Below are 44,130 nucleotides of genomic sequence, written 5' to 3' on the forward strand. Positions count from 1 at the left end.
CCCCTCTCCTGCTTGCGGGAGAGGGGTTGGGGTGAGGGCGGCGTTTCGCTGGAAAGCCCCTGCCGAGCATGGCTCGGCACTACCAGATCAGGTCAGCGCGGTGGGCGCGGTGCCGGTGGATTGGCCTGTACCCATTGCCGGCGCTGTTCCACGCTCATCCTGTTCCACTGTTCACGCAGTTGCTGGCGCTGCTCCTTGTCCATGCCGCGCATCTTGTCGAACAGTGCCTGCGCGTCGCGGCGCTGGTCCGGGGACATGTTCTCGAAACGGTGCATGCCGCGACGGGCCTGCTCGCGCTGCTGTGGGGTCATCTGCTGCCAGCTGCGGGCATGCTCGTAGCTGCGCTGGCGGCGTTCGGGGGAGGAGCTGTTCCAGCGATCACGCACCGGTGCGATCAGCGTCTCGCGCTGGGCTGGGGTGAGCTGGTCCCATTCGGGCAGCTGTTGCTGGGCGGCGGCCGGAGCGCTGGCGCAGGCCAGCAACAGCAGGTAAGGCAGCAAGGTCTTCATCATCATTCCATCGCCAGATTGTCGGAACCAAGCCACAAGTACAGCTCAGGGCTTTCGTCGAACAGCAAGGTGTCATCGCCAGTGTCGGTGTTCTGGCCAGCGACCACAGGGGCAACCGGTGGCTGCGCGCTGTGGTTGAACTGCATCGCTACCGGCACCGCCAGCAGCGCCGAGCAGGCGGTCGCCAGCCACCAGCGATGGCGGCGCCATACCGACGGCGTTTTCGTCATGCTGGCGTGCTGGCGGGCCTGCCGCAGCCGCGCCAGGGTGGCCGGGGACAATGCGGCATCGGCCTGCTGCTGCAGCTGCCGGGCCTGATGGTCGAATGCGTCGGGATGTGTGGGCAGGCGGTTCACCGCGAGGCCTCCAGTTGTTTCTGCAATGCGTCGCGCGCGCGCGACAGGTGGGTTTTTACCGAGCCTTCCGAGCAACCCATCGCCTTGGCGGTGGTGGCCACGTCCAGTTCCTGCAGCACGCGCAGGCTGAAGGCTTCGCGCTGGCGGGCTGGCAGCTGCCGCATGGCGTGTACCAACTGCGTGTACGCGCGCTGCTGTTCATGTGTCTGTGCAGGGCCGGGGCCTTCGTCGGCCCAGTCGATGGTGCTGTCCTGGTCGTGGTCTTCCTGGGGCGCCCAGAACTTCAGGCGGAAGCTGCGGCGGCGCTGCAGGTCGATGATGCGCCGCCGCAGGATGCTCCAGAACAATGCCGTCCATTCCTCCGCGGGCCGCTCGCGGTAGCCCAGCATGCGCTCCATGGCGTCCTGGACCGCGTCCAGCGCATCGTCGCGCTGGCGCAGGCCTGCCTCGGCGAAACGGAATGCGCGCGGGCCGATGCCCGCCAGGAACGCGTCCAGCGAGGCAGGTACAGCCGCAGGCGGCATCAGGGGGGGGCTGGTCACCAGCACAGGGTAACGTTCCGGTCGTGGGTGTGTCTGGGAGGTATAACGCGCGAGGGGCGAATCGGTTGACAACGCAACGGTCGCGCCGGCTTCGGCCACATGGTTATGATGCCGGACAGGCGCTTCCAGCCTCGGAGAGAGCAAACAATGAGCGACGGGTTCGTAGCGTTGTACATCTTCATGCTGGCAGCGATTGCCGGCCACGTGATCATCTCGCGGGTGCCGGTGATCCTGCACACCCCCTTGATGTCCGGTTCCAATTTCATCCATGGCATCGTGCTGATCGGTGCAATGGTGGTACTCGGCCATGCGGACACAACGCTTGAGAAGGTGATCGGCTTCATCGCCGTGGCCCTCGGGGCGGGCAACGCGGCCGGCGGCTATGTGGTGACCGAGCGCATGCTGGACATGTTCAAGAGCTCGAAGAAGCCGGAAGGGAAGGACAAGTGAGCCTCCCCATCGGTATCGCCGGCCGCCCCGCGGTCAATGCACGGCAGGTTTTCCAGTGGCTCAGCTACCTGCAGTATCCGGCCTTGCTGGTGGCGTTCGCCTATGCGGCGCGGCCACTGTTCAATGGCATGGCGGGCGCGCTTGATGCCTATAACAGTGCACTGTTGTATGCAGGCGTGGGCGTAGGCATGTCCTCGTTGCAGGATCCGGCCAAGACCCAGAACAGGATGTCGAAGAAAGTCTGGGAGGACCCGCGCAAGGGAGGCCTGATGCTGTGGCTGATCAGTGCGCAGGCCCTGCTGCCGATCCTGCTCGGATTGTTGGGCGCGGCCCTGACCCCCACCACCGCATTGTCGCAGCTGGCACTGGGCATGGTGGCGTTCGGCTTGGGCATGATCGGGTTGCTGAAAACCGCCATTGAAATGCGCGAGCACCATCGCCTCGACAAGCAGTCTCCTCGCCCTGTAGACACGGCTCTGGAGGCCGGTGCATGAGCATATCGATCCTGGTCAATACGAGTTATCTGGTCGCTGCCACGCTGTTCCTGCTGGGCCTGCAGCGCATGGCCTCGCCCAGGACCGCGCGCAGCGGCATCCAATGGGCCGGTGCCGGCATGTTGATCGCCACCGCTGCCACATTCTTCCTGCCGGGTCTGCACAACATCGCATTGATCGCCGTGGCCCTGGTGCTGGGCACGGGCCTGGCCTGGGTGTCGGCCAAGAAAGTGGCCATCACCGACATGCCGCAGATGGTCGCCTTGTACAACGGCATGGGCGGTGGCTCGGCCGCGGCCATCGGCGCGGTGGAACTGCTGCGTTTTTCCGATCTTGCCAACCGCGATACCAATCATTGGAGCGCGCAGGCCATCGCCGACCTGGCGGCACGGTTGCCGTCCAATACGGTGCTGGCGTTGGCGGTAATCGGTTCGGCGATCGGCGCGGTGTCGTTGTCCGGTTCGGTCATTGCCTGGGCCAAGTTGGATGGACGCCTGGACAAGCGTGTCACCTTCCCCGGGCAACAAGCCTTCAACCTGCTGGTCGCGTTGGCGATGGTGGTGCTGGGGGTATGGGCGGCGGTGAGCCTGCAGCCTTTGGCCATCATCGGTTTCTTCGTGGTGGCGTTGGCATTGGGTGTGCTGATGACATTGCCGATCGGCGGCGCCGACATGCCGGTGGTCATCTCGCTGTACAACGCCTTCACCGGCCTGGCAGTGGCGTTTGAAGGTTACGTGCTCGGCAACGAGGCCTTGATCATCGCCGGCATGATGGTCGGTGCGGCCGGTATCCTGCTGACCCGCTTGATGGCCAAGGCGATGAACCGGCCGATCAGCGGCGTGCTGTTCTCCAACTTCGGCGGCGGCGGGCAGGGGGCGGAGATCAGCGGTACGCAGAAGCCGATCGAAGCCTCCGACGTGGCCGCGATGATGGCTTTCGCCGAACGTGTGGTGATCGTGCCCGGTTACGGCATGGCGGTAGCGCAGGCCCAGCACAAGATATGGGAACTGGCGCAGCGCCTGATCGAACGCGGGGTCAAGGTGAAGTTCGCGATCCATCCGGTGGCCGGGCGCATGCCCGGGCATATGAACGTGCTGCTGGCCGAGGCGGGCGTGCCGTACGACTTGATCGCCGACATGGACGATATCAATCCGGAGTTCGCGACCACCGATGTGTCGTTGGTGATCGGTGCGAACGACGTGGTCAACCCGGTGGCCAGAACCGATCCAAGCAGCCCGATCTATGGCATGCCGATCCTGGATGTGGTCAATTCAAGGAATACCATCGTCATCAAGCGCGGCAAGGGAACCGGCTTTGCCGGTATCGAGAATGCGCTGTTCTATGCCGACAACACCCGCATGTTGTACGGCGATGGTGCCGAGGCGGCGAGTGCACTTGTCAGTGAACTGAAGGCGCTGGACGGCGGGCACTGAGGTCTGCGGTGGTGGTCAGGAGGCCACCGCCCATCCGCGCACTGTGGATTCAGCCGTGGTGTTGCCCGCCGGCAGCAGCATCGGTGCGGCCAGGGCGCGGTCCTGCACTGGCTGGCCGCGCCTTGCGGCGGTGGTAGTGCAGCCGAAGGCATGCTTGAACGCGCGGCAGAATGCGCTTTCACTTTCGAAACCCAGGGATTCGGCGATTTCGCACACTGACAGATCGGTGTTGCACACCAACTCCAGCGCGCGCTTGTTGCGCAGGCGCGCGGCATGCTCGCTCGGGGTCTCGCCAAAGACCTCGCGGTAGATGCGGATCAAGTGGGTAGGCGAGTAGTTGGCGGCCGCTGCCAGGCTGACCAGGTCAAGACGGGTTTCGATGGTGCAGCGGATCAGGTGCTGCACCCGCAACAGGCGCAGCAGCGTCTGATGACGGCGCATCAGTGTGCGACCGCTGCAGCGCTCAAGTTGGATCTGCAAGGGCTGCTGACGTTCGATAAGGGCATCGCGCAGCAAGCCCAACCGGTAGGCGGCGTCGGTCGAATCCGGGTTCAGCTCCAGGTTGCCGGAGCGGTACAGGCGCAGCATGGCGCGCGCCAGATCGGGGTCACAGCGCAGCTCACGGGGGATGAGGCAGTTGACGATGGCGGCGGTGGATTTGGGCGGCTTCTGCCAGAGCGCAGCCGGTGCGGTGACGCATAGCCACCAGCTCTGCTCGCGGCTGCCATGGCGCAGGTTGCCATCCATCCACAGCTGCAACTGGCGTGCGGGCAGTTGCCAGGGCAGGTCGCCGTTGCTCAGCTCCAGGCGGCCGCTGAGTACCAGCGTAGCGCTTATCCAGCCGGCTGGAATCGACAGGCGGCAGCCTTTGCCATATGCGCTGATGGCATGGATACAGTCAGGCCGTAGCAGGGGGGGCTCGATCGAGCGCGCGCCCTGAAGTGAATGATGTCGGATTCCCACTGCGGCTACCCCCATGTCTGTGTGAACGGACGACGACGGCGAGGTGTCTGCTCTGACAACGCGTGGTGTAACCGCGATGTCTCCGGTCGTCGGCTGGGCTTTTGTGAAGCCCTACTCACTTCAGACGCAACGCAATGCTGATCACCTCACCTGTACAGAGAAAAAGTGCGCTGCTGTGCCGTGCCATTGCGGACTCCGGTACATGCGGGCGGATGCGGGGGCGCGGCAGACATCCACGGCATTTTGGCGGGTACGGGACGAAGACGATTGGCGGATCGGTGGTTTCCGGGAACGCGGCGTTCCCTCCGGCATGGCGCATTCCGCCGCAGCCCACCCTTGATCCATGCCCTATCTGTTTGGACCGAGGGTGAACCTTGTGGCGACAGCGCGCCTTGGCGCGGCATCGTGATCGGGTCGGGTGAGGTACTGGGCGCTGCACGGCACGGCAGGTGTCAGTGCGCAGGCACCGCGGGCACGGCAGCAAGGGGGCGGCGACACGGTCTGGCTTGGCCGCACGGGGTGACCCGCAGCGGGGAGTTGCCAGCAACGTCCCCCAGATTGTTTACGAGGTCGCGAGCTCGGCCTGATTGCCGTGTTCAGGCGTGGCAACACTCATGTCGATGCAGGTGCGATTGGCGCCGCCGCTTCGACGCGCCTGGCTGGCGGTGCAGGCGTAGGTTTGCTTGAAAGCGCGGCAGAAGGCGCTTTCGGTCTCGAAGCCCAGCGCGTCCGCAATTTCGCAGATGGAGAGCTCGGTGGTGCAGACCAGGTCCCAGGCCCGCTGCAGGCGCAGGCGGGTTGCATATTCAAACGGGGTTTCGTCAAAGACTTCGCGATAGATGCGGATCAGATGCGGGGGAGAATAATTGGCGATCGCCGCCAGCCGATTGAGGTCCAGGCGTGCATCCACATTGCAGCGGATCAGGTGTTGCACGCGTAACAAGCGCAACATGGTCTGGTGTCGCCGCAGTGCGGTGCGACCGCTGCAGCGGTTGAGTTGGCCATGCAGTGATTGCTGGCGCTCCAGCAGCATGTCGCGCAGCACGAGCATGCCATCCTGGACAGCGGACGTATCGCGGCTGTTGCTGAAGCAGCGCTTTCGCGCCAGGTGCAATACCGCGCGTGCCACTTCCTTGTCGCAGCTTATTTCGCGTGGAATGAGATGGTTGCTCGACGTTGGCGGGCGCGGCAATCGTTCCCACAGCGCAGCGGGTGCGGTGATGCACAGCCACCAGGCATGACTGCGGTTGGACAGGCGCAGTTCGCCTTCCAGCCACAACTGCAGGTGATGGGCAGCAAGTTGCCAAGGGGCATCACCACTGCCTATCTCCAACAATCCGGTCAACACCAGGGTGACGCTTACCCAGCCGGCGGGAATCAGCAGGCGGGCGCCCCTGCCGTAGCCGGTCGTGGCGTGCACGCTTCCAGCCGGCTGGCTGGACAGATCCAGGGCCTGGGACGCGTGCAGGGAGTGGTGTTGGATTCTCACCTCGTCTTCACAACCCTGTTGTTCGGAATGAAAGGGGTTCGAGAATTTCGCTTGTGCCGCTGTACCCGCGTTGGCGAGCAGAACATCGCATGGCCATTGGGATCTGGCAACGGGAATGAAAATTTCAGAATGCCGCGGGCCGTTCCTGCCGTGGCGAAAAAAAACCCGGCAGCTGCCGGGTAGGTTCGGGGCTGACCGTCGTGCCCATTGATGTTGGGCTGAGTAGGGTCTGACCTGTGCAGAGAGAAGAGTGACTTACCAAGTCCCCGAACAGAACCTATGCTGCGTGCTGGCACGCGGCGAAAGACATGCGCGCGTTTGCGCTTGGATTGTCGAAAATTAAGATTTCGCCGCTATGCGGAAAGGTTCAGTTGTAACCATCGGGGGCTTTGATGCAGCTTGAGCTGGAACGCGCGCTGGAGGATCTGCAGCAGGGCCGCCACGATGCGGCGGAAACGGCGATGCGCCGTCTGCTCGCCGCAACGCCTGGTTCCGCAGCGGGGATGGAGGTGCTGGCGCTGGCCTTGGCCGCACAGGGACGGGTGCAGGACGCACGCGACTGGCTTTCCCGCGCCGCCGAGTTGCAGCCGGATTCGCTGAGCGTGTGGATGAACCTGGGCAACGTCTGTCTTGAAGATGCCGATGCGGCTGCCGCAGGCACGGCGTTTGAACGCGCCCGTGCGCTGGGTGCGGAGGATGTGGCGTGGCTGCTCGGCTATGGGTTGGCGCTGCTGGGACAGGCACGCTTTGCCGACGCCAATGGATGCCTGGCGACTGCCCTGGCAAGGGAGCCGGGGGCGATTGACGTGCGCTTGGCGTATGCACAGAGCCTGGCAGAGATGGAACGGTTCGAGGAACTTGCAGCCTGTCTCGCCGGCGTGGAGGAGGCGTCGCTGGACCACGGCGAGCGCCGTGCCTTGGCCTGGTTGTTGGCGCAGGCCGGCAGTGACACTGCCGCGCAGCAGCTGTACCGGCAACTGATCACCGAAGCCCCGGATGCCATCGAGCCGCGGATTCAATTCGCCCTGTTGCTGGAGCGCCTGAACCGGCTGGACGAGGCGGCGGAGGTATTGCGCGGGATTGATCCGCGCGCTGAGCACGGCAGCTCGGGAATGTATGAATTGGCCATGGCGCGCGTGATGCGTCGGCAGCAGCAGCCACAGGTAGCCATCCAGCATGCCGAGCAGGCGCTGCTGCAGGAGGTCGCGCCAGCGATGCAGGCGCAGCTGCAGTTCGAGCTGGCGCGCAACCATGACCAGCTCGGGCAGGTCGACCACGCGATGCAGGCCTTGGCATCGGCGCATGCAGCGGCGGTGACAGCATTCGAACAGCGCTTGCCTGCAGGCCGCATGCCGCCGGTACTGGACTGGTTGCAACAGCGCTTGTTGCAGGCTGCGCCCAAGGCGTGGGCGCAGGCCTTGCCGGATGCTCCTGCCCGGCCCAGTGATCCGGTGTTCCTGGTGGGGTTTCCGCGCTCGGGAACGACGTTGCTGGAACGGATACTGGATGTGCATCCGGATCTGGACGTGCTGGATGAGCGGCCGGCGCTGGAGGTGGTGATCGAACAACTGCGCAGCACGCCCACGTGGCGCGACGATGACCTGGGGGCCGCTCTGGATGCGCTGTCGCCGGCGGCGCTTGCTGCGGCCAGGCAACGCTACTGGAACGAGGTCAGGCGACACCTGTCGCTGCAAGGTCGGCTGGTGGACAAGTACCCGCTGACCATGACGCGCTTGCCCTATGTGGCGCGTTTGTTCCCGCAGGCGGACTGGCTGTTGCTGCTGCGCCATCCCTGCGACTGTGTGCTGAGTTGCTATATGCAGGCGTTTGGAATCAATGGCGGCGCCTTGGCGTTCACCTCGCTGGAGTCCACTGCACGCACTTACGCGGCGATCATGCACTGGTGGCACGAGCAACGCGATCGGGTGCCGGCGCGCGTGCACGTGCTGCGCTATGAGGACCTGGTGGACGATCTTCCTGCGGTGCTCTCGGCCTTGATGGCGTTCCTGGCACTGCCTGCACAGGAACAGCAGCTCTCCTTTGCCAACCACGCAAGCGCACGAGCGCGTCGCATCAACACGCCCAGCTACTCGCAGGTGGTACAGCCGCTCAACGCCTCGGCGGTAGGCCGGTGGCGCAGCTATCGCGCCCATTTCAGCGATGAAACCCTGGCCATTCTTGCGCCGTGGGTAGTGCGTTACGGTTATACGCTCGACTGACGCTGGGGAAACCTGAGGTAGGTGGAGAGGATGTACTTGTCCTGCGCGGGGGATGGCTTGCCCTGATGGGCGTACATCCAGTACGGGGGGAACATGAGCAGTCTTCCAGTGCGCGGTGCCACGCCGGTATGCAGGCCGGGAAACCAGGTTTCACCACCGGCTTCCACGTCATTGAGGTACCACAGGAAGACCAGGTAGCGGTCGCAGACCTCATTGATCGAATCGAAGTGGGTCTGGAACTTTTCCTCGCTGCCGGCGCGGTAGCGTTTGAGGATCAAGGGGCTGAGCAGCGGACTGTCGGGCACCGCGATTGGCAGGCCGACATCGGCGTTGTATCGCTGCAGTGCATTGCTGATCAGCTGACGGAAGTAGGTGAGGAATCCCGCATCGGAAAGGCGGCTCACGTCCAGTTCGGTCCAGGCGCTGTCGTCCAGGCCCGGGCGTACGCCGCGGCCGTTGCGTTGCTGGAAACGGGACAGCGAGTTGAAGGACGCGATCAGTTTGCCGCACATTTCGGCGGGCAAACTGTGGTCGTAGGTGCGGATGTAATGACGCAGGTCCGCACCCTGTACATCCGCCGCGGCATCGGCCGCGGCGGATGGTGTTGTTGCTGTTGCTGGCTCAGAAGCGGGCAGTCCAGCGCATCCAGTAGAAACGGCCGATTGCATCGTAGGTCCGCATATCCGTCGAGGCGTTGAAGCCAGAATAGATCAACGGCGGCTGGCGGTCAGTAAGGTTGCGCACGCCGATCTGGATGGAACTGTTCTTCAGGTCTTCGAAGCGGTAGCCGATCTGCAGGTCGGTCTGGGTGAAGGACGGAACCCGACGCTTGGCGACATAGCCCGGCTCGGTGACATCGGCTACGTCAGGTGCTTCGTACACGTGGTGCACGTAGCGGGTGGTCAGGCTGGCGCTGAGGTTGCCACGCGACCAGGTCAGGTCGTTGAGTGCGCGCCAGCGGGCCATGTTGCCGAAGCCCGACGAGGCGTTGTCGACGAAAGTGCCTGCAAGGCCGGTGCTCTCCGGAATGCCCGGGAAGGCACCGACGTTGCTGCTCGGGTCACCGGCCAGCAGCTGCACGTCGTACTGGGCCAGATAGGTGGTGTCCAGGTTCCAGCTGAACTTGCCCCATGCGCCTTCCGGGAAGACGTAGCGGAAACCGAGGTCCATACCTGCAGTTTTCAACGTACCGAAGTTGCCGGTGATGTTGGTCATCTGCGCAACGTCACCCGCGCTGTCGCGGACGAAGGTGTCACAGAAGCGACCAAAGTTGAAACACTGGTTCAGCAGTACGTTCTCGGGCAGGTTGGTGATGAACTTGTCCAGATTCACGCGCCAGTAGTCGGCGGTGACACTGAAGCCCTCCAGCCAGCTCGGGCTGTAGACGAAGCCGTAGGTGAACACGTCGCCTTCTTCCGGCACCAGCGCGGAGTTGGCAACCTGGAATGAGGTCACCTGGTTGTTGCTCTGGCGGAAGGAACCGTCGGTTGGGACGCCTGCGCAGGCGGTGGGATTGCCACCGGTGTAACCGTTGCAGGGATCGGTGTAGGTGCTGGCGCTGGGCACTGTGGGCGAGTAGAGGTCACCGATGGTGGGTGCGCGGAAGACATCCGCATAGGTGGCGCGAACCAGCAGGTCAGCGAACGGTTTCCACTCCATGCCGATCTTGGAGTTGGTGGTGCCGCCGAAGTTGGAGTAGTCCGAATAACGTGTACCCAACGAGAAGTTCAGCTTCTCGGCGAATGGCATGTCGGACAGCACCGGGATCAGCGCCTCGGCATAGATTTCATTGACGTCGAACTTGCCCGAGATGTCGCCAAAGGTACAGGCTTCCTGGGTGATTTTGCAGACCGTGTCCCCTGGCGGGATGATGGTCAGGAAGTCGCTGCTGGAGCTGGCTGATTCTTCACGGCGTTCCACGCCCACCGCCAGTGATACGGCACCGGCCGGCAGCTGGAACAGATCGCCGGTGACGTTGGCGTTGAAGACCTTCAGATCGTTCTCGTTGCTGCTGTGGATGGTCGGGTTGATCAGCTCAAGCGCGGCCAGCTGTGCCTGGCCCACCGCGGTGCTCGGGTCAGGTGCCGGGCCCATGAAGTTGACCGGGAGGCAGCCGGCGATGGCGGTCGCTGCATTGCCCGGCGTACGTACGCAGATGGGGTTGCCACTGACCGGGTCGATCATCGATGGGCCCAGTGCATCGGTCAGACCAGGGCTGTACAGATAGCCGCGCACGGCGGATGTCTGTGGCGTGCGGCCGTAACCGTAGGAGGCGTCCCACGACCAGCTGCTGTCACCGAATGCGCCGCGCAGGCCTGCGGTGATCTGGTAGGTCTCGGTTTCGAAGCGGGTGGTGCGGGTGGGGATGAAGTCGCGCAGACGCAGGCGCGCATCGGTGATGTCCACGCCAAAGGGGTTGTAGATGCTGTCTTTGCTGATCGGCACGTTGTCCACTGCTGCACGGCCATCGAAGGGCAGCGGTGCGATGAAGAACGAGGACTCGGTGCGCAGCCAGGAGCCGAGCAGGAAGCCTTCGATGTTGTCGGTGAGCTGGTAGTTGCCACTCATGAACAACGAGGTGCGTTCCTGCGGGGTCAGGTTGAGGTTGCCGTCGGCCTGGAAGTTATAGACGTCCGTGTTCGGATTGAAGCAGCGGAAATCCGATGTCGAAGAGCCCGGGCGGCCGTCTATACGGGTGAGGGTGACGTTTGCGCCGCTGCCGCAATTGGGATCGGTCAGATCCACGCCGGTTGCCGACGCACGTGGCACCACGTAACGACCGGTCAGGATGCGGCTGGTGCCGCCGATGCCCTTTTCGCCTGCATACAGCTGGTAGGGCTGGCTGGAGTAACTGCGGTCAGCGGCACTGACCTGGTCTTCCTTGTCGTAGCTGGCGCCCAGCATCAGGCGACCTTTCTCTCCGTGCAGGCCGAAGGTGGCGTCGAAGCGCTGAGTGTCAGCGTCGCCGCGCGAGGAAGTGCCATAGAACGCGCTGGCTTCCAGACCTTCGAAATCCTTGCGCAGGATGAAGTTGACTACGCCGCCGATGGCATCGGAACCGTAGATGGCGGAGGCGCCATCCTTCAGGACTTCAACGCGCTCGATCAGTGCCATCGGGATGGAGTTCACGTCCACCGCACCATTGGCGTTGGAGATGGTGCCGATCCAGCGCTTGCCGTCGACCAGCACCAGCGAGCGGTTCACGCCCAGGCCGCGCAGGTCGACCGTGGCCGCACCCGCGCCGCCGCCATTGTTGACCTGCGGGTTGGTGGCGGCACCGGCGATGGCCGGAGTGCGCTGCAGGAACTCGCCGACAGTGGCAGCGCCTGAGCTCTCAATGTTCTGCCGGTCAATGGTGAAAACCGGGCTGGAGGTTTCCAGGTCGGCGCGCTTGATGCGTGAGCCGGTGACCTGGATGCGGTCCAGATTGGTGGCTTCTTCCTTGGGGGCAGCGTCCTGGGCGAGCGCGCTGCCGGCGGCGCCCAGGGCGAGCGCGGCGGTCGAAATGGGTAACAGGGCGAGACGAACGGCGTGGCTGAGTGGCTGGATACTCACGTATGACTCTCCGCGGAGTGGTGCGAGGGAGTCATGAAATTACGAATTTTTAACTGGTCCTAATGTGCAGACCATGGCTGGGGAAATGTGCAAAAACTGACATTTTGTTTCATGCCGCGATGAATTCTCACACTGACGCTGCGATCAAGCGAGATTCAACGCCCCAGGCGCCAGCCCACCAGCAGGGCGATGCACAGCCAGATCAGTTCCCCCAGGCCGTTGGCCAATGACAGCAGGGTCCAGGCGAAATGCGGGCCCATGCGCAGGGCGGATTCCCATGGGGTCAAGCCCATCGGTCCGCCGACATAGGCGGCGGCGATGAGCCAGTTGGCCGCCACCGCGATCAGCACGGTGGCCAGGAGGGTCACCGCAACGCGCGCCGGGCCGGCCCGGAAGGTGCCGAGGCGCAGCATCCACGCCGCCTCCAGCGCGGCCAGTATCGCCATCCAGCCGGCCTGGGTGCCGGTGCTCAGGGCAACCAGCAGCCAGGCGATGGTGAGGGTGATGCTTCCCAACAACAGTAAAACGGGCCAGAGCCAGTGGCGGGCAGGGCTGGCCGAGGTGGAAACAGGCGACATGGGCATTCCCGAACAGATTCCGCAGCATAGCGTTTCAGCGGCGAGTGCGCCCAGTCGGATAAAATGGGGCCATTGCGGGTAGCCACCGCGTCCCCATATCCATCTACATGTATTCCCGTAGCAGTGAACCTGTCCATTTTGAGCGCGATTGCCCGGCCGTGATGGTGCCGCAGGGCGATAGCGTGACCTTGCCGGCCGGCAGTTATGGCTATATCACCCAGGCACTGGGTGGCAGCTATACGGTATTTGTCGAAGGCAACCTGTTCCGTATCGCCGGCAAGGACGGTGACGCCATCGGCAAGGAGCCGCCACCGGGCTTGGAACTGCCCGATGATGCCGGCGACGAGGATGTGGAGAAGCTGGTCTGGCAACAGCTCCGCACCTGCTTTGATCCGGAAATCCCGTTCAACATCGTCGATCTTGGGCTTATCTACGAAGTGGATATCAAGCATCTGGACGATGGCCAGCGCGAGGTCGACGTCAAGATGACCTTGACCGCGCCGGGCTGTGGCATGGGCGAGATCCTGGTCGATGACGTGCGCAGCAAGCTGGAGATGATCCCGACGGTGGCCCAGGCCGACGTCGACCTGGTGTTCGACCCGCCGTGGGGACGTCACATGATGTCCGAGGCGGCGCGCCTGGAAACTGGCATGCTGTAAGCCCGCGCCGGCGGCTGCCGGTGACGGTTTGTGCTGCACCCCCGCTGCCAGCGTGGCATCGGGGCTGTCCCATCCCGCAATCTGGAAGGAATTATCCGGTGTCCCAGTCTTCGTTGAGCTTCGATGTCACCCGTTCGGATCATCCGCGTAGCGCCGAGGAGCGCGCCAAAATCCTGGAAAAGCCGGGCTTTGGTCTGCACTTCACCGACCACATGGTGGCCGTACGCTGGGACAAGGACACCGGCTGGCACGATGCGGCGGTAACGCCGTACGGCCCGATTTCGCTGGATCCGGCTGCCGCCGTGCTGCATTACGGCCAGGAAATCTTCGAAGGCATCAAGGCCTACCGTCACGCTGATGGCTCGGTGTGGACCTTCCGTCCGCAGGCCAACGCCGCCCGCCTGCAGCGTTCGGCGCGCCGCCTGGTGCTGCCGGAACTGCCGGCCGAGATCTTCGTCGAGTCGCTCAAGCAGCTGGTCGCGCTGGACAAGGACTGGGTCTCCGATGCCGATGAAGCCAGCCTGTACTTCCGCCCGTTCATGATCGGCGACGAGGCCTTCCTCGGCGTGCGCGGCGCGCAGAAGGCGACCTATTACGTCATCGCCAGCCCGGCTGGCCCGTACTTCGCCAAGGGCGTTGCGCCGGTGGCGATCTGGTTGTCAACCGATTACGCGCGCGCTGCCAAGGGCGGTACCGGTGCTGCCAAGTGCGGCGGCAACTACGCAGCCTCGCTGCTGCCGCAGCAGCAGGCGCAGGCGCAGGGCTGCTCGCAGGTGCTGTTCCTGGATCCGGTCGAGGGCAAGTACCTGGAAGAACTGGGCGGCATGAATGTGTTCCTGGTTTACGGCAAGGAAAACAAGCTGGTCACCCCGGCGCTGTCGGGCAGCATCCTGGAAGGCATCACCCGCGAATCGCTGCTGCAGCTGGCCCGCGACCGCGGCATGACCGTGGAAGAGCGCCAGGTCACCATCGACGAGTGGAAGCAGGGCGTGAGCTCGGGCGAGATCACCGAAGTGTTTGCCTGCGGCACCGCGGCAGTGATCACCCCGATCGGCCAGCTCAAGGGCGAAGGCTTCTCGGTGGGCGACATCAATGCACCGGCCGGTGAAGTGACCATGTCGCTGCGCAAGGAACTGACCGACATCCAGTACGGCCGTCAGCCTGACCGCCACGGCTGGCTGGTGCGCCTGGACGCCTGAGCCTCCGAGTCAGGCAAGTGAAGAAGCCCGCTGCGGCACATTCGCAGCGGGCTTTTCTTTGTCCGGACACCCAGGGGCGCAGCCCAACAGTACCAAGCAATAATAAAATATTCTTTACGAATCACTCACTTGCGTAAACGTGACGGAGCAACGGTTTCTGTTGTAACCCTCTTGTCATTGGTTCAGCCGCCATTTACTGTCCGCCAACGAATCGGTAACAGGGGACTGGTTCGGGTAGTTCTACCCGGGCAGCAACCTCTTCGCATCCGGCAGGGCCCCGGGTAGGACTGATGCCGCGCACGCGGCTTCCTCTCAATGCAGAAGGGCTAATCAATGTCATCCAAATCGCGCCGTACGCTCGTTCGTGGGTTGTTGGTTGTTGGCACTGCGTCGTTGTCATCCCTGCTTCTGTGTGCGCCGGCCTGGGCCGGCGATGTGCATCTGGCCGGCCTTGATTCCGCGCCGACGCACCAACGCTTCATCGTCAAATACCGGCAGGACAGCCGCCAGGCAGCAGGTGATGCCGCCCTGCAGAAAACCCTGGTCTCCGCCGCGCGTGCGTTGCCGGCACGTGCGGGCAAGAGCATCGGCGTGCAGCACATGCGGCGTCTGGCGGTAGGCGCGGATGTGGTCCGTGCCGATGCCAAGCTGGATCGGGCCGAGGCGGAAACCCTGATGCGCAAGCTGGCTGCCGATCCCAATGTCGAGTACGTCGAGGTCGATCGCCTCAATACCATCCGCCTGACCCCGAATGACACCCGCTATGGCGAGCAGTGGGGCTACTCGGGGACCTATGGCATCAAGGCCAACCAAGCCTGGGATGTCACCAATGGCGCCGGCTCGGTGGTGGCGGTGCTGGATACCGGTATCACCGCACATAGCGATCTGGCCGCAAATCTGCTGCCGGGCTATGACTTCATCAACGACACCACGGTGTCGAACGATGGCAATGGCCGCGACAACGACCCCAGTGACCCGGGTGATTGGGTGAGCGCCAATCAATGCGGTGGCATCCATGCCGCACAGGGTTCCAGCTGGCATGGCACGCATGTGGCCGGCACCATTGCGGCGGTCACCAACAACGCCAAGGGCGTTGCCGGCGTGGCCTATGGCGCCAAGATCGTGCCGGTGCGCGTTCTCGGCACCTGCGGTGGCTACGATTCGGATATTGCCGACGCCATCATCTGGGCTTCCGGTGGCACCGTATCCGGTGTACCGGCCAACGCGAATCCGGCCGAGGTGATCAATCTCAGCCTGGGCGGCTCCGGTGCCTGCGGCAGCACCACCCAGGCGGCAATCAATGGCGCGGTCAGCCGTGGCACCACGCTGGTGATTGCTGCAGGCAACGACAACACCAATGTGTCCAATGCCTCGCCGGCCAACTGCAACAACGTGATCGCAGTGGCATCGACGACCAGCACCGGCGCACGTTCGAGCTTCTCCAACTACGGTGCACTGATCGACATCGCCGCACCGGGCTCCAACATCCTGTCCACGCTCAACAGCGGCACCACCACGCCGGGCACCGAGAGCTACGCCGCCTACAACGGCACTTCGATGGCGACCCCGCACGTGGCAGGTGTTGTCGCGCTGCTGCAGGCGGTTTCGACCACGCCGAAGACGCCGGCGCAGGTCGAGGCCTTGATCAAGGCCAATGTAACGCCGTTCCCCTCCACGCCATCGCAGAGCATCGGCCCGGGCATTCTCAATGCCAAGGCAGTGGTGGATGCAGCCAACGGTGGCGGCAATCCAAACCCGGGTGGCACGGTCCTGAACAATGGCGTGCCGATCACCGGCTTGTCGGGCGCTGCCAGCAGCACGCAGTTCTTCACCGTGCAGGTTCCCGCAGGGGCGAGCAATCTGGTCATCGCCAGCTCCGGCGGCACCGGTGATGCGGACATGTATGTGCGTGCCGGCAGCCAGCCGACCACGTCCACCTACGATTGCCGTCCGTACAAGACCGGCAACGCCGAGAGCTGCAGCTTTGCAACACCGGTTGCTGGCACTTATCACGTGATGCTGTCCGCGTACTCTGCGTTCTCCGGCGTCAGCCTGCAGGCGAGCTGGAGCACCGGCGGTGGCAGCGGTGGCGTGCAGACCTACAGCAACGCGACGGCGGTCACCATCGTCGACAATGCCACTGTGGAAAGCAGCATTGCCGTCTCCGGACGCAGCGGCAACGCGCCGGCATCGACACCGGTGACCGTGGATATCAGCCATACCTGGAAGGGCGATCTGAAAGTGGATCTGGTGGCACCCGATGGCAGCGTCTACGTGCTGAGCAATTATGCGGGTGGCAGCGCGGATGACATCAAGCAGACTTTCAACGTCAACCTGTCCAGCGAGGCGTTGAACGGCAACTGGAAGCTGCGTGTCAACGACAAGGCCAGCGGTGATACCGGTCGTATAAACAGTTGGTCGATCAGGTTCTGAGTTGAGCAGCGTCAAGCGGCAGCGGATGGTTGCTTGAAGGCGCTGCTGCTCTGCTGCGATGTGATCTGGCCCCGGCGGTTTCGCCGGGGCTTTTGTTTGTTGATTGATGGACTTCAGTACACACGTTTCCCCATGGCGTTGTGATTGGCAGGATGCCTCGTTCGCAACAGGTCTGTAGCCCGGATAAGCGCAGCGCACCCGCGAGCAATGCTCAGGCGAACTCTCAGACTCTCCGTCAACGGCCCCGGCTGCGCTGTGTTTGCCCGGGCTACGAGTCCAGTGACCACGGCACGGTCCTGCGTTTCCGCTTGAGGCAGCGTGCCGATCAGTATGGATTCGCCGATGTAGTGCTGCCAGGGAATGCGGCCGCGCAAGCAGCGCTTCAGCAGTGAGCCCGTCACTTGCGGCGAAGGACGTGGCGGGCAGGAATTGTTGGCGTTGGTGATGGTCACGATGCATTGAAGCGCGGGATGCGCACTTTCCTGACTGATGCGTTGGTAGGTTCCGACGGCGCACCGGACAGCGGTTTCAGTAGAACGCCGATGGGAGCGCGTAAGCCGCCGGCCTACTGTCTGCGGGCGGATTGGTGAAGGGGAACCAATCCGGAGCGTTCTGCCCTGGTGTTGGTTGCTGTCCGCGCCGGGAGCACCGAGCAGGGCCGACGCCGCGCAAGCGGCATCTTTCCATGCAGAAGGGTTCAACAATGTCATCCATATCGCGCCGTACGCTTCGCCGTGGGTTCGTGGCAGCTGGCACTGCTTCGTTGTTTCCGCTGCTGTTGTGCGCGCCTGCCTTGGCCGGCGAAGTGCAACTTGCAGGCCTGGACTCCGCGCCGGTGCATCAACGCTTCATCGTCAAATTCCGCAAGGACACAGCCCAGGCTGAAGGTGGGGTCGTGCTGGGCCGCGTCTTGACCATCGCTGCACGTGGGTTGCCGGTACGCGCTGGCAAGGCTGGCACGCTGCAGCGCCTGCGCCGGTTGGCGGTAGGTGCGGACGTGGTGCACGTGGACACGCCGCTGGATCGCATCGAGGCTCAAGCCTTGATGCATCGTCTGGCTGCGGACCCTGCTGTCGAGTACGTCGAGATTGATCGGCGCCATACCATCGCTACCGCGCCGAACGACCCGCGTTTCGGCGAGCAATGGGGGCTGTCCGGTGCCTATGGCATCAAGGCCGCTGAAGCTTGGGACAATGCAACCGGGGAGGGCGTGGTGGTGGCGGTGCTGGATACCGGCATTGCCAGCCACAGCGATCTGGATGCCAATGTCCTGCCGGGCTATGACTTCATTGACGACACTGCGGTTGCCAATGACGGTGATGGTCGCGATGGCGATGCCAGCGACCCGGGTGACTGGGTGACGGCCAATCAATGTGGTGGCAGCCATGGCGCGCAGAATTCCAGTTGGCATGGCACCCATGTCGCCGGCACCGTGGCGGCGGTTGCCAACAATGGCAAGGGAGTGGCGGGCGTCGCGCCTGCTGCCAGGATCGTGCCGGTACGCGTACTGGGCCGCTGTGGGGGCTATACCTCGGATATTGCCGACGCCATTGTCTGGGCTGCCGGTGGACAGGTAGCCGGTGTACCTGTCAATGCTTACCCGGCAGAGGTGATCAATCTCAGCCTGGGCGGTGCAGGCACCTGTGGCAGCACCATGCAGAACGCGATCAACAGCGCGACAGGCAAGGGCGCGACCCTGGTTGTCGCGGCTGGCAACAGCAACATCAACGCGGGCAGCGCCTCGCCTGCCAACTGCAACAATGTCATCGCTGTTGCTGCCAGCGACAGCGGCGGCAAACGTTCGATCTGGAGCAGCAGCCAGCAGTCAAACCACGGTCCGTTGGTGGACATTGCGGCGCCGGGCAGCTCCATCCTTTCCACGCTCAACAGTGGCAGCAAGGGCCCGGCGGGCGAGAGCTACGCCTCCCATGGCGGAACCTCGATGGCGGCACCGCATGTGGCGGGCGTGGTGGCGCTGGTGCAGCAGGTCTCCAGTCCTGTGCGTACGCCCATGCAGGTTGAAGCCTTGATCAAGGCGACGGCGACGCCTTTTCCAGCTACACCGGACCGGGAGATCGGCACTGGCATCGTCAATGCGCAGGCGGCTGTGGCTGCAGCGCTGGGCGGCCCGTTGCCGCCGGACCCCGACCCCGCAACAGTGTTGGTCAACGGTGTTGCGCTGATCGACCTGGCGGGCAGCAAAGGCAGCAATCGCTATTACAGCGTGCAGATACCGGCAGGTGCGTCGAACCTGCTGATCAGTATTGCCGGCGGCAATGGCGATGCGGACCTGTACGTACGCGCCGCCAGCCGTCCCACCGCCTTCAGCTACGACTGTCGACCGTTCCACGCCGGCAATGCCGAAAGTTGCAGCATTCCGGCGCCTGTAGCGGGCACTTACCACGTCATGTTGACGGGCTACTCGGCGTACTCGGCGGTGCGTTTGAAGGCAAGTTGGGGTCTGCTGCCGGCGCAGACCTATAGCAGCAACGAGGCGCTGGATATCCTCGACAACCGCACGGTGGAGAGCCCGATCAGCGTAACCGGGCGTACTGCCAATGCACCGGCGGCGACGCCGGTAACGGTGGATATCAGCCATGGCTGGCGCGGCGACCTGAAAGTGGAGCTGCTTGCACCAGGCGGGCGCGCCTATCTACTGAGCAATTACGAAGGAGGCAGTGCCGATGACATCAAGCAGACCTTCGAGGTGGATCTTTCCAAGGAGGCCTTGAATGGCGTTTGGACGCTGCGTGTCAACGACAAGGCCAGTGGCGATACGGGCCGCCTCAACGGCTGGTCGATCACGTTCTAGCTGGAGGCATCGGTTGTCGCCGCGGAGGGGCCCGGCGTTGTGGTTGGACCCATGCCGCTGACAGCGACTCAGTCCTCGCAGATATCGGCGCAGCTGGCCTGCAGGACCTGCAAGGCATCAGCCGGGGCGATATCCAGTAGCAGGCCGCGTTGGCCGGCGTTGATGTAGAGCGCGTCGTGCTGCCCGGCACTGGCGGCAAATACCACCTTGGCCGGCCGCTGCTGTGCGAAGGGGCTGATGCCACCGACCTTGTAGCCGCTACGCTTCTCGGCTTCAGGCACTTCCATCATCTGTGCGTGCTTGCCGCCGCAATGGGCGGCAAGCTTCTTCAGCGACAGGCGCTGATCGGAGGGGATCACCGCGATCAGTGGCTGCTTGTCCACCCAGGCCATCAGCGTCTTGAACATCCTTGCCGGAGCAATGCCCAGTGCCTGCGCCGCTGCCAGCCCCTTGCTGTCGACGTCGGCCGAGTAGTCATAGGCATGCACGCCATGGGCGATGCCGGCCTTGTCCAATGCGGCGGTGGCGCGGGTACTTCTGGCCACTTACAACGATTCGAAGCGATTGGCGTCGACGTTCTTGCGGACCTTCTCCGGATTCCAGATGCGGCCGTTCATGGCGATGTAGACGCCTTCCGGCAGCGACTGCACCGCGCCGATGGCGCAGCCGATGTTGAACTCGGCATCGGACCCACGGAAACGGGCCGGGCTGAGCGCGCCGGTCATCACGATGGTCTTGCCCGGGATGGTGGCCAGTACCTTGCCGGTGGCGACCATCGAGTCGGTGCCATGGGTGACCAGCACGTGGCGGGTGGGCTGCGCGGCGATGGTGGCGCGGATCAGCTCGCGGTCATCATCGCTGATGTGCAGCGAGTCCTTGCGCAGGATCGGGATCACGTTGAAACGGAAGGTCACGCCCAGCTCACGCAGGATCATGCCGATCTGCGGATCACCGATCTGGTAATCGGACTTGTCGTCGAAGTAGATCTTGTCGATCGTGCCACCGGTGGTGACGATCAGGAGTTCTTCCATCATTGCGGTAAATCCTTGCGGTGACTGCCAGCGGCACGGGCCGCGATGCTGCGCATGATAATGCCGCAGGCTGCGCCGGGCCACGTCAGGTCACAAAGGTAGAGCCGAGCCATGCTCGGCTGGGGCTTGCCCGGGGCCGGATCAGTTGTGGTTGTGGGAGCGGCGTCAGCCGCGAAGCCGGTGCTCCATCGGATCACCAGCTTGCCTGCAGTTTCGGTGATGCCAGCTTCGCGGCTGACGCCGCTCCCACAAACTTTGGATTGTCGGTAACGCCCCAGCCGAGCATGGCTCGGCTCTACAGGGGGATGTCGGTAACGCCCCAACCGGGCTGGGGCTACCGGGCTTTCCTTGCCGCAAAGCGGGCGCGCATGCCGGGTACGCTGACCAGGGCCACGATCAGCAGCGCCAGGAGGATCTCGATCCACGCGTAGAGGGCGGTGTCGCGGTGGCTCCAGGCACTCATCACGCCGTGGCTGAACCAGAACAGCGCCAATACCCCCGCCCAGAAGCGGGCCACAGCGCGCTGTGCCAGCACGCCCAGCAACAACAGTACCGGCGGCGCCACGAATACCAAGGCTACCGCCAGCAGATGGCGGTCGACGCGGAACCACCACGCATACAGGCCGGCCAACAGCGCCAATGCCAAGGCCAGGATCAGATCGCGGCTGCGGCCGCTCATTGCGCCAGACGCCGGGCGATATCGGCGACCCGTCGGCCCAATGCCCGTGCCAACACCGCTTCATCGTCGGTGGGCTGCGGATCATCCTGGCTGCCGGCCACATGGCTGGCGCCATACGGCGTGCCGCCGCTGCGGGTGTGGCTCAGTGCCGGCTCGGTGAACGGGATGCCGACGATCAGGCAGCCGTGGTGCAACAGCGGCAGGTGCATCGACAACAGGGTCGATTCCTGGCCACCGTGCATCGAGGCGGTGGAGGTGAACACTGCCGCCGGCTTGCCGGCGAGAGTGCCGTTGACCCATTCCGCGCCCAGGCCATCGAGGAAGTGTTTGACCGGTGCGGCCATGTTGCCGAAGCGGGTGGGGCTGCCCAGCACGATGCCGTCGCACTCGGCCAGGTCGGCGATCTCCACATAGGGTGCGCCGTCGTCGGGCACTGGCGGGGCGCTGGTCTGGGTGACAGCGGCGACCGGAGGTACGGTGCGCAGACGGGCGCTCATGCCCGGCACCTCGCCGATACCGCGGGCGATCTGCCGCGCCAGCCGGGCCACCGAACCGCCACGGCTGTAGTAAAGCACCAGGATTTCCGCCATCACACCGTTCGCTCAATCATGCAGGAACCGGCAGTATCAACGATGCGGGCCGCGCTTTGCATCGGGTACCCTTGCCAAATGGAACCTTTGGATTCACTCAACCTATGGATGGAGCGCCTGCGGGACCGTGCGCGCAACGTCAGCTTCGGGCGCTTCCTGTGGAAGCGCTTCATTGATGATCGCCTGTTCCAGGCTGCCGGTTCGCTGGCCTACACCACGGTGTTCGCGCTGGTGCCGTTGGCCATCGTGGTATTCGGGGTGCTGTCCGCGTTCCCCATGTTCGATCGCTGGAGCGAGGCGCTCAGCGACTATGTGTTCTCCAACTTCGTGCCGTCGGCGGCGCGCGCGGCCGAAGGGTATCTGCGGCAGTTCTCGGCCAGCGCCGGGCAGCTGACCGCTGCCGGCTTCCTGGCCCTGGTGGTATCGCTGCTGATCACCCTCAACAGCGTCGAACAGACCTTCAACCGTATCTGGCGGGTGGCCTCGGCGCGGCCACAGCTGACCCGCTTCCTGGTCTATTGGACGGTGCTTACCCTGGGCGCCTTGCTGGCCGCCGCCTCGTTGGCGATCTCGGCCAAAGTGTTGTCGTTGCCCTTGTTCGGTACGACCGAGGGCCGCTGGTTGGCCGACCTTGGCCTGCGGCTGGCGCCGGTGCTGATCGAATTCGTCTGTGTGGTGCTGATCTACCGGGTGGTGCCGCACCATACCGTGAAGTGGCGCCATGCCATTCCCGGCGCACTGTTGGCGGTGCTGATGCTGGAGCTGGTGAAGTGGGGCATGGGCCTGTACCTGGGCAGCTTCCAGTCCTATCAGAAGCTCTACGGCACGGTGGCGTTCGTGCCGATCCTGTTGCTGTGGATCTACCTGAGTTGGGTCTCGGTGCTGCTGGGCGCATCGCTGGCCTCGTCGGTGGCCGCATTCCGCTACCAGCCGGCGGCATTGCGGTTGCCGCAGGGCTGCGAGCTGTATGGCCTGCTGCGGTTGTTGGGACGGTTCCGTGAGGCGCGGCAGCAAGGGCAGGGGCTGGATGAAGACCAGCTGTTGCTGCTGGAACCCATGCTCACCGACTCCCTGCTGCAGCAATTGCTGGAGCAGATGGAAGTCATTGGCGTGCTGCGCCGTGACGAGCGCGGTGAATGGCTGCTGGCGCGTGACCTGGACAGCATCAGCCTGCATGAGCTGTACGAAAGCTCGCAGCTGCGTATACCGGCCGCCGAGGAATACCTGCCGATGCGCGAGGACAGCCTCGGGCAAGCGGCCTGCAACGCCCTGGATCAACTACGTCTGCCGTTGCGCGAACTGCTCAAGCGCCGGGTGGATGACATCTATGTAGAGCGCGGAGAGAGTCGATGATCAAGAAGTTTGTTCCCGTCGCGCTGCTGGCGTTGGCCTTGGCTGCGTGCAAGCCGGCGCAGACACCTGCCGCTGCACCGGCTGCCGCACCCGATGCAGCGGTCGCACCGGCTGCCGCTGAGACGGCCCAGCCCAGCGTGGTCCAGCAGACGGTGGAAATACCGCAACTGCAGGTGCCAACCGTGGATGGCAAGACCTATGACCTGGCCAGTCACCGTGGGCAATGGGTGGTGGTGAATTTCTGGGCCACCTGGTGCGCGCCGTGCCTGCAGGAAATGCCGGAGCTGTCGGCGCTGCACGCCATGCGCAGCAATGTGGAAGTGGTTGGCCTGGCCTATGAGGACATCGAACTGGACGAGATGCAGGCCTTCCTGAAGGAACATCCGGTGGCCTATCCGATCGCCATCATCGATACCTTCAGCCCGCCCAAGGACTTCGCCACGCCGCGTGGCTTGCCGATGACCTACCTGATCGGGCCGGACGGCAAGGTGGCCCGGCAGTTCCTGGGGCCGGTGAATGCGCAGGAAATCGAGCAGGCGATTGTGGCTGCCGGGGGTAAGGCGGTTTAAGGGGATGGTGGTTTTCCGTGTGTTGGGGCTTCGAGGCGGGAGCGAGAAGCTTTGAGGCCAAGAGCACCCCTCCCCAGCCCTCCCCTTCGCTGCGCGAAAGGGAGGGGGCAAGAGCGGCGCCGCGACCCTCTGACAGATTGCCAAGAACCGCTTCCTCCCTTTCGCGGCGCGAAGGGGAGGGTTGGGGAGGGGTAGCTTTTCAGCTCTCCACGCAATGCCAACTCCGCGGCTTATGCCGCTCCTACGGCATTGTCGGTAAAGCTCCTGCCGAGCATGGCTCGGCACTACAAGCCCCTCTCCCGTGCACGGGAGAGGGGTTGGGGTGAGGGCAGCCTTTCGGACAATGCGGGAAAGCTCCTGCCGAGCATGGCTCGGCACTACAGGGAGCCGGAGGCGGGCTACGGTTTGGCTGCTTCTTCATCCACCGCAAACGGCGCAATCGGCTTCACCACGCCGTACTTCTCCTTCTTCGGTTTGCCCGGCAGCGGTGGCAGTTCAATCACCGGTTCGTCGATGTGGGTATCGGGCAGGCGATCCAGCAGGTCGCGTATCAGGGTCAGGCGGCCATGCTTCTGGTCATTGAAATCCACCAGCGTCCACGGTGCATGAACGCTGTGGGTGGCCTCCAGCATGGCTTCGCGGGCCTGGGTGTAGGCGCTGTATTCCTGCCGCGATTTCAGATCGATCGGTGACAGCTTCCAGCCTTTGAGCGGGTCGTCGCGACGCTCGGCAAAGCGCTTTTCCTGCTGTTCCTGATCCACGCACAACCAGTACTTGAACAGCAGGATGCCATCGTCGACCAGCAGCTTTTCGAACGCAGGGGCCTGCTTGAGGAAGGCCTTGTACTGCGCATCGGTGCAGTAGCCCATCACCTTCTCCACGCCGGCGCGGTTGTACCAGCTGCGGTCCATCAGCACGATCTCGCCGGCGGCGGGCAGGTGCGCGATATGGCGCTGGAAATACCACTGGCTGTCTTCGCGTTCGCTGGGCTTGGGCAGGGCCACCACCCGGCACTGGCGTGGATTGACGTGTTTGGCGATGTCCTGGATGACGCCGCCCTTGCCGGCGGTATCGCGGCCCTCGAACAAGACCAGTACACGCTGCCCGCAGTGCTGGGCCCAGCGGGCCATGTTGGCCAGTTCCAGCTGCATCGGTTCCAGCAACGCTTCGTACTGTTTGCGCTTGAGCTTGCCCATGGTCACTCCTTGTGGAACGCCGAGCCTAACCCAATCGGATGTCAGTCGATGTCTGCACCACGCCAGCCGTGGTCGCCGGCCAGCTGTTGCAGCAGCTGGGCCAGGTCACTGGCGAAGCCGGCCATGTCGAACAGGCTGCTCTGTTCCCGGGCCTGCGCCAGTCGCTGCCGTGCAGCCTGCAGGGCGTTGGGGTCATTGCCCAGCGCAATCGCCGTGGTGACGAAGGATTGGTCATCGGCGACATTCATCTCGTCCATGCCGAGGTGATGGTTGAGGCTGCCGGCCACCCGCGCGGCAAACGTGCTGCCGGGTGCGGTCAGCACCGGACAACCGGCCCACAGCGCATCGGAGGCCGTGGTGTGGGCGTTATACGGGTGTGTGTCCAGGAACAGGTCGGCATGCTGGTAACGGGCCAGATATTGCGGATGCGGCAGCTTGTGCATGAACACCAGGCGCGCCGGGTCCACGCCGCGTCGGCGCGCGACCTCCTGCAGGCGTTGGTCGGCCGTGCCTGGACCGGACAGCAGCCATAACACGCTGTCTGGCACGCCCAGCAGCACCTGCAACAGGCGTTCGACGCTGCGCGGATTGAGCTTGTAGCTGTTGTTGAAGCAACAGAACACCACGCCGGCGTCCGGTAATCCGCAGTCAGCGCGCGAGGGCGGGGGCTGAACAATGCGGGTGTTGTCCGAGGGCTGGAAGGCACGCGGCAGGCGCAGCACCTTTTCGCTGAAGCCGGATTCCAATGCGGGCGGCAACACGAACGCATCGGCGACGACGTAGTCGATCCACGGCGCACCGGACGTGCCGGGATAGGCCAGCCAGTTCAACTGCAGCGGTGCCGGGTGCATGGCCAGCACTTCGGGTGTGCCACCGCCGCCCCAGCCGCGCAGGTCGAGCAGCAGGTCGATGCCAGCGGCGCGGATGCGCTGCGCAATCGTTGCATGTGCTTGGTTGCTGAGGTCGTGCAACTGCCCGACAGCTGCCTGCAGGCGTCGGCGGATGCCGCTGCCATCGTCGCTGTTGAGCGCAAAAAGATGTGTCTGCAATTGCGGATGTGCGCGCAACTGCTCGAACAATGCGACTGTCAGCAGGCCGGTCGGATGCGCGCCGAAGCCGTTGGAAAGAAAGCCCACGCGCAGTGCACCCTGTGCACGAACCTGCGTTGCAGGCAGGCGCGGAATGGCTTGGGCAAGCACGCCGGCACGTTGCCGCGCACAGGCCAGTTGTTCGGCGGCGCTGGCGTCCTCGCTGAGAAAGGCAAAAGGCTCCACGGCGGGATTGCCTTGCGCGACCGCGCGACGCACCTGTTGCGAAAGTTCATCGATATCGCGCCAGTCGCAGAGCCGGCGCTGCCAGTTCAGGCGCTGTGCGGCCATATAGGCCTCGTCCGGTGCCAGCGCATGCGCGCGTCGATAGGCATCGGCAGCGGCTTCGGGCTGGTTGGCGTCTTCCAGTACATGACCCAGCCACAAGGCCATGCCTGGGTGCTGCGGGGCGAGCTGGCAGGCTTGCTGCAACAGTGCGGCGGCTTCCTCATGCCTGTCTTGCATCCAACGCGCGCGACCAAGACGGGCGAGGGCTTCGGGGTGCTGCGGTCGCAGTTGCAGTGCTCTGGATGCCGCCGCCTCACCTGCGCGTACATCGCCCGCACCAAGTTCTGCGTCGGCCAGCATCACCCAGGCGATGAAGTCACCGGGTTGGCGGGTAACCGCATGGCGGAGCTGGTCGCGTTCGTTGAGGGCGTTGGTCATTGTGCTGGCTTTGCCCCCTCCCTTGCGCGTAGCGCAGGGGAGGGCTGGGGAGGGGTAGGTTTTTGATTTTGCTATGGGCTGGCGACCAAGGCCAAATCCAGAGGCAGTAGCGAAGGCCAATGCCAAAAAGCCAAAAGCTACCCCTCCCCAACCCTCCCCTATGCTGCGCATAAGGGAGGGAGCGTATTAGGTCCCTTCCGCCAAACGCGCCAGCTCATCCACCTGGTGTTCGTGCTGCAGGCGTGCGATCAGGTCGTCGAGGCCGCCTTCGATGATGTTGGGCAGGTCGTACAGGGTCAGGCCTTCGACGCGGTGGTCGGTGATGCGGCCCTGCGGGAAGCTGTAGGTGCGGATGCGCTGGCTGCGGTCGCCACTGCCTACCTGCAGGCGGCGCGATTCGGCCTGGGCAGCGGCCTGCTTGCTGCGCTCGGCATCCAGCAACTGCGCCTTCAGCCGCTTCATCGCCTTGTCGCGGTTGGCGTGCTGGCTGCGCTCGGTCTGGCATTCCACCACCACGCCGGTGGGAACGTGGGTGATGCGGATCGCCGACTCGGTCTTGTTGACGTGCTGGCCGCCGGCGCCGGAGGAACGGAACGTGTCCACCTTCAGGTCCGCCGGGTTGATCACCACGTCTTCGACATCGTCGGCCTCGGGGATGATTGCCACCGTCGCTGCCGAGGTGTGGATGCGGCCCTGCGATTCGGTGGCCGGCACGCGCTGCACACGGTGCGTGCCGGATTCGAACTTCAGCTTGGAATAGGCGCCGCGGCCAACCACGCGTGCCACGATTTCCTTGTAGCCGCCGTGTTCGCCGGGGTTGTCGGATTCGATTTCCACCTTCCAGCCCTGACGCTCGGCATAGCGGGCGTACATGCGGAACAGGTCGCCGGCAAAAATCGCCGCTTCGTCACCGCCGGTGCCGGCACGCACTTCCAGGAACAGGTTGCCTTCGTCGCGCGGGTCACGCGGCACCAGCAGCAGCGCCAGCTCCTCGTCCAATGCCTGCAGGCGCGCTTGGGCGGCGCTGATTTCTTCCTCGGCCAGCTCGCGCAGTTCCGGGTCGTTGCGCATGGCTTCGGCCGAGGCCAGATCGTCCAGCGCACGGGCTTCGTTCGCCAATGCAGTGGCGATGGGTTCCAGTTGCGAGAACTCACGGGAAAAATTGCGGAAGCGCTCGTTGTCGGCGACCACATCGGGGTCGGAAAGCAGGCGTTCCAGTTCTTCTCGGCGCTCGGCCAGTGCCAGCAGCTTACGGCGCAGGGTCGGCGTCATCATTCCTCGCAGCGGGGTGGTGATACCCGGGGGCGGCCGGGAACAGGCGCTCGGCGGCGCGGGTGAGGTCGGTATCGCCTTCCTGCGCGGCTTGGCGCAGGGCGGCGGTGGGCGGATGCAGCAGGCGGTTGGTCAGGCCGTGCGCCAGCTGCTCCAGTACTTCGTCGGGCAGTTTGCCATGCGCCAGCTGCTGCCGGGCCTTGGCCAGCAGTTCGGCGCGGGTCGCCTCGCCAAACGCACGCAGCTGCCGGATCGGTGCCTGCAGGCGGGTGGCGCGCAGGTTCTCCAGATAGCGGGTGACCTGCAGGTCGATGATGGATTCAGCCTCGGCGGCGGCTTCGCGGCGGCCGCGGCGGTTTTCCTCCACGGCCCGTTCCAGATCGTCCACGGTGTACAGGTAGGCGTCGGCCAGGGTGCCGACCTCGGCTTCGATATCGCGCGGCACGGCCAGGTCGAACAGCAGCATCGGCTTGTGCCGGCGCAAGCGCAGTGCGTTGGCGACCTGGCGGTGCAGGATCACCGGCTCGCGCGCGGCCGTGGCCGAGAACACCACGTCGGCTTCGCCCAGGTGGCGCTCCAGCTCGGTCAAGGGCAGCGCCACGCCGCCGTGACGGCTGGCCAGGTCCTGCGCATTGGCCACGGTACGGTTGGCGATCAGCAGTCGCTTCACCTTGGCATCGCTCAGGTGCTTGGCGACCAGTTCCATGGTTTCGCCGGCGCCGACCAGCAGCACAGTGGATTCATCCATGCGCGCAAACGAGTCCTGCGCCAGCCGCACCGCGGTGGAGGCCACCGAGATCGGATTGGCGCCGACGCGGGTGTCGGTGCGGGCACGCTTGGCCACGGAGAAGGTCTGCTGGAACAACCGGTCCAATTGTTGCCCGATCGCGCCGCTGTCGTGGGCCAGTGCCCAGGCATCCTTGACCTGGCCCAGGATCTGCGGCTCGCCCAGCACCATCGAGTCCAGCCCGGTGGCGACCCGGAACAGGTGGCGCACCGCCTCAGCGTCGCTGTGCTGGTAGAGATAGCCCTGCAGGCTGCCAGCGTGGTGTTCCAGCCACTGGCTCAGGGCCTTGCTGTCCTCGGCAACGGCGTACAGTTCGGTGCGGTTGCAGGTGGACAGGAGCACCGCCTCGGCCAGTTGCGGGGTCTGCCGCAATGAATCCATCGCCCGCGGCAAGGCGTCTCCGCCAAAGGCAGCGCGTTCGCGCAGTTCTACCGGCGCAGTCTGGTGATTCAGTCCGAGCACCCACAGGGTCATCTGTTCAGTTGCTTGCGATAAGCTGCTGGCTGTTGAAGGCCGCCATTTTACGGCCCGGTTGCGCCAGATGCCCGTATTCAATCGCATATGCACCGTTCTGTTGCTTTCCCTGCCGGTTTTTCCGGTGCTGGCGGCCCCGGCTGCGCCTGTCCGGACGCCGTTGGCGGCTGAAGGCCTGCCGCTGACCCCGGTGCTGGCCGGTGAGTTCTCGCTGCAGGCTGGCAAGCTGCCCGATGCCGCCCGCTGGTACCTGCAGGCCGCCCAGGAAGCCAAGGGGGACGTGGGGCTGGCCGAGCGCGCCACCCGCATCGCCATGCTGGCCGATGACGCCGACCGCGCGGAGCAGGCGTTGGCGCTGTGGGCCCAACGCGACCCCGGCTCGGTAGCGGTGCGCGGCACCCGCGGTGCGCTGGCCATGCGCAATGGCGACGCCAGGCTGGCCCGCAAGGAGTTGTTGGCGGTGCTGCGCTCCCCTGAACCGCGGGCCTGGCGTTACGCGCTGCTGGCGCTTGCAACTGGCGGCCGCGACCCGGCGGTGCCGGCGCAGGTGCTGGGCATGCTGGTGGACGCCAATGCGATCCCCAATGATCTGGAAGCCTGGCAGGAATTTGGCCGGTTGGCCCTGCGCATGGAACGACCGGAGTTGTCGCGGCGGATGGTCGGCGAGGTGGTCCGGCGCTTCCCGGATGAGCCGCGGGTGGCGTTGCTGCATGCCTCCCAGCTCAACCAGGCTGGCAAGAAGGACGAGGCGCTGGCCCTGCTCAAGGGCATCGAGCCGAAGGCGGAGAAGGACGACGAGCTGCGCGGCGCGCTGGCCATCGCCTATGACACCCTGGGTGAGACCGCCGCTGCCGAGCATGTGCTGTCGGTAGGTGAACAGAACCTGCAGAGCTGGGGCATGCGTGCCTCGCTGCTGGCCAAACAGAAGGACGATGTGGCGCTGTTGGCGCTTTATCAGGACATCGCGGCAAAGGCCAGCAAGCCGGACCCCGACCAGCGCCTGCTGCTGGGCAAGATTGCCGAATACCTGAAGCGCTACCAGGAGGCGGTGGATTGGTATCACGGTGTGCCTGGTGGCGAGCATCGCGGTGAGGCACAGCTGCGTGCGGTGAACGCGCTGCACCTGATGGGTGACAAGGCGCGCGCTGCCAAGGAAGTGCAAGCCGTGCAGGCCGATGCCTCGCTGGACGACGATGTGCGCCGCGACGCCTACCTGCTGGAGTCCGAGCTGCAACTGCGTGATGGCGAAACCAAGGCCGAGTTCGATGTGCTGGCCCGTGGCCTGGCTGCGTTCCCGGATGACAGCGCCTTGCTGTACGCCCGCGCGCTGGCCTGGGAGCGCAACGACAATGTGCCGCGCGCCGAGGCGGACCTGCGCAAGGTGCTGGTGGCCGAGCCGGAGAACGTGGCAGCGTTGAACGCGCTGGGCTACACCTTGGCCGACCGCACCCAGCGCTACCAGGAAGCATTGGAGCTGATCGACCGTGCACGCGTGGCCGAGCCGGACAATGCGGCCATCGTCGACAGCTATGGTTGGGTGTTGTATCGGCTGGGCCGCAACGATGAGGCGCTGGTGCATCTGCGCCGTGCCTGGACCTTGAACAAGGACCCGGAAATCGCTGCACACGTAGGCGAAGTGTTGTGGGTGCTGGGGCAGAAAGACGAGGCCAGGCGCTTCTTCGATGAGGCCCGCAAACTGGATCCGGATAACCGCGCGCTGCAGCGTGCGATCGAAAAGTTGGGTGTATGAACGTATTGATGTGGCGGGCGCCGTTGGCGCTGCTGGTGGTAGGTGCGCTCGCGGCCTGTGGTTCGGTGCCCAAGCGCCAGGCGACACCGGTCGCGGCTGAGGTTTCGCAGGTGTCGGCGCAGGCGCAGGCGGCAGAGCAGCAACGCCAGGCTGCCTTGCAGGCGCAGCCGAACTGGTCGTTCCAGGGCCGGGTGGCGATCAGCAAGGGCCGCAATGGTGGCAACGGCCGGATCGACTGGTTGCAGCAGGGGCCTGCCTACCAGGTCAGTCTGGCCGCGCCGGTCACCCGGCAGAGCTGGCAGCTCAGCGGTGGCGCCCCAGGGCAGGTGGTGCGCCTGGAAGGACTGGAAGGCGGACCGCGCACGGCCGATGACGCCGGCGAACTGCTCTTGCAGGCTACTGGCTGGGAGATTCCGGTCGCCCAACTGGCCGAGTGGGTGCGTGGTCTACCAACTGCGGGCACAAGTCCGGAACACCTCGGTTTCGACGCTGAAGGGCGGCCGCGGGTGCTCCGCCAGCAAGGTTGGCAGGTGGATTACCTGGACTGGTACCCGGCCGATGCCGGGCGCCCGTCGCTGCCGCGCCGGATCGAGGCGGTCAATGGCGATGCCAAGGTCCGCCTGATCGTGGATGAATGGGGATCGGACGCACCATGACTGCCGTAGCTGACGAAGCGGGTTGGTCGTACTGGCCGGCCCCGGCCAAGCTGAACCTGTTCCTGCATATCACCGGTCGGCGCGCGGATGGCTATCACGTGCTGCAGACGGTGTTCCGGTTGCTGGACTGGGGCGATCGGATTGGCCTGCGCCTGCGCGAGGACGGTCAGGTGCGCCGCAAGGGCGCTTCCGTGGCCGGCGTTGCAGAGGCTGATGATCTGGTGGTTCGTGCTGCCATTGCGCTGAAAAATGCGACCAATTGCGGGAAAGGTGTCGATATCCGGGTTGAAAAGCGGATTCCTGCCGGTGGTGGCTTTGGGGGTGGTTCGTCAGATGCTGCGACCGTGCTGGTCGCGCTGAACGCGTTGTGGGGTACCGGTCTGGATGAGGATGCGCTGGCAGCCCTTGGCGTGTGCCTGGGGGCCGATGTGCCGGTCTTCGTGCGCGGACGCAGTGCCTGGGCCGAAGGCGTGGGCGAATTGCTGACCCCGCTTGAACTGCCGGAAGCATGGTATTTGCTGGTGGATCCGGGGGTTCACGTGCCCACGGCTGAACTTTTCCGTTCACAGCATTTGACGCGGGATGCCAAGCCCGTGAAAATAGCGGACTTCGCTTCCGGGACCGTCCTCGGAAATGCGTTCGAGCCGGTACTACGGCGCCAGGAACCTGCCATCGAGGCGACGTTCCAGGCCTTGTCAGGTATTGGTCGGGCACGACTCACGGGGTCGGGAAGCGGTTGTTTCGTCGAATTCGCCACGCGCGCTGCTGCAGAGCAGGCCTTGGCGGAATTGCCGCCACAACTGCGGGCTTGGGTAGCTGCGGGTGTTGATCGCTCGCCACTGCTTGATGCGCTGGAAACGACGGGAATTGTTTGATGCAGGGGCGTCGCCAAGAGGCCCAAGGCACCAGGTTTTGATCCTGGCATTCGTAGGTTCGAATCCTACCGCCCCTGCCACGCACTCCCACGGCTGTAAGCGCAAAGGATGTGCGCGAGACATACCCGCGCCATCGCTGCAGTAACCACGTTTCCTTCGCTACTCGCCCACGCCCGAGAGAGCTGTCATGCAAGATTCCCCGAACCTGCTGGTCTTTTCCGGCAATGCCAACAAACCTCTTGCACAGAGCATCTGCAAGGAACTCGGGGTAAGACCAGGCAAGGCGCTGGTTTCCAAGTTCTCCGACGGTGAAGTACAGGTCGAGATCCAGGAAAACGTGCGCAAGCAGGACGTTTTCGTCGTTCAGCCGACCGGTGCTCCGAGTGCGGAGAACCTGATGGAGCTGCTGGTGATCATCGACGCGCTCAAGCGCGCGAGCGCCGCCTCCGTCACCGCGGTGGTGCCGTACTTCGGTTACGCCCGCCAGGATCGCCGCATGCGCTCCTCGCGCGTGCCGATCACCGCCAAGGTTGCAGCAAAGATGTTCTCGGCCGTGCACACCGACCAGATCCTCACGGTCGACCTGCACGCCGATCAGATCCAGGGTTTCTTCGACATGCCGGTCGACAACGTCTATGCCTCGCCGCTGCTGCTGGCGGACATCTGGCGCGTCTACGGCACCGACAACCTGATCGTGGTCAGCCCGGACGTAGGCGGCGTGGTGCGCGCCCGCGCCGTGGCAAAGCGCCTGGATGATGCCGACCTGGCCATCATCGACAAGCGCCGTCCGCGTGCCAACGTCGCCACCGTGATGAACATCATCGGTGACGTCGAAGGCAAGACCTGCGTGATGGTCGACGACATCGTCGACACCGCCGGCACCCTGTGTGCTGCCGCTGCTGCCCTCAAGGCGCGCGGTGCACTGAAGGTCGCAGCGTACTGCACCCACGCCGTGCTCTCGGGCCCGGCCGTGGACAATTTGAACAACTCCCAGCTCGACGAGCTGGTGGTGACCGACACGATCCCGCTTTCCGAAGTGGCCCGCGTCTGTCCCAAGATCCGCCAGATCAGCGTGGCCGAAATGCTGGCCGAGACGATGCGCCGCATCGCCTTCGGTGAGTCGGTCAGCTCGATGTACGTGGATTGATGCATCCGGTCCCCGGCTTGCCGGGGATCACATCAGGCTCTTCTGGTCGCGGAAGAGTCTCTACGCAGCGCCGCGAGGCGGTGCAACAACCTAGAGTAGTCAACAATGGCAAAGTCTCACGAAATCAAAGTCGCTCGTCGTGACGTGCAAGGTCAGGGTGCGAGCCGCCGCCTGCGTCACGAAGGCGTGGTCCCGGGCATCGTTTACGGTGGTGACAAGGAGCCGGTGAAGGTCCAGTTCAACCACAACGAAATCTGGCTGGCCCAGTTCAACGATTGGTTCTACTCGTCGATCATCGACCTGAACCTCGACGGCACCCTGCACAAGGTGCTGCTGCGTGACATGCAGCGTCACCCGTACAAGCAGCTGGTCATGCACCTGGATTTCCAGCGCGTGAACGAGAATGAAGTGCTGCACGCTTCGGTGCCGCTGACCTTCATCAACGAAGACACCTCGCCGGCTGGCAAGTCCGCCGACGTGCTGGTCACCCACGAACTGAAGGAAGTGGCGATTGCCTGCTTGCCGAAGGACCTGCCGCAGTCGATCGAAGTCGACCTGGGCGAGCTGAAGGCTGGCGACATCATCTACCTGTCGGGCCTGAAGCTGCCGGCCGGCGTGGAAATCCCGGCACTGAAGCTGGGCAAGGGCCATGACGACGCCGTTGTCATCGCCAAGACCGCCGCTGCAGAAGAAGCAGCAGCCGAGTAATCGGCGATGTTGCGCCCGCTCTTCGGGGCGGGCGCAGCAGGTGTATCTGACAGATGACTGGCTTGCGATTGATCGTTGGTCTGGGCAACCCCGGACCCGAACACGCCCGGACCCGGCACAATGCCGGGTTTCATTTCGTTGAGGCCCTGGCAGAGCGGCAGGGCGCGCGCTGGGCGCTGGAAAGCAAATTGTTTGGCGAAGTCGCCAAGGTCGAGATTGCCGGGCAGCCGGTATGGCTGTTGAAGCCGGCGACCTACATGAACCTGTCTGGCAAATCGGTCACCGCCGCGCAGCGGTTCTGGAAGATCGAGCCGGAACAGACCCTGCTTGCACACGACGAACTGGACATGCCGCCCGGCGTGGCCCGGCTCAAGTTCGACGGTGGTCATGGCGGCCAGAACGGCCTGCGTGACACCATCCGCCTGCTCGGTCATGGCAAGTTCCATCGCCTGCGTCTTGGCATTGGTCATCCCGGTCACAAGGACCGCGTGGTGGGCTGGGTGCTGGGCCGTCCGTCGCCGGAGGACGCTGTGCTGATGGCACAGGCCATCGATGCGGCCATCGACGTGATGCCGTTGGCGGTAGCTGGCGATTACAGCGAAGCAATGAAGCGTCTACACACCAACGCGAAGTAGGGAATGGGGAATGGGGAATCGGAAGGCTGCACGCTTTCCAATTCTCCATTCCCGATTCTCCATTCCCGAGGGACAGCACCATGGGTATCAAATGCGGCATCGTCGGTCTGCCCAACGTCGGCAAGTCGACCCTGTTCAATGCGCTGACCAAGGCGGGTATCGCTGCGGCCAACTTCCCGTTCTGCACGATCGAGCCGAACACCGGCGTGGTGCCTGTGCCGGATCCGCGCCTTGAGGCGCTGGCAGCCATCGTCAAGCCGGAGCGGGTGATCCCGACCACGATGGAGTTCGTCGACATCGCCGGCCTGGTCGCCGGTGCGTCCAAGGGTGAAGGCCTGGGCAACAAGTTCCTGGCCCACATCCGCGAGACCGACGCCATCGCCCACGTGGTGCGTTGCTTCGAAGACGGCAACGTCATCCACGTCGCCAACAAGGTCGACCCGATCGCCGACATCGAAACCATCGATACCGAGCTGGCGCTGGCCGACCTGGAATCGGTGCTGAAGGCACTGGATCGCGCCACCCGCGCGGCCAAGGCCAATGACAAGGACGCGCTGGCCCGCAAGCCGGTGCTGGAAAAGCTGGCATCGACGCTGGATCAGGGCAAGTCGGCACGTTCGGCTGGCCTTGATGCTGATGAGAAGGCACTGATCCGCGACATGTTCCTGATCACCCTCAAGCCGCTGATGTACATCGCCAACGTGGCCGAGGATGGTTTCGAGAACAACCCGCACCTGGATGCGGTGCGCGCGCGTGCCGAAGCCGAAGGCGCCGAGGTGGTGCCGGTGTGTGCGGCGATCGAGGAAGAACTGGCGCAGCTGGAAGACGCCGACCGCGACGAGTTCCTCAAGGACCTCGGCCTGGACGAGCCGGGTCTGAACCGCGTGATCCGCGCCGGTTACAAGCTGCTCGGCCTGCAGACCTATTTCACCGCAGGTGTGAAGGAAGTCCGCGCATGGCAGCTGCGCGCGGGCTCCACCGCCCCGCAGGCTGCCGGCGTGATCCACACCGACTTCGAGCGTGGCTTCATCCGTGCCGAAACCATCGCCTACGACGATTTCATCAACCTCAAGGGTGAGCAGGGCGCCAAGGAAGCCGGCCGCCTGCGCCTGGAAGGCAAGGACTACATCGTCAAGGAAGGCGACGTGCTGCACTTCCGCTTCAACGTCTGATCCTTCGCGACGTTGCTGCAGCCACAAGGCCCCGCATTGCGGGGCCTTGTCGTATCTGCGGTTTGTAGCTTGGCCAATATTTCGCCATGAATTTGAAAGCCTTGCAGCGCAAGGCCTGCGGGCGGTTGTCCACAGTCTTCTCCATCCATTGCACACAGCGGCTGTGGAGAATTACTCGGCATAGCAGAGTTGCTTGCGGGAGCGGCGTAAGCCGCGAAGCTGGCATTCCTGCAGCGGCGGGAGACTGCGCCACCCGATGATCTGCGTGCTTCGCGGCTTACGCCGCTCCTACAAAAAAGCCGCATGCCGTTGTTGTAGTGCGTTGGCTAAAAATTCACCAGAATTTTGAAGGCCTTGCAGCGCAAGGCCTGTAGACGGTTGTCCACAACCTTCTCCAGCCATTGCGCACAGCGCTTGTGGAGAACCCGATAAGCCGGGTGGCTGCTTGCAGGAGCGGCGTCAGCCGCGAAGCTGACAGTTCCCGCAGTCCCGGGAGACTGCCCCACCTGACGATGCGCGTGCTTCGGGGCTGATGCCGCTCCCACAAAAAAACGCACGCCTTCGTTGTAGTGCCTTGGCGAAAAATTCACCGCCATTTTGAAAGCCTTGCAGCGCAAGGCCTGCGCGCCGTTGTCCACAGCCTTCTCCATCCATTGCGCACAGCGGCTGTGGAGAAGAATTGCCGTTGTGCCTGCCTTGCCGCGATGCGCTCCAGCTTCTGCTGGGAGCTGAGGCCGGGCGGGCGCAAGCCGCACGAACAACAAGGCCCGCCAGTGGCGGGCCTTGTTGCGGAACGGCGTGGCGATGTGGGGATTACAACCCGGTCCCACCGAACTTGTGGGTGTACTGCAGGTTGATCTGGCGACCAACGCTGTCGAACCAGGAGATGTCGTAGTACGGATACGCGGTGTAGGTCGGATCCTTCGGCGGCATCTTGTTGAACAGGTTCACCACCGACAGGGTCAGGCGTGAATGTTCGTCGAAGCGGTACTGCAGCGATGCGTTGTAGCGATAGGTGGCACGGATGAACGGACCCGGATCGCCGTCTTCCCACACCTGGTCATAGGACCAGCTGTTGGGCAGCTTGCCCAGGCGCTGGCCATAGACGGTGGCCGCCCAGGCATCCTTCTCCCAGCTGATGCTGGCGCTGGTCTTGGTACGCGGGATATCGAAGCCGCTATTGACCGCGAACTGATCCTTGACCTCATCGCCGGCGTACTGCTGGAAGTCGTGCTTCTTCACCCAGGTGTGGGTGCCGCTGAAGGTGAACTGGCCAATGCCGGTCTGCAGGCGGTAGCGCACACCAACGTCCACGCCTTCGGTGGACTCCTTGGCGACGTTGATCGGATTGACGTAGATACCGTAGAGCGAGCCGTTGGAGTTGCGGGTCACGCGTGAAACAGCGTCCACGCAGGTGGGCGAGCTCATGTCCTTGTCGCCGAGCCGGCATGCCGCCTCGTCGCGCAGGATCTGGTCCACGCTCATGTCCTGGACCTGGTCACGCATGTCGATGTTGAACCAGTCAGCCGAGATATCCAGGCCATTGACCGGTGACCAGACGAAGCCGGCCGTCCAGGAGGTGCTGGTTTCAGGGTCGAGGTTGCGGTTGCCTTCGCGGGTGCGGATCAGGCCCTCGCTGTACTCTTCCGGGTCATCGCCGTTGTCCAGTGCATAGTTGTACCAGTCGACGCCGCTGGTCTCGTCATTGCCGATGCCGGCGTAGACATAGTGCAGGTCGGGCGCGCGGAAGGCGGTGCCGTAGGAGCCGCGGACCAGCAGCGAGTCGATCGGGCGCCATTCCAGGCCGGTGCTCCAGGTGGCCTTGCCGATGCTGTTGCCCGAGTAGCGGTACTGGTCATAACGTCCAGCCACGCTCCAGTTCAAGGTGTCGTGCAGCGGCATGCGCAACTCGGCTGCACCGGCCCAGCGATTGCGGCTGCCCTTGCCGTCCGAGTCCTTCCAGCTGTAGTAGTAGTACTGCGTGGCCAGCGGATCGGGATTCAGCGAATAGGACTGGCGGCCGAGCTCGACCGTGCCGGCGAAACCGGCGTCGCCGCCGGGCAGGGTGAACAGGTCGCCCTTGCTGACCGTCAGCGACAAGGTGCCGGTTTCGGACTTGGGCGTGTAGACCGAGCGCGCAGCGATGGAGTCGTACTCGCTGCGGCTGAGCGGGCGATACAGGCGTTCCGGATCGGCGTTGTAGATCGGGAAGCCATCATCGTCCTCGCCCAGCTGCGGACCAAGGAACAGTGCATTGGCCTTGGCGGCGACGATCTGCGGCCAGCTGATCTTGGCGCGGTACTGCGAATAGCTCAGTGCTGCTTCGTAATCCCAGCTGTCGGCCCAGCTGCCCTTGAAGCCGGTGGTCACGCCAAAAGTCTTCTGCGTGGTCTCGATCATGTTGCGGCTCAGTCCGCCGATTTCCTCGGGGGTGAACTGGCGCTGCCAGAACTCCACCTGCTCGCTGGCCTGGTTGTAGAAATAGCCTTCCTCGTTGCCATCGGCGGCCATGTGGCTCCACGCGGTAACGTCGCGGAACATCGATACGTCGTGGTAACCCATCTGTACATCGGCGAACCATTCGCTGCCGTTGTCGAAGGCGTAGCTCATCGACGCATAACCGTTCACGCCGCGGCGCTTGCTGATGATGGTGCCGTAGCCGATGGCCTCGTCGCTGCCGCAGTAGTAGCCGTATCGCGGGCGGTAACCGTAGTAGGTGGTGCCGCCATTCTGCGCAGACAGCGCATCGCAGGTTGCCTGGCCCGGGTCGATGTAGTCGTCATACCAGTCGGTGCGCAGGAAGCCGCGGCGCGGCGCCTGTGCGGCAGCAGTCGGGCCATCCTTGGTGGAGTCCTGGATATCGCGCTCATAGGCCCACAGCGGCGTCTGCGACTGCAGCTCCACGCTGTAGATGCCGCTGAAGCGGCCCTTCTCGAAACCGCTTACCAGGCTGATGTCGAACGATTCGCCGCCGCCCTCGCTGGTGATGCCCATGCGGGCGTCGACGGTGGTGCCATCGGCATGCTTCTTGAGGATGAAATTGACCACGCCGGAGATCGCGTCGGAGCCGTAGATGGCCGATGCGCTGCCGGTCAGTACCTCGATCCGCTCGATCATGCCCAGCGGAATATTGGAGATGTCGGTGAAGTTGCTGCGGCCCTTGAACGGCATCGGGAAGTCGGCGATGCGGCGGCCGTTGACCAATACCAGGGTGTGGTTCGGGCCGAGGCCACGCAGGTCAACCTGCTGCGCGCCCGGCGAGAAGTCCGCGCCGCTGGAGGACTGCTGGCTCTGCGTTTCGCCGCCGTTCTGGGTCATGGCGCGGAGTACGTCCGGCACGCTGGTGAAGCCGGCGGACTTGATTTCCTCGGCCGTCACCACGGTGACCGGCGCCGGGCCTTCGACCTGGGCGCGCGGAATGCGAGAGCCGGTGACCTGCACGGTATCGAGTTGTTGCGGTTGGCCTTCGGCAGCGTTCTGTGCCAGGGCAGGGGCGGCCATCGACAGCAGGGCCAGTTGGATTGAACACACCATTGCGTGCTTACGCATGAATCAGCTCTCTGATGAAAAGTGCTCTGGATTTGTCCCGTCGGCATCGCGAAGGTGCCGGCCGACCCTGTCTGTAATGTGAATGGGGTCGCGTCATCTAACACCTTTTTTACACGCTTGACCACTGCCGGAAAGTCTGGCATTACACCTGTAAGCGGTTACATGGATCAGGTAGAAGACGCTATGAAACGTAAGAGCTCCTGGCTGGGGCGAGTAGTCCTGATGGTTGCGGCGATCGCGGCAGCCGGTGTGCTCCATGCCCAGGATTCGCGCGGCATCAGTGCCGCTGGCTACCGCTACTACGAAGTAGGTGACCTTGATGCCCCGCGCCCCGGCAAGACCGAGGCCGCGATGATGCTGATGGGTGGCGGTGACTGGGTGCCGGAGGCCTTCCATTGGTGGGTCGAACGGGCTGGGCACGGCCGCGTGGTGATCCTGCGCGCCTCCGGCGACGACAACATGCAGAAGGAGCTGTATTACGACATCGGCGGCGTCACCGCGGTGCAGACGCTGGTGTTCGACAGCCGCAAGGCGGCGGATGATCCGGCCGTGCTGCGTGTGGTGCGTGGCGCCGATGCCATCTTCATTGCCGGCGGTGACCAGTCGCGTTACATCCGCTTCTGGAAGGGCACCGCGCTCAACGCCGCGCTCAACGATCATGTGCGTGCAGGCAAGCCGATCGGCGGCACCAGCGCGGGCCTTGCCATTCTTGGTGGCTATGCCTATGGCGCGCTGGACGGCGGCAGTGTCAATTCGCCGTCCGCATTGAACGACCCGATGGGCAGTGAAGTCACCATGGACAAGGATTTCCTGACCATGCCCTATCTGTCGAACGTGGTGACCGACACCCATTTCGCCAAGCGCGACCGCCTTGGTCGCCTGATTGTGTTTGTCGCCCGCGCCGCCCAGGACAAGGGCCAGGACGACATCGTCGGTATCGGCGTGGACGAGGACACCGCGTTGTGCGTCGAGGCCGATGGGCGTGGCCGGGTGTACTCGCTGGTCGATGGTTATGCATGGCTGGTGATGCCGCGGCGCACGGCTGATCGCCTGAGCAATGGTGAGCCGTTGGAATTCAGTTCGATTCCGGTCACGGGCGTGGGCGCGGGCAGCCGCCTGCATCTGGACGGTTTCAAGGTGGACAATGCCGCCTTTACCGCGATGGCCAGTGTCGTGGACGGTGAATTGGAGCTCCATCCCAACTGACCGCGCGATTGATGTGCAAAGGGGGCTTCGGCCCCTTTTTTGTTGCCTGTGACGCGGCCGCCCCCGGGCGTGTTGGCGGCCCGCCCCGGCGCGCGTCGGAAAAGCAGCGGTTGGTACTGCGGTGACTGTTCAGACTGGCTGGCACCTGCCTAGAATCGAGCTTCCATTCGGGAGTGAAGAAACATGAAGCTGACTTCTGCAGTACTGCTGGGCCTGGCGTCGCTGTCTTCGGGAGCTGCAGTCGCAGCGGAGGTTTCTCCCCTGCTGGTCATCCATGGCGGGGCGGGCGTGGAGCGCAAGGACTTCAGTGCAGCGGAAGAGCGTGCCGCACGTGCGGCGTTGACCGAGGCGCTGCGCCAGGGGCATCGGGCCCTGGTGGCCGGCAAGCCGGCGCTGGATGCGGTAACCGCGGCGATCACCGTGCTGGAGAACGACCCGACGTTCAATGCGGGGCGTGGCGCAGTGTTCACCCATGATGGCAAGAATGAGCTGGATGCCTCGTTGATGGATGGCGCCACCCTGCGCGCCGGTGCGGTTGCGGGCGTACATACCGTGAAAAACCCGATCCTCCTGTCGCGGGCGGTGATGGAGCATTCGCCGCACGTGATGATGGTGGGGCAGGGCGCGGAGCTGTTCGCCGCCGAGCAGAAGATCGAGCTGGTGGATCCGTCCTACTTCCGCACCGAGAAGCGCTGGGAGCAGTTGCAGCGTGCCTTGAAGGAAGAGGCGGCGGGGCAGGCGCACGCCGACCTGGAAACCGCCAAGCATTTCGGTACCGTTGGCGCGGTCGCGTTGGATAGCCAGGGCAAGCTCGCTGCCGGCACGTCCACGGGCGGCATGACCAACAAGCGCTACGGGCGTGTTGGTGATTCACCGATCATCGGTGCCGGTACCTATGCGAACGACCAGTGTGCGGTCTCGGGTACCGGCTGGGGTGAGTACTACATCCGCCTGTCCGTCGCGCATGAGATATGTGCACGCATGAAGTACTTGCAGGAAACACCTGCGCAGGCCGGCGAAGAGGTCATCGTCAAACGCGTGCCCGAGCTCGGAGGTGATGGCGGCGGCATCGTGTTGTCCGCCGATGGCAAGGCCGCCACGCCCTTCAACACCGAGGGCATGTACCGCGGTTGGATTGGTGCCGATGGCGTGCCGCACGTGGCGATTTTTGCCGACGAAAAGATTAAGATGCCCGGCGAGTGATCGGCGCCGCCGATGCCGAAAAAGAAATTTCACCGAATGTGAAGATTTCTGTTGACAGCATCGGCGCTGATCACCAAAATAGCGAGCTCACCCACCCCTGACCGGCAAGGCCGCGGTCCTCGACAAGGGAGTGGAATGGAGGGATACCCAAGCGGCCAACGGGGGCAGACTGTAAATCTGCTGGCTTACGCCTTCGGTGGTTCGAATCCACCTCCCTCCACCAGTTTTATGTTGTGACGTGTTTTCCCGGTGCGGGAGTAGTTCAACGGTAGAACCTTAGCCTTCCAAGCTAATGGTGCGGGTTCGATTCCCGTCTCCCGCTCCATTGAACGAAACGAAAAAACACGGCATAATAGACAACTCGCTCACGTAGCTCAGTCGGTAGAGCACCTCCTTGGTAAGGAGGAGGTCGAAGGTTCGATTCCTTTCGTGAGCACCATCTTGCCGATAGTGCATAACCAACCTGTTACCGAGAAGAAGCAGCCATGTCCAAGGGTAAGTTCGAGCGTACCAAGCCGCACGTCAACGTCGGCACCATCGGCCACGTCGATCATGGCAAGACCACGCTGACCGCCGCACTGACCAAGATCGGTGCAGAGCGCTTCGGTGGCGAGTTCAAGGATTACTCCTCGATCGACGCCGCGCCGGAAGAAAAGGCACGTGGTATCACGATCTCGACCGCGCACGTTGAGTACGAATCCGAGACCCGTCACTACGCCCACGTGGATTGCCCGGGCCATGCTGACTACGTCAAGAACATGATCACCGGTGCTGCCCAGATGGACGGCGCGATCCTGGTCTGCTCGGCTGCTGACGGCCCGATGCCGCAGACCCGCGAGCACATCCTGCTGTCGCGTCAGGTCGGCGTGCCGTACATCGTCGTGTTCCTGAACAAGGCCGACATGGTTGACGATGCCGAGCTGCTGGAACTGGTCGAAATGGAAGTGCGCGAGCTGCTCTCCAAGTACGACTTCCCGGGCGACGACACCCCGATCGTGCACGGTTCGGCCCGTATGGCGCTGGAAGGCGACCAGAGCGACATCGGCGTGCCGGCCATCCTGAAGCTGGTCGATGCACTGGACAGCTGGATCCCGACCCCGGAGCGTGACGTCGACAAGCCGTTCCTGATGCCGGTGGAAGACGTGTTCTCGATCTCGGGCCGCGGCACCGTGGTGACCGGTCGTATCGAGCGCGGCGTGATCAAGGTCGGCGAAGAAATCGAAATCGTCGGTATCCGTCCGGTCCAGAAGACCACCGTCACCGGCGTGGAAATGTTCCGCAAGCTGCTGGACCAGGGTCAGGCAGGTGACAACGCCGGTCTGCTGCTGCGCGGCACCAAGCGTGACGACGTCGAGCGTGGCCAGGTTCTGGCCAAGCCGGGTTCGATCAAGCCGCACACCCAGTTCGAAGCCGAAGTCTACGTTCTGTCGAAGGACGAAGGCGGCCGTCACACCCCGTTCTTCAAGGGCTACCGTCCGCAGTTCTACTTCCGTACCACCGACATCACCGGTGCGGTTGAGTTGCCGGAAGGCGTCGAGATGGTGATGCCGGGCGACAACGTGAAGATGGTTGTCACCCTGATCAACCCGGTGGCAATGGACGAAGGTCTGCGCTTCGCTATCCGCGAAGGCGGCCGTACCGTCGGCGCCGGCGTGGTTGCCAAGATCATCGCGTAATAGTTTGCAGCGCCAGCAGTGCATGCTGTTGGTTGCGCGGTTGGCGGGCCGGGTAACTCGGTCCGCCTTCGCCGTCTAAGGCGGTGTGTAACAGTCAAGTCATACGCCAGTAGCTCAATTGGCAGAGCAGCGGTCTCCAAAACCGCAGGTTGGGGGT

36 protein-coding genes, 4 tRNA genes and 4 pseudogenes are annotated in these 44,130 nt (G+C 64.0%); 26 read left to right on the forward strand and 18 right to left on the reverse strand.

Translation table 11 applies throughout. The annotated features are described in order from the left end of the window. Positions 1-92 precede the first annotated feature (92 nt). From RT131_RS18000 to RT131_RS18010, 3 genes are read right to left on the reverse strand one after another with little or no spacing between them, the layout of a single operon-like run. Complete coding sequence (locus RT131_RS18000) at positions 93-509, reverse strand: DUF3106 domain-containing protein (RefSeq protein ID WP_313174182.1); 417 nt, start codon at positions 507-509, stop codon at positions 93-95. Positions 510-511: 2 nt separating this feature from the next. After that, complete coding sequence (locus tag RT131_RS18005; protein ID WP_313174183.1) at positions 512-865, reverse strand: hypothetical protein; 354 nt, start codon at positions 863-865, stop codon at positions 512-514. Next, positions 862-1,389, reverse strand: coding sequence for an RNA polymerase sigma factor (locus RT131_RS18010; protein ID WP_313174235.1), 528 nt, complete (start codon positions 1,387-1,389; stop codon positions 862-864). Before RT131_RS18010 ends, RT131_RS18005 begins: the two co-directional genes overlap by 4 nt. Positions 1,390-1,554: 165 nt before the next feature. Between RT131_RS18010 and RT131_RS18015 the strand changes: the two genes are divergently transcribed. The 3 genes from RT131_RS18015 to RT131_RS18025 are packed head-to-tail and all read left to right on the forward strand — an operon-like array spanning position 1,555 to position 3,784. Then, a complete protein-coding gene (locus RT131_RS18015) occupies positions 1,555-1,857 on the forward strand; it encodes an NAD(P) transhydrogenase subunit alpha (protein WP_282267096.1) in 303 nt (100 codons plus the stop codon). After that, positions 1,854-2,351, forward strand: a complete 498-nt coding sequence (locus RT131_RS18020; RefSeq protein WP_313174185.1) for a hypothetical protein — start codon at positions 1,854-1,856, stop codon at positions 2,349-2,351. The genes RT131_RS18015 and RT131_RS18020 overlap by 4 nt, the downstream gene beginning before the upstream one ends. Beyond that, the gene (locus RT131_RS18025) at positions 2,348-3,784 is read left to right on the forward strand and encodes an NAD(P)(+) transhydrogenase (Re/Si-specific) subunit beta (protein ID WP_313174187.1); all 1,437 of its coding nucleotides are present in this window, start codon (positions 2,348-2,350) and stop codon (positions 3,782-3,784) included. The genes RT131_RS18020 and RT131_RS18025 overlap by 4 nt, the downstream gene beginning before the upstream one ends. Positions 3,785-3,799: 15 nt before the next feature. Here the strand turns inward: RT131_RS18025 and RT131_RS18030 are convergent, their stop codons facing one another. Next, a complete protein-coding gene (locus RT131_RS18030; protein WP_313174189.1) occupies positions 3,800-4,747 on the reverse strand; it encodes a helix-turn-helix domain-containing protein in 948 nt (315 codons plus the stop codon). Between the two features lie 562 nt (positions 4,748-5,309). Then, on the reverse strand, positions 5,310-6,167 hold the full coding sequence (locus RT131_RS18035; RefSeq protein WP_313174191.1) for an AraC family transcriptional regulator: 858 nt from the start codon (positions 6,165-6,167) through the stop codon (positions 5,310-5,312). A 461-nt stretch (positions 6,168-6,628) separates the two neighbouring features. On the opposite strand from RT131_RS18035, the gene RT131_RS18040 reads away from it, so the two are divergent. Continuing rightward, the gene (locus RT131_RS18040) at positions 6,629-8,455 is read left to right on the forward strand and encodes a sulfotransferase (protein ID WP_313174193.1); all 1,827 of its coding nucleotides are present in this window, start codon (positions 6,629-6,631) and stop codon (positions 8,453-8,455) included. On the opposite strand, the gene RT131_RS18045 is transcribed toward RT131_RS18040, so the two are convergent. From RT131_RS18045 to RT131_RS18055, 3 genes are all read right to left on the reverse strand, one after another. Beyond that, on the reverse strand, positions 8,440-8,967 hold the full coding sequence (locus RT131_RS18045) for a 2OG-Fe(II) oxygenase (RefSeq protein ID WP_313174194.1): 528 nt from the start codon (positions 8,965-8,967) through the stop codon (positions 8,440-8,442). The two genes, RT131_RS18040 and RT131_RS18045, sit on opposite strands and share 16 nt — an antisense overlap. 109 nt (positions 8,968-9,076) lie before the next feature. Then, positions 9,077-12,010: a TonB-dependent receptor gene (locus tag RT131_RS18050; protein WP_313174196.1), complete on the reverse strand. Its 2,934-nt coding sequence runs from the start codon at positions 12,008-12,010 to the stop codon at positions 9,077-9,079. A 155-nt stretch (positions 12,011-12,165) separates the two neighbouring features. Next, a complete protein-coding gene (locus RT131_RS18055; protein WP_313174199.1) occupies positions 12,166-12,588 on the reverse strand; it encodes a hypothetical protein in 423 nt (140 codons plus the stop codon). A gap of 107 nt (positions 12,589-12,695) precedes the next feature. Between RT131_RS18055 and sufT the strand changes: the two genes are divergently transcribed. The 6 genes and pseudogenes from sufT to RT131_RS18085 all read left to right on the forward strand — a co-directional run. Continuing rightward, positions 12,696-13,247 carry a putative Fe-S cluster assembly protein SufT gene (gene sufT, locus RT131_RS18060; protein WP_057628710.1) on the forward strand — a complete coding sequence of 184 codons (552 nt, stop codon included), beginning with the start codon at positions 12,696-12,698 and terminating at the stop codon, positions 13,245-13,247. A gap of 98 nt (positions 13,248-13,345) precedes the next feature. Next, positions 13,346-14,446 (forward strand): branched-chain amino acid aminotransferase, encoded by a 1,101-nt coding sequence (locus RT131_RS18065; RefSeq protein ID WP_313174201.1) that lies wholly within the window; start codon positions 13,346-13,348, stop codon positions 14,444-14,446. Between the two features lie 333 nt (positions 14,447-14,779). Beyond that, positions 14,780-16,513: pseudogene (locus RT131_RS18070) on the forward strand (S8 family peptidase); the annotation flags it as partial. 144 nt (positions 16,514-16,657) lie between these two features. Continuing rightward, positions 16,658-16,879: pseudogene (locus tag RT131_RS18075) on the forward strand (proprotein convertase P-domain-containing protein); the annotation flags it as partial. A 703-nt stretch (positions 16,880-17,582) separates the two neighbouring features. Next, a pseudogene (locus RT131_RS18080) lies at positions 17,583-19,337 on the forward strand (S8 family peptidase); the annotation flags it as partial. Positions 19,338-19,469: 132 nt separating this feature from the next. Then, positions 19,470-19,691: pseudogene (locus RT131_RS18085) on the forward strand (proprotein convertase P-domain-containing protein); the annotation flags it as partial. Between the two features lie 68 nt (positions 19,692-19,759). Here the strand turns inward: RT131_RS18085 and ybaK are convergent. The 4 genes from ybaK to wrbA all read right to left on the reverse strand — a co-directional run bounded on the left by ybaK (position 19,760) and on the right by wrbA (position 21,991). Continuing rightward, positions 19,760-20,236, reverse strand: coding sequence for a Cys-tRNA(Pro) deacylase (gene ybaK, locus RT131_RS18090; RefSeq protein WP_313174202.1), 477 nt, complete (start codon positions 20,234-20,236; stop codon positions 19,760-19,762). Further along, positions 20,237-20,722 carry an asparaginase domain-containing protein gene (locus RT131_RS18095; RefSeq protein WP_282267147.1) on the reverse strand — a complete coding sequence of 162 codons (486 nt, stop codon included), beginning with the start codon at positions 20,720-20,722 and terminating at the stop codon, positions 20,237-20,239. A 334-nt stretch (positions 20,723-21,056) separates the two neighbouring features. Next, positions 21,057-21,401 (reverse strand): DUF2069 domain-containing protein, encoded by a 345-nt coding sequence (locus RT131_RS18100; protein ID WP_313174204.1) that lies wholly within the window; start codon positions 21,399-21,401, stop codon positions 21,057-21,059. Continuing rightward, complete coding sequence (gene wrbA, locus RT131_RS18105; RefSeq protein ID WP_313174206.1) at positions 21,398-21,991, reverse strand: NAD(P)H:quinone oxidoreductase; 594 nt, start codon at positions 21,989-21,991, stop codon at positions 21,398-21,400. Before wrbA ends, RT131_RS18100 begins: the two co-directional genes overlap by 4 nt. A 78-nt stretch (positions 21,992-22,069) precedes the next feature. On the opposite strand from wrbA, the gene RT131_RS18110 reads away from it, so the two are divergent. Then, positions 22,070-23,344 carry a YihY family inner membrane protein gene (locus RT131_RS18110; RefSeq protein ID WP_313174208.1) on the forward strand — a complete coding sequence of 425 codons (1,275 nt, stop codon included), beginning with the start codon at positions 22,070-22,072 and terminating at the stop codon, positions 23,342-23,344. Continuing rightward, positions 23,341-23,913 (forward strand): TlpA disulfide reductase family protein, encoded by a 573-nt coding sequence (locus RT131_RS18115; RefSeq protein WP_313174210.1) that lies wholly within the window; start codon positions 23,341-23,343, stop codon positions 23,911-23,913. The genes RT131_RS18110 and RT131_RS18115 overlap by 4 nt, the downstream gene beginning before the upstream one ends. A gap of 398 nt (positions 23,914-24,311) precedes the next feature. Here RT131_RS18115 and ppk2 read toward each other — a convergent pair whose 3' ends face one another. The 4 genes from ppk2 to hemA form a co-directional block, all read right to left on the reverse strand. Further along, positions 24,312-25,109 (reverse strand): polyphosphate kinase 2, encoded by a 798-nt coding sequence (gene ppk2 / locus RT131_RS18120; protein WP_313174212.1) that lies wholly within the window; start codon positions 25,107-25,109, stop codon positions 24,312-24,314. Positions 25,110-25,150: 41 nt separating this feature from the next. After that, a complete protein-coding gene (locus tag RT131_RS18125; protein ID WP_313174215.1) occupies positions 25,151-26,863 on the reverse strand; it encodes a tetratricopeptide repeat protein in 1,713 nt (570 codons plus the stop codon). 186 nt (positions 26,864-27,049) lie between these two features. Then, positions 27,050-28,135, reverse strand: coding sequence for a peptide chain release factor 1 (prfA, locus tag RT131_RS18130; RefSeq protein WP_313174240.1), 1,086 nt, complete (start codon positions 28,133-28,135; stop codon positions 27,050-27,052). Further along, positions 28,113-29,396: a glutamyl-tRNA reductase gene (hemA, locus tag RT131_RS18135; protein ID WP_313174217.1), complete on the reverse strand. Its 1,284-nt coding sequence runs from the start codon at positions 29,394-29,396 to the stop codon at positions 28,113-28,115. Before hemA ends, prfA begins: the two co-directional genes overlap by 23 nt. Before the next feature lie 67 nt (positions 29,397-29,463). Between hemA and RT131_RS18140 the strand changes: the two genes are divergently transcribed. The 8 genes from RT131_RS18140 (at position 29,464) to ychF (ending at position 36,339) form a co-directional block, all read left to right on the forward strand. Continuing rightward, positions 29,464-31,146: a tetratricopeptide repeat protein gene (locus RT131_RS18140; protein ID WP_313174218.1), complete on the forward strand. Its 1,683-nt coding sequence runs from the start codon at positions 29,464-29,466 to the stop codon at positions 31,144-31,146. Further along, on the forward strand, positions 31,143-31,802 hold the full coding sequence (gene lolB / locus RT131_RS18145; RefSeq protein ID WP_313174220.1) for a lipoprotein insertase outer membrane protein LolB: 660 nt from the start codon (positions 31,143-31,145) through the stop codon (positions 31,800-31,802). Before RT131_RS18140 ends, lolB begins: the two co-directional genes overlap by 4 nt. Beyond that, complete coding sequence (gene ispE, locus RT131_RS18150) at positions 31,799-32,677, forward strand: 4-(cytidine 5'-diphospho)-2-C-methyl-D-erythritol kinase (protein ID WP_313174222.1); 879 nt, start codon at positions 31,799-31,801, stop codon at positions 32,675-32,677. Before lolB ends, ispE begins: the two co-directional genes overlap by 4 nt. A 3-nt stretch (positions 32,678-32,680) precedes the next feature. Further along, positions 32,681-32,757, forward strand: a tRNA-Gln gene (locus RT131_RS18155). A gap of 107 nt (positions 32,758-32,864) precedes the next feature. Continuing rightward, positions 32,865-33,824, forward strand: coding sequence for a ribose-phosphate diphosphokinase (locus tag RT131_RS18160; RefSeq protein WP_282267136.1), 960 nt, complete (start codon positions 32,865-32,867; stop codon positions 33,822-33,824). A gap of 105 nt (positions 33,825-33,929) precedes the next feature. After that, on the forward strand, positions 33,930-34,532 hold the full coding sequence (locus RT131_RS18165; RefSeq protein ID WP_313174223.1) for a 50S ribosomal protein L25/general stress protein Ctc: 603 nt from the start codon (positions 33,930-33,932) through the stop codon (positions 34,530-34,532). Positions 34,533-34,585: 53 nt separating this feature from the next. After that, positions 34,586-35,167, forward strand: a complete 582-nt coding sequence (gene pth, locus RT131_RS18170; protein WP_313174225.1) for an aminoacyl-tRNA hydrolase — start codon at positions 34,586-34,588, stop codon at positions 35,165-35,167. An 80-nt stretch (positions 35,168-35,247) separates the two neighbouring features. Further along, positions 35,248-36,339, forward strand: coding sequence for a redox-regulated ATPase YchF (gene ychF / locus RT131_RS18175; RefSeq protein WP_312916094.1), 1,092 nt, complete (start codon positions 35,248-35,250; stop codon positions 36,337-36,339). A gap of 326 nt (positions 36,340-36,665) precedes the next feature. Here the strand turns inward: ychF and RT131_RS18180 are convergent, their stop codons facing one another. Together RT131_RS18180 and RT131_RS18185 are read right to left on the reverse strand one after the other, a co-directional pair. Beyond that, complete coding sequence (locus RT131_RS18180; protein WP_313174228.1) at positions 36,666-36,977, reverse strand: hypothetical protein; 312 nt, start codon at positions 36,975-36,977, stop codon at positions 36,666-36,668. Positions 36,978-37,152: 175 nt separating this feature from the next. Beyond that, entirely contained in the window at positions 37,153-39,888 is a 2,736-nt protein-coding gene (locus tag RT131_RS18185) for a TonB-dependent receptor (protein WP_313174229.1), read from the reverse strand. 222 nt (positions 39,889-40,110) lie between these two features. Between RT131_RS18185 and RT131_RS18190 the strand changes: the two genes are divergently transcribed. From RT131_RS18190 to tuf, 6 genes are all read left to right on the forward strand, one after another. Further along, a complete protein-coding gene (locus RT131_RS18190) occupies positions 40,111-41,094 on the forward strand; it encodes a cyanophycinase (RefSeq protein ID WP_313174241.1) in 984 nt (327 codons plus the stop codon). Between the two features lie 183 nt (positions 41,095-41,277). After that, entirely contained in the window at positions 41,278-42,297 is a 1,020-nt protein-coding gene (locus RT131_RS18195; RefSeq protein WP_313174231.1) for an isoaspartyl peptidase/L-asparaginase, read from the forward strand. A 137-nt stretch (positions 42,298-42,434) separates the two neighbouring features. Next, positions 42,435-42,520 (forward strand) — tRNA-Tyr (locus RT131_RS18200). A 28-nt stretch (positions 42,521-42,548) separates the two neighbouring features. Next, positions 42,549-42,622: transfer RNA gene (locus RT131_RS18205), tRNA-Gly, on the forward strand. A 38-nt stretch (positions 42,623-42,660) separates the two neighbouring features. Next, a tRNA-Thr gene (locus tag RT131_RS18210) sits at positions 42,661-42,736 on the forward strand. Between the two features lie 46 nt (positions 42,737-42,782). Then, the gene (gene tuf / locus RT131_RS18215; RefSeq protein WP_313174233.1) at positions 42,783-43,973 is read left to right on the forward strand and encodes an elongation factor Tu; all 1,191 of its coding nucleotides are present in this window, start codon (positions 42,783-42,785) and stop codon (positions 43,971-43,973) included. Positions 43,974-44,130 lie beyond the last annotated feature (157 nt).

Origin of the sequence: Stenotrophomonas sp., from assembly GCF_032066555.1 — a bacterium.
Classification (GTDB): domain Bacteria; phylum Pseudomonadota; class Gammaproteobacteria; order Xanthomonadales; family Xanthomonadaceae; genus Stenotrophomonas.

Coding starts and splice junctions, on each gene's coding strand:
- RT131_RS18160 (WP_282267136.1), top strand. CDS start 32,865: ATGCAAGATTCCCCGAACCTGCTGGTCTTTTCCGGCAATGCCAACAAA.
- ychF (WP_312916094.1), top strand. CDS start 35,248: ATGGGTATCAAATGCGGCATCGTCGGTCTGCCCAACGTCGGCAAGTCG.
- ppk2 (WP_313174212.1), bottom strand. CDS start 25,109: ATGGGCAAGCTCAAGCGCAAACAGTACGAAGCGTTGCTGGAACCGATG.
- pth (WP_313174225.1), top strand. CDS start 34,586: ATGACTGGCTTGCGATTGATCGTTGGTCTGGGCAACCCCGGACCCGAA.
- ispE (WP_313174222.1), top strand. CDS start 31,799: ATGACTGCCGTAGCTGACGAAGCGGGTTGGTCGTACTGGCCGGCCCCG.
- RT131_RS18045 (WP_313174194.1), bottom strand. CDS start 8,967: ATGTGCGGCAAACTGATCGCGTCCTTCAACTCGCTGTCCCGTTTCCAG.
- RT131_RS18185 (WP_313174229.1), bottom strand. CDS start 39,888: ATGCGTAAGCACGCAATGGTGTGTTCAATCCAACTGGCCCTGCTGTCG.
- sufT (WP_057628710.1), top strand. CDS start 12,696: ATGTATTCCCGTAGCAGTGAACCTGTCCATTTTGAGCGCGATTGCCCG.
- RT131_RS18025 (WP_313174187.1), top strand. CDS start 2,348: ATGAGCATATCGATCCTGGTCAATACGAGTTATCTGGTCGCTGCCACG.
- RT131_RS18190 (WP_313174241.1), top strand. CDS start 40,111: ATGGTTGCGGCGATCGCGGCAGCCGGTGTGCTCCATGCCCAGGATTCG.
- RT131_RS18015 (WP_282267096.1), top strand. CDS start 1,555: ATGAGCGACGGGTTCGTAGCGTTGTACATCTTCATGCTGGCAGCGATT.
- lolB (WP_313174220.1), top strand. CDS start 31,143: ATGAACGTATTGATGTGGCGGGCGCCGTTGGCGCTGCTGGTGGTAGGT.
- RT131_RS18100 (WP_313174204.1), bottom strand. CDS start 21,401: ATGAGCGGCCGCAGCCGCGATCTGATCCTGGCCTTGGCATTGGCGCTG.
- tuf (WP_313174233.1), top strand. CDS start 42,783: ATGTCCAAGGGTAAGTTCGAGCGTACCAAGCCGCACGTCAACGTCGGC.
- RT131_RS18125 (WP_313174215.1), bottom strand. CDS start 26,863: ATGACCAACGCCCTCAACGAACGCGACCAGCTCCGCCATGCGGTTACC.
- hemA (WP_313174217.1), bottom strand. CDS start 29,396: ATGACCCTGTGGGTGCTCGGACTGAATCACCAGACTGCGCCGGTAGAA.
- RT131_RS18095 (WP_282267147.1), bottom strand. CDS start 20,722: ATGGAAGAACTCCTGATCGTCACCACCGGTGGCACGATCGACAAGATC.
- prfA (WP_313174240.1), bottom strand. CDS start 28,135: ATGACGCCGACCCTGCGCCGTAAGCTGCTGGCACTGGCCGAGCGCCGA.
- RT131_RS18195 (WP_313174231.1), top strand. CDS start 41,278: ATGAAGCTGACTTCTGCAGTACTGCTGGGCCTGGCGTCGCTGTCTTCG.
- RT131_RS18055 (WP_313174199.1), bottom strand. CDS start 12,588: ATGTCGCCTGTTTCCACCTCGGCCAGCCCTGCCCGCCACTGGCTCTGG.
- RT131_RS18000 (WP_313174182.1), bottom strand. CDS start 509: ATGAAGACCTTGCTGCCTTACCTGCTGTTGCTGGCCTGCGCCAGCGCT.
- wrbA (WP_313174206.1), bottom strand. CDS start 21,991: ATGGCGGAAATCCTGGTGCTTTACTACAGCCGTGGCGGTTCGGTGGCC.
- RT131_RS18010 (WP_313174235.1), bottom strand. CDS start 1,389: ATGCCGCCTGCGGCTGTACCTGCCTCGCTGGACGCGTTCCTGGCGGGC.
- RT131_RS18115 (WP_313174210.1), top strand. CDS start 23,341: ATGATCAAGAAGTTTGTTCCCGTCGCGCTGCTGGCGTTGGCCTTGGCT.
- RT131_RS18165 (WP_313174223.1), top strand. CDS start 33,930: ATGGCAAAGTCTCACGAAATCAAAGTCGCTCGTCGTGACGTGCAAGGT.
- RT131_RS18110 (WP_313174208.1), top strand. CDS start 22,070: ATGGAACCTTTGGATTCACTCAACCTATGGATGGAGCGCCTGCGGGAC.
- RT131_RS18040 (WP_313174193.1), top strand. CDS start 6,629: ATGCAGCTTGAGCTGGAACGCGCGCTGGAGGATCTGCAGCAGGGCCGC.
- RT131_RS18140 (WP_313174218.1), top strand. CDS start 29,464: ATGCCCGTATTCAATCGCATATGCACCGTTCTGTTGCTTTCCCTGCCG.